This is a genomic window from Treponema sp. Marseille-Q4523 (assembly GCF_016901105.1).
Taxonomy (GTDB): domain Bacteria; phylum Spirochaetota; class Spirochaetia; order Treponematales; family Treponemataceae; genus Treponema_D.
The window spans coordinates 1-51,195 of sequence record NZ_JAFEVM010000023.1 but is presented as its reverse complement, the minus strand read 5'-3'; the positions used below and the strand labels follow the sequence as shown (position 1 = coordinate 51,195).

The 51,195-nt window shown below is 49.1% G+C and carries 50 protein-coding genes, 4 tRNA genes and 2 pseudogenes; 20 read left to right on the top strand and 36 right to left on the bottom strand.

Translation table 11 applies throughout. The features are described 5' to 3' along the window. The 7 genes from JSQ97_RS08540 to JSQ97_RS08510 all read right to left on the bottom strand — a co-directional run. Positions 1-226: Imm26 family immunity protein (locus JSQ97_RS08540; protein WP_205075660.1), on the bottom strand; the 226-nt coding region annotated here is incomplete at its 3' end. A gap of 2 nt (positions 227-228) precedes the next feature. Then, positions 229-747, bottom strand: a complete 519-nt coding sequence (locus JSQ97_RS08535; RefSeq protein ID WP_205075659.1) for a hypothetical protein — start codon at positions 745-747, stop codon at positions 229-231. Between the two features lie 149 nt (positions 748-896). Beyond that, on the bottom strand, positions 897-1,820 hold the full coding sequence (locus tag JSQ97_RS08530) for an SPOR domain-containing protein (protein WP_205075658.1): 924 nt from the start codon (positions 1,818-1,820) through the stop codon (positions 897-899). A gap of 452 nt (positions 1,821-2,272) precedes the next feature. Beyond that, positions 2,273-2,896: a dephospho-CoA kinase gene (coaE, locus tag JSQ97_RS08525; protein ID WP_205075657.1), complete on the bottom strand. Its 624-nt coding sequence runs from the start codon at positions 2,894-2,896 to the stop codon at positions 2,273-2,275. Then, positions 2,893-5,781 carry a DNA polymerase I gene (gene polA, locus JSQ97_RS08520; RefSeq protein ID WP_205075656.1) on the bottom strand — a complete coding sequence of 963 codons (2,889 nt, stop codon included), beginning with the start codon at positions 5,779-5,781 and terminating at the stop codon, positions 2,893-2,895. The genes coaE and polA overlap by 4 nt, the downstream gene beginning before the upstream one ends. A 37-nt stretch (positions 5,782-5,818) precedes the next feature. Next, complete coding sequence (gene rhaD, locus JSQ97_RS08515; RefSeq protein WP_205075655.1) at positions 5,819-6,646, bottom strand: rhamnulose-1-phosphate aldolase; 828 nt, start codon at positions 6,644-6,646, stop codon at positions 5,819-5,821. A 5-nt stretch (positions 6,647-6,651) separates the two neighbouring features. Further along, positions 6,652-8,184, bottom strand: coding sequence for an FGGY family carbohydrate kinase (locus tag JSQ97_RS08510; protein WP_205075654.1), 1,533 nt, complete (start codon positions 8,182-8,184; stop codon positions 6,652-6,654). A 98-nt stretch (positions 8,185-8,282) separates the two neighbouring features. Here JSQ97_RS08510 and JSQ97_RS08505 point away from each other — a divergent pair, with 98 nt between their 5' ends. Further along, positions 8,283-9,143 carry a helix-turn-helix domain-containing protein gene (locus JSQ97_RS08505; RefSeq protein WP_205075653.1) on the top strand — a complete coding sequence of 287 codons (861 nt, stop codon included), beginning with the start codon at positions 8,283-8,285 and terminating at the stop codon, positions 9,141-9,143. A gap of 17 nt (positions 9,144-9,160) precedes the next feature. On the opposite strand, the gene JSQ97_RS08500 is transcribed toward JSQ97_RS08505, so the two are convergent. The 8 genes from JSQ97_RS08500 to JSQ97_RS08465 all read right to left on the bottom strand — a co-directional run bounded on the left by JSQ97_RS08500 (position 9,161) and on the right by JSQ97_RS08465 (position 18,381). Next, positions 9,161-10,003 (bottom strand): L-ribulose-5-phosphate 3-epimerase, encoded by an 843-nt coding sequence (locus tag JSQ97_RS08500; RefSeq protein WP_205075652.1) that lies wholly within the window; start codon positions 10,001-10,003, stop codon positions 9,161-9,163. 27 nt (positions 10,004-10,030) lie between these two features. Continuing rightward, positions 10,031-11,527 (bottom strand): FGGY-family carbohydrate kinase, encoded by a 1,497-nt coding sequence (locus JSQ97_RS08495; protein ID WP_205075651.1) that lies wholly within the window; start codon positions 11,525-11,527, stop codon positions 10,031-10,033. A gap of 81 nt (positions 11,528-11,608) precedes the next feature. Continuing rightward, positions 11,609-12,619, bottom strand: coding sequence for an autoinducer 2 ABC transporter substrate-binding protein (locus JSQ97_RS08490; RefSeq protein WP_205075650.1), 1,011 nt, complete (start codon positions 12,617-12,619; stop codon positions 11,609-11,611). Positions 12,620-12,928: 309 nt separating this feature from the next. Further along, complete coding sequence (locus tag JSQ97_RS08485) at positions 12,929-13,924, bottom strand: ABC transporter permease (protein WP_205075649.1); 996 nt, start codon at positions 13,922-13,924, stop codon at positions 12,929-12,931. A 4-nt stretch (positions 13,925-13,928) separates the two neighbouring features. Further along, on the bottom strand, positions 13,929-14,933 hold the full coding sequence (locus tag JSQ97_RS08480) for an ABC transporter permease (protein ID WP_205075648.1): 1,005 nt from the start codon (positions 14,931-14,933) through the stop codon (positions 13,929-13,931). 13 nt (positions 14,934-14,946) lie between these two features. Continuing rightward, positions 14,947-16,434: a sugar ABC transporter ATP-binding protein gene (locus JSQ97_RS08475; RefSeq protein ID WP_205075647.1), complete on the bottom strand. Its 1,488-nt coding sequence runs from the start codon at positions 16,432-16,434 to the stop codon at positions 14,947-14,949. A 42-nt stretch (positions 16,435-16,476) separates the two neighbouring features. After that, positions 16,477-17,736, bottom strand: coding sequence for an L-rhamnose isomerase (locus JSQ97_RS08470; protein WP_205075646.1), 1,260 nt, complete (start codon positions 17,734-17,736; stop codon positions 16,477-16,479). A gap of 78 nt (positions 17,737-17,814) precedes the next feature. Further along, complete coding sequence (locus JSQ97_RS08465) at positions 17,815-18,381, bottom strand: 2'-5' RNA ligase family protein (protein WP_239447056.1); 567 nt, start codon at positions 18,379-18,381, stop codon at positions 17,815-17,817. Positions 18,382-18,524: 143 nt separating this feature from the next. On the opposite strand from JSQ97_RS08465, the gene JSQ97_RS08460 reads away from it, so the two are divergent. Both JSQ97_RS08460 and JSQ97_RS08455 read left to right on the top strand, forming a co-directional pair. Continuing rightward, positions 18,525-18,839: a BrnT family toxin gene (locus JSQ97_RS08460; RefSeq protein ID WP_205075644.1), complete on the top strand. Its 315-nt coding sequence runs from the start codon at positions 18,525-18,527 to the stop codon at positions 18,837-18,839. Beyond that, entirely contained in the window at positions 18,805-19,068 is a 264-nt protein-coding gene (locus tag JSQ97_RS08455; RefSeq protein ID WP_021330727.1) for a BrnA antitoxin family protein, read from the top strand. Before JSQ97_RS08460 ends, JSQ97_RS08455 begins: the two co-directional genes overlap by 35 nt. A gap of 123 nt (positions 19,069-19,191) precedes the next feature. On the opposite strand, the gene JSQ97_RS12940 is transcribed toward JSQ97_RS08455, so the two are convergent. Together JSQ97_RS12940 and JSQ97_RS08445 are read right to left on the bottom strand one after the other, a co-directional pair. Continuing rightward, positions 19,192-19,428, bottom strand: a complete 237-nt coding sequence (locus JSQ97_RS12940; protein WP_239447050.1) for a hypothetical protein — start codon at positions 19,426-19,428, stop codon at positions 19,192-19,194. 57 nt (positions 19,429-19,485) lie between these two features. Further along, positions 19,486-19,845, bottom strand: a complete 360-nt coding sequence (locus JSQ97_RS08445; protein ID WP_239447049.1) for a winged helix-turn-helix transcriptional regulator — start codon at positions 19,843-19,845, stop codon at positions 19,486-19,488. Positions 19,846-19,988: 143 nt separating this feature from the next. Here JSQ97_RS08445 and pgk point away from each other — a divergent pair. After that, positions 19,989-20,339 (top strand): annotated as a pseudogene (gene pgk / locus JSQ97_RS08440) (phosphoglycerate kinase); the annotation flags it as partial. A gap of 38 nt (positions 20,340-20,377) precedes the next feature. Here the strand turns inward: pgk and JSQ97_RS08435 are convergent. From JSQ97_RS08435 to rpsT, 4 genes are all read right to left on the bottom strand, one after another. After that, positions 20,378-20,803, bottom strand: a complete 426-nt coding sequence (locus tag JSQ97_RS08435) for a bactofilin family protein (protein ID WP_205075643.1) — start codon at positions 20,801-20,803, stop codon at positions 20,378-20,380. After that, the gene (gene lnt / locus JSQ97_RS08430) at positions 20,803-22,425 is read right to left on the bottom strand and encodes an apolipoprotein N-acyltransferase (protein ID WP_205075642.1); all 1,623 of its coding nucleotides are present in this window, start codon (positions 22,423-22,425) and stop codon (positions 20,803-20,805) included. Before lnt ends, JSQ97_RS08435 begins: the two co-directional genes overlap by 1 nt. Continuing rightward, positions 22,422-22,739: an HU family DNA-binding protein gene (locus JSQ97_RS08425; RefSeq protein WP_205075641.1), complete on the bottom strand. Its 318-nt coding sequence runs from the start codon at positions 22,737-22,739 to the stop codon at positions 22,422-22,424. The genes lnt and JSQ97_RS08425 overlap by 4 nt, the downstream gene beginning before the upstream one ends. Positions 22,740-22,824: 85 nt before the next feature. Then, the gene (gene rpsT, locus JSQ97_RS08420; protein WP_205075640.1) at positions 22,825-23,118 is read right to left on the bottom strand and encodes a 30S ribosomal protein S20; all 294 of its coding nucleotides are present in this window, start codon (positions 23,116-23,118) and stop codon (positions 22,825-22,827) included. A 262-nt stretch (positions 23,119-23,380) separates the two neighbouring features. On the opposite strand from rpsT, the gene rpmB reads away from it, so the two are divergent. Further along, positions 23,381-23,635: a 50S ribosomal protein L28 gene (gene rpmB, locus JSQ97_RS08415; protein WP_205075639.1), complete on the top strand. Its 255-nt coding sequence runs from the start codon at positions 23,381-23,383 to the stop codon at positions 23,633-23,635. A 207-nt stretch (positions 23,636-23,842) separates the two neighbouring features. Here the strand turns inward: rpmB and JSQ97_RS08410 are convergent, their stop codons facing one another. Then, the gene (locus JSQ97_RS08410; protein WP_205075638.1) at positions 23,843-24,766 is read right to left on the bottom strand and encodes an MBL fold metallo-hydrolase; all 924 of its coding nucleotides are present in this window, start codon (positions 24,764-24,766) and stop codon (positions 23,843-23,845) included. Positions 24,767-24,904: 138 nt separating this feature from the next. On the opposite strand from JSQ97_RS08410, the gene prs reads away from it, so the two are divergent. The 7 genes from prs (at position 24,905) to JSQ97_RS08375 (ending at position 31,148) form a co-directional block, all read left to right on the top strand. Further along, positions 24,905-26,164, top strand: a complete 1,260-nt coding sequence (gene prs, locus JSQ97_RS08405; protein WP_205075637.1) for a ribose-phosphate diphosphokinase — start codon at positions 24,905-24,907, stop codon at positions 26,162-26,164. Further along, a complete protein-coding gene (locus JSQ97_RS08400) occupies positions 26,161-27,384 on the top strand; it encodes an FGGY family carbohydrate kinase (RefSeq protein WP_205075636.1) in 1,224 nt (407 codons plus the stop codon). Before prs ends, JSQ97_RS08400 begins: the two co-directional genes overlap by 4 nt. Beyond that, positions 27,381-28,034 (top strand): HAD family hydrolase, encoded by a 654-nt coding sequence (locus JSQ97_RS08395; RefSeq protein ID WP_205075635.1) that lies wholly within the window; start codon positions 27,381-27,383, stop codon positions 28,032-28,034. The genes JSQ97_RS08400 and JSQ97_RS08395 overlap by 4 nt, the downstream gene beginning before the upstream one ends. A 56-nt stretch (positions 28,035-28,090) precedes the next feature. Next, positions 28,091-28,945 (top strand): MBL fold metallo-hydrolase, encoded by an 855-nt coding sequence (locus JSQ97_RS08390; protein ID WP_239447046.1) that lies wholly within the window; start codon positions 28,091-28,093, stop codon positions 28,943-28,945. Between the two features lie 41 nt (positions 28,946-28,986). Beyond that, positions 28,987-29,060, top strand: a tRNA-Arg gene (locus tag JSQ97_RS08385). Between the two features lie 352 nt (positions 29,061-29,412). Then, positions 29,413-29,484: transfer RNA gene (locus tag JSQ97_RS08380), tRNA-Val, on the top strand. Between the two features lie 2 nt (positions 29,485-29,486). Then, the gene (locus JSQ97_RS08375; RefSeq protein ID WP_370590048.1) at positions 29,487-31,148 is read left to right on the top strand and encodes a nucleoside kinase; all 1,662 of its coding nucleotides are present in this window, start codon (positions 29,487-29,489) and stop codon (positions 31,146-31,148) included. Here JSQ97_RS08375 and fliJ read toward each other — a convergent pair whose 3' ends face one another. The 9 genes from fliJ to JSQ97_RS08330 form a co-directional block, all read right to left on the bottom strand. Next, positions 31,149-31,583 carry a flagellar export protein FliJ gene (gene fliJ, locus JSQ97_RS08370; RefSeq protein WP_205075634.1) on the bottom strand — a complete coding sequence of 145 codons (435 nt, stop codon included), beginning with the start codon at positions 31,581-31,583 and terminating at the stop codon, positions 31,149-31,151. Beyond that, the gene (locus tag JSQ97_RS08365; protein WP_205075633.1) at positions 31,580-32,989 is read right to left on the bottom strand and encodes a FliI/YscN family ATPase; all 1,410 of its coding nucleotides are present in this window, start codon (positions 32,987-32,989) and stop codon (positions 31,580-31,582) included. Before JSQ97_RS08365 ends, fliJ begins: the two co-directional genes overlap by 4 nt. A gap of 27 nt (positions 32,990-33,016) precedes the next feature. After that, on the bottom strand, positions 33,017-33,949 hold the full coding sequence (fliH, locus tag JSQ97_RS08360; RefSeq protein WP_205075632.1) for a flagellar assembly protein FliH: 933 nt from the start codon (positions 33,947-33,949) through the stop codon (positions 33,017-33,019). Positions 33,950-33,969: 20 nt separating this feature from the next. Next, positions 33,970-35,085, bottom strand: a complete 1,116-nt coding sequence (gene fliG / locus JSQ97_RS08355) for a flagellar motor switch protein FliG (RefSeq protein ID WP_239447044.1) — start codon at positions 35,083-35,085, stop codon at positions 33,970-33,972. Positions 35,086-35,089: 4 nt separating this feature from the next. Continuing rightward, complete coding sequence (fliF, locus tag JSQ97_RS08350; protein ID WP_205075631.1) at positions 35,090-36,802, bottom strand: flagellar basal-body MS-ring/collar protein FliF; 1,713 nt, start codon at positions 36,800-36,802, stop codon at positions 35,090-35,092. 30 nt (positions 36,803-36,832) lie between these two features. Beyond that, complete coding sequence (locus tag JSQ97_RS08345; protein WP_187385644.1) at positions 36,833-37,012, bottom strand: hypothetical protein; 180 nt, start codon at positions 37,010-37,012, stop codon at positions 36,833-36,835. Between the two features lie 352 nt (positions 37,013-37,364). Beyond that, positions 37,365-37,437 (bottom strand) — tRNA-Lys (locus JSQ97_RS08340). Between the two features lie 111 nt (positions 37,438-37,548). After that, positions 37,549-38,415 carry a TatD family hydrolase gene (locus tag JSQ97_RS08335; protein WP_205075630.1) on the bottom strand — a complete coding sequence of 289 codons (867 nt, stop codon included), beginning with the start codon at positions 38,413-38,415 and terminating at the stop codon, positions 37,549-37,551. A gap of 9 nt (positions 38,416-38,424) precedes the next feature. Further along, positions 38,425-38,510: transfer RNA gene (locus JSQ97_RS08330), tRNA-Leu, on the bottom strand. Between the two features lie 198 nt (positions 38,511-38,708). Between JSQ97_RS08330 and JSQ97_RS08325 the strand changes: the two genes are divergently transcribed. The 7 genes from JSQ97_RS08325 to JSQ97_RS08295 all read left to right on the top strand — a co-directional run bounded on the left by JSQ97_RS08325 (position 38,709) and on the right by JSQ97_RS08295 (position 45,606). After that, positions 38,709-39,716 carry an autoinducer 2 ABC transporter substrate-binding protein gene (locus JSQ97_RS08325; RefSeq protein WP_205075629.1) on the top strand — a complete coding sequence of 336 codons (1,008 nt, stop codon included), beginning with the start codon at positions 38,709-38,711 and terminating at the stop codon, positions 39,714-39,716. Between the two features lie 214 nt (positions 39,717-39,930). Next, positions 39,931-41,451, top strand: a complete 1,521-nt coding sequence (locus tag JSQ97_RS08320) for a sugar ABC transporter ATP-binding protein (RefSeq protein ID WP_205075628.1) — start codon at positions 39,931-39,933, stop codon at positions 41,449-41,451. Beyond that, positions 41,432-42,445, top strand: a complete 1,014-nt coding sequence (locus tag JSQ97_RS08315; RefSeq protein ID WP_239447042.1) for an ABC transporter permease — start codon at positions 41,432-41,434, stop codon at positions 42,443-42,445. The genes JSQ97_RS08320 and JSQ97_RS08315 overlap by 20 nt, the downstream gene beginning before the upstream one ends. A gap of 18 nt (positions 42,446-42,463) precedes the next feature. After that, a complete protein-coding gene (locus JSQ97_RS08310; RefSeq protein WP_370590047.1) occupies positions 42,464-43,438 on the top strand; it encodes an ABC transporter permease in 975 nt (324 codons plus the stop codon). Between the two features lie 5 nt (positions 43,439-43,443). Next, complete coding sequence (locus JSQ97_RS08305; RefSeq protein WP_205075626.1) at positions 43,444-43,926, top strand: DUF4867 family protein; 483 nt, start codon at positions 43,444-43,446, stop codon at positions 43,924-43,926. A 45-nt stretch (positions 43,927-43,971) separates the two neighbouring features. After that, a complete protein-coding gene (locus tag JSQ97_RS08300; protein WP_205075625.1) occupies positions 43,972-44,979 on the top strand; it encodes a dihydroxyacetone kinase subunit DhaK in 1,008 nt (335 codons plus the stop codon). A 12-nt stretch (positions 44,980-44,991) separates the two neighbouring features. Continuing rightward, the gene (locus tag JSQ97_RS08295; protein WP_187385021.1) at positions 44,992-45,606 is read left to right on the top strand and encodes a dihydroxyacetone kinase family protein; all 615 of its coding nucleotides are present in this window, start codon (positions 44,992-44,994) and stop codon (positions 45,604-45,606) included. Between the two features lie 126 nt (positions 45,607-45,732). On the opposite strand, the gene JSQ97_RS08290 is transcribed toward JSQ97_RS08295, so the two are convergent. The 5 genes from JSQ97_RS08290 to aroF form a co-directional block, all read right to left on the bottom strand. After that, positions 45,733-46,659, bottom strand: coding sequence for an RluA family pseudouridine synthase (locus JSQ97_RS08290; protein ID WP_205075624.1), 927 nt, complete (start codon positions 46,657-46,659; stop codon positions 45,733-45,735). A gap of 122 nt (positions 46,660-46,781) precedes the next feature. Continuing rightward, positions 46,782-47,813, bottom strand: coding sequence for an aspartate--ammonia ligase (gene asnA / locus JSQ97_RS08285; protein ID WP_205075623.1), 1,032 nt, complete (start codon positions 47,811-47,813; stop codon positions 46,782-46,784). A gap of 76 nt (positions 47,814-47,889) precedes the next feature. After that, a complete protein-coding gene (locus JSQ97_RS08280) occupies positions 47,890-48,423 on the bottom strand; it encodes an adenine phosphoribosyltransferase (protein ID WP_205075622.1) in 534 nt (177 codons plus the stop codon). 33 nt (positions 48,424-48,456) lie between these two features. After that, entirely contained in the window at positions 48,457-49,374 is a 918-nt protein-coding gene (locus JSQ97_RS08275) for a prephenate dehydrogenase (RefSeq protein WP_205075621.1), read from the bottom strand. 39 nt (positions 49,375-49,413) lie between these two features. Then, positions 49,414-50,436 (bottom strand): 3-deoxy-7-phosphoheptulonate synthase, encoded by a 1,023-nt coding sequence (gene aroF / locus JSQ97_RS08270; protein ID WP_205075620.1) that lies wholly within the window; start codon positions 50,434-50,436, stop codon positions 49,414-49,416. Positions 50,437-50,777: 341 nt separating this feature from the next. Here aroF and JSQ97_RS08265 point away from each other — a divergent pair. Next, a pseudogene (locus JSQ97_RS08265) lies at positions 50,778-51,195 on the top strand (hypothetical protein); the annotation flags it as partial.

The window sequence follows — 51,195 nt, the reverse complement described above, 5'->3', positions numbered from 1 at the left end:
CTTTATGACAAATAAATTGCCATTTATCACTTTTCAAGCAATCACGGTCAAGCCAAATCCTAAATAATTCGTCCTTTTCGATTACTTCATCTATATTATCATTTTCAGAATCAGAATAAAAATTGAAAAAAACTACATCACTTGCTTCTAATATCTGACAATAACAATGGAATTTTTTATCAAAATCAAATCTGTATACATCACCGATTTTTTTTCTTTTTGCCATTTTTACTCCTGAACTGCTCCAAATCCTGTATAAGGGGCAATATTGCCAAATGCTTTATTTGCAGCCTCATGATATATTGGAACTCGCGGATTAAATTTGCTTACACCTCTAATTGCATTACCAGATGTCCCTTTATGACCATTAATTGTATCTGATTGAGCTCTTCCATTTTTATCAATAAGTTGTTGCTCACGACCTCTTATTGCAAGTTTACCTTGTTCGCCATACGCAATTTTATCAATTTGTATATTCCCAAACCCCTGCTTTGCCGTATGATGATTATTCTGTCGGTTTTCCAAAACTTCAGAGGGAGTACCATATCCACTAGTACGCCCTGAATATACAAGCCCATCAGCATCAGTCATTGTATATGTCATATAAAGTTTTGTTTCCTGTTTTTCTTTTACAGCAGTCTTTACTGCTGTTATCGCATTTGAAACAGCGTGATTGGCCGACTGTGCTCCATAAGATATTGCATCAGCTAAGGCTTGAATGCCTTGCCGCCCTGCAGGTGTTGCCAAATAAGCTCCTGTAGCTGCAACCATAAAGCACCTATCCAATAAGCGGCTACAGGAAGTGCTACCGCTGGAGTTTCTCCATCCGAGTCTATATAGTGTACCGGGTTATTTACACCGTAGGCATACAAATTGCAATTTTTCAGCTGTACTTTTTAATCCGTCGCTGAAGAAGTTTGCGTGATATAGCTTTCTCCCGATTTGAAATCGTTTATCTGCGCGACCCGCGTCCGCCAGTATTCGGCTTCGCTCTTCGTCACATAAGGACCGATCCGCACGCGGTAAAACACTTTTCCTTTGCCGTCTTTGTACGTAAAGACATCGGCGGGAATTTTGTTTTCGTCGAGGACGCTCCGCGCCGCATCGGCGCCGTTTTTACTTGCAAACGAAGCCGCCTGTATCCAATACTGCGTTTTTCCCGCAGGCGCTTTCGGTTTTGCCGCAGTATTTTTCTGTGCCGTTTTTGTCGCAACGCTTTTCGATGGAGCCGTTTTCGGTTCGGATGACGGTTTTTTCGCCGGAGTTTTTACCGCGGCGCTTCGGGATTCCGCTGCTGAATATTGCTCTTGTCCCGCCTGCGATGCGCGGGCTGTTTGGCGTGCCGTCTCCATCGATTTGGCACTCGTTTCATTTTTCGGCGTAACGGTATCGGTCGGAGAAGTGTCGCCCGATCGGAGCGCATTCAAATCGATCAGCGTGGAACCGTCCGGAGCACTCTGCGTATTTCGCGGAGCTTCGAAACCGTACACGGTCGCATTTTGCGCGAATACGGTCATATCTCCCACCTGCATCGCGTTTCGTTCCGTACTTTGCGTTTCCCCGGCTTCCGGTTTTGCCGAATTTTCGGAATCGATTTTATCTGCAGGTACATCGCCTTTAGCTGTTCCGTTTTCGGAAGCGCTGCCGGCAGGAGAAGATGTTCCTGTCGCGACCCAACCGCCCGACGAAGGTTTGGCGATCGGTGCCGTCATCTGTACTTTGTGCGTATCGGGTTTAAAGAGGATGATTGCCGGCAGGAGGACGGCGAGTAAAAATATGCCGACTGCGGCGATGATCCATAAAGTACCTTTTTGTTCCATGATTTTCCCCTGTGAGTATCGGGAACCTCTAAAAACTGCAGTTTGTAGAGGTATACTACTCTACTGTAAATATCGGCACGAGAAAAATATAATTAAGCGATTTATTTATAGGCAGAATGACGAGCTTTGGAAGCATCAGCCGAATGCGATTATGCTTGCGGCGAAAACTTTGTTCATGTATTAAAACCGTTCCTTAAAATTCAACAGTCGAACAAAATATCAATTTTGGAGACTGTTGAATTAGTGCGCGCTTGCGCACATATATATCCGCGAGTTTTCGAATGAAAACTCGATATTAAACGAGACGCGCTATTTCAGCGTTTCGTTTAAACTTTCCTTAAAATGCGGCATTGCAGAAAATGTCAATTTTCGAAAATGCCGCAGCCGTGTGCGGAAGCGCACACGTATATCCGCGAGTTTTCGAATGAAAACTCGATATTAAACGAGACGCGCTATTTCAGCGTCTCGTTTAAACCTTCGATATGCCGAAGCGCTTTTTCCGTATTTCGTTCGAGGGCGGAAAGAGATGAAGCATTGCGCAGCTTGACGATGGGTATGCCGGTTTGTTCGTAACTTCGATACAAGCCGCGCTGGGCACGAAATCGTTTGCAGATCGCGCGTACGGCATCTCCGTCGCGTTTTTTTGCACGTAAAAGACGCACCAAAAGGGGCGCTTCAACGTAGAGGATCGCGCGGCACAAGCGCATGAGAGTCGGCGTTTTATAAAGCACGGCCGCGTTGAGCGCGATGTTTTTCGCCTCATGCGAATCGATTTTTTGCATCGCGCATTTTTCGATTGCGGGATAGACGATCGCTTCCTGTTTTGCAAGCAGCGACGCATCGGAAAAGACGAGCTTTCCGAGCGAGCGCCTGTCGATGCTTCCGTCCTGCCTCACGATATCGATACCGCGTTTTTGTGCGTCCTGCGAAAAGGTACGGATGATTTTATCGGATTCGCTCTCTATCGCCTCGTGGACGAGAGTGTCCGCGTCGATGCAGAGCCAGCCGCGCGTTTCAAGCAGCTTCGCCGCCGCATTTTTTCCCGCCGCCATGGGGCCCGTAATGCAGATGATCAATGAAAGGTTCCCCAGTTTTTGCCCGCTTCGATCGAAACGCGGAGCGGAACCGAAAGTTTTACCGCGCCTTCCATTTTATTGCGTATCATGTCGATCGTCGCATCGAGGACGGATTTTTCCGACGGGCATTCGAAGATGAGTTCGTCGTGCACTTGGAGCAAAAGGCGGGCGCCGTTTTTTTCTTTTCGGAGCGACCAGTCCACGTCGAGCATCGCCTGTTTTACGATGTCCGCCGCGCTTCCCTGTACGGGCGTATTTACCGCGATGCGTTCGGCTGCAGCCTTTTCCGTTTTGTTTTTCGAATTAATATTGATAATTTTCCGCTTCCGTCCGAAAATCGTTTCGACGTATCCGTGCGCTTCGGCAAACGAAATCGTCGAATCGATAAAACGTCTGATCGACGAATACTGCGTAAAATAATTTTCGATAAACGAAGCCGCCTGCGTTCGTGAAATACCCAAATCGCGCGCGAGGCGGAACGCGCTCATGCCGTAGATGATGCCGAAATTGATCGTCTTTGCGACTCTCCTTTCGTCCGCCGTAACTTTTTCCGGAGGCGTCGAAAATAAAAGGGATGCCGTTGCGCGGTGGATGTCCACGCCCTCGCTGAACGCTTTGCACATGTTTTTGTCGCCCGACAGGTGTGCGAGGATGACGAGTTCGATCTGTGAATAATCGGCAGAAATGAGATGCGTATTCGGCAAAGCTGTAAAGGCTGATCGGATTCTCCTGCCGTCTTCGTTCCGCACCGGAATGTTCTGCAAGTTCGGATCGCGCGATGAAAGCCGTCCGGTCGCCGTTCCCGTCTGCATATAGTTCGTGTGCAAGCGTTTGTTTTTATCGCAGAGTTTCGGCAGCGCTTCGACGTAAGTCGACTGCAGCTTTGTCTTTTCGCGGTATGTGAGAATTTTTTGCGGCACCGGATGATAAGCCGAAAGTTCTTCGAGCACCGTCGTGTCCGTCGAATAACCGGTTTTCGTCTTTTTGCCGTGCGGCAATTTCAATTCTTCGAATAAAATTTCCTGCAGCTGTTTCGGAGAAGCGATATTGAATTCGTGTCCGACGATTTCGTATATTTCTTTTTGCACCGTTTCGATTTCACCGGTGAGTTCGGCGTCGTATTTGTCGAGCGCTTTTGTGTTTACGTGGATGCCGCGCAGTTCCATTTCCGCGAGGATAGGAAGCAGCTTCATTTCGACGTCGGTAAATAAATTTAATAATTTATTTTTTTCAAGCCGTTCGCGAAAAAGATGCCAAAGCTGCAGCGTAAAATCGGCATCTTCGGCACCGTAGTCGGCGGCTTTATCGAGCGGCACATCGGCAAAGCTTCCTCCTTTGGGTACGATATCGTCGTATTCGATTCCCGAAAGCGAGAGTTTTCTCTCCGCAAGATATTCGAGCGCATATGAAGCCCCTCCCGTTTTATCCGGATCGAGCAGCCACGCGGCGATCATCGTGTCGGCGATTTTGCACGAAGGTGAGGGGTAGTCTCCGCCTTTCAGCGCGATGCCGTTCGTGCGAAGCACTTCGTAATCGAATTTGCCGTTGTGCATGACGACGGTGATGTCTTTGTCGGTAAAAAGCCGTGCGATTTGCGCAAGCGCATCCTGCTTTGAAATGAGCGGACCTGAAAAAAGCGCGTCGGTGAGTACAAGCGGAACGTAGACCGCTTTGCAGGGTATCGTGCACAGGGAAAAGCCGACGAGAGAAGCGCTCATCGTGTCGAGACTGTCGGTTTCGCAGTCGAAGGCGGCGCATTTTTCTTTCGATGCGATAATGCCGTCGACGATTTTTTTGAGTTCTTCGATGTCGGTTACGGCGCGGTATTCGCCTTTGTTTTTCGTAAGCGGCTTGAGCATCGGAACGTCTTCCGTATCGGATACCTGTTCGGAAGATTCGTATTTTGTCCTTCCGTTTTCTTTATCTTCCGCGCTTGCCTTGTTTTTCTGCGCCGAATTTATCTCCGTGCCGTACGTTTCGATGCCTGTGCTTCCGTTTTCCGCTGCGAGAGCGGCATAGGATTTTGCGACGGTAGGCGCTTCGTAAAATGAAAGCTTTTCCGCGGCGGCATTGAAATCAAATGAAACGGGAGGAATCGCATCTTCGAGGTTTTTTACGCACGGCACGTCGTAACATAATTTTATTAATTTTTGTGAAAAATATGCGTCGTCTTTTCCCGCCCGCAGCTTTTCACCCGCGGCTCCCTTTATTTCGTCCGCATGTGCGAAAATGTTGTCGAGATTTCCGTACGCGTCGATGTATTTGCACGCGGTTTTCGGTCCGACGCCTTTTACGCCCGGCACGTTGTCCGATGCGTCTCCGATGAGCGAAAGCAGGTCGAGCATCCGTTCGGGAAGGATGCCCCATTCGGCTTTAACGCCGCTCGAATCGATCGCTTTCCAAATGAGGGCGGTGTCGGGTTTTAAAATCTGCGTCGTATCGTTTACGAGCTGCATCAAATCTTTGTCGCCCGAAAGGATGCGGCATGTACGCCCGCTTGCCGCCGCCTTTGCCGCAACAGTTGCGATGATGTCATCGGCTTCGTAGCCATCGCACTGCAGGATCGGAACACCGAGAGATGCGAGAATGTCTTCGATCCACGGGATCTGCGCGTGCAGATCGTCGGGCGTTTTTGCGCGGGTGGCTTTGTATCCATCGTACATTTCGTGGCGGAACGTCGGCGTGCGCGAATCGAAAGCCGCGGCGATGTAACGCGGTTTATAGTGCGTAAACACCGCGTGCAGATTTCTGAAAAAACCGAAAAGTGCGGAAATGTTTTCCCCGCGGCTGTTTGTCAGCGGCCGCGAAATAAACGCAAAATAACAACGGTAGATGAGTCCGTACGAATCGAGGATATAGATGGTGTCGTCGTTGAATTCCTGCATAGCCCCATTTTAGCACGGCGGAAAACGGTTTTCAACATTATTTTTTATATAAAAATTTTTCCGGCAATGTTACGCCGAATTCTTTTGCAAGCTGACGAAAACCTTCGGGTTCGATTGTCTGCGATTTATGCTGCGATATGGAATATACTTTTACCGAAATTTCTGCGGCTTTTTCTATCGTATGCATAAGACCGAACGTCGTGTCGAACGTTTCTCCTGCGCAAAAAATACCGTGGTGCGCCCAAATAGCGGCGTCGTAAGTTTCCATGAGCTTGCTCGTTTCGACGGCTATATCACGACCGCCGGGTACCATCCACGGCACTACGCCGATTCCCGACGGGAATACGACGGGACATTCCGTAGCGCTCTCCCACAGTTCACGGGTGAAAATTTCATCTTTCAGCGGCAGCACGAACGTAAGTGCAATAACGTTTGTACAGTGTGCGTGATAGATGACGCGGTATGCTCCTCCGCTTAACTTTTTTTTCACTTCGTGATTCATCAAATGGGTCGGCAGTTCGCTCGTCGGCTTTCCTCCGTTACGGAGTCCCCATACGATGCGGAAATTCTTTCCGGTATCGTCTATTTCGATGATACAGATATTCGCTTCCGGATCAAGCGGTATATTACGCATAAATTTTCCGCTTCCGGTTACGAGAAAATATTCACCTGCGAGTGTGCCGACTTCGCATCCGATCGGGAACCATGCACCGCCGGTATTGAAAAGCGCTTTTACTTCATCGATTTCCTCGCTCTTTATGCGATAAGAAAGATTGCCTCCGTTCCGTTCGTGCCATCCCAATTCCCAGCCGTCACTGCAGACGCGGATAAACGATTTAATAAATTCAGCTTCCATTATACTCATACGTGTTACCTCTTGATTTGCGCCGCCGTAAGCCATGCGGCTTTGTATGCTTCATAGTCGTTTATTTCGGTTTTTTTAATAGGCACGTGCTCTATTTTAATAAAATCGCCGAGTTCCGTACAGCTCTTGCCGGTAAGCGCCATAAGAGCGCTCATAGCGCAGCCTGTTGCGGTAGCTTCTTTCATAGTCGTCAACGCGACGCTGTTCGACGGAAAGATGGAAGAAAGCAACTCATTGTAGAGTCTGTTTTTTCGAAAGCCGCCTTCCGTATATAAAGAGGTTGTATCGGAAAAACCGACGCAGCCGACACTCGTTTCCGTCTGGATCGCTATGGAAATATCGAGCAGCGCAAAAAAGAGTTTTTCGTTGAAAAAAACTTTCGGAACGGATTTTCCCGACAGCATCTCGTTGAGCGGGTAGAATATACCGTCTTCGTAAATGCCGGCGGCGGAAAGAGGAAAGACGCCCGATTCCGGAAGCACTCCCGGTACAAGGAATACGCGTTTTTCGGAAAGTATTTTCTGTACCGTTTGCATATCGGAAACGGGGAATGCATCCGTTTTATTTATTTTTTGATAAAGCCGTACATACGTGTCGACTTCCATCCCTCCGACAAATATTGCGGTTTTTACAGGCGTATCGAGCGCGCTTCGATTAAAGAATACCGTTTTACCGATGTCATCGGGATTGTAAAAAGATTTTGCGTTTTCCGAAACGTCGGGATGCATGCAGACGCACCACGTTCCCGTCGAGTTGAGAATAAAGTCTTTATCGCTGCCGCGCGCGATATACGGCAAAAGCGATGCATTTGAATCGTGAATACCGGCCGTTACGATTACCGATTCGTCGAGTCCGAGCTCTTTTGCCGTTTGTGCGGAAATACATCCGAGAGAGTTGCATGTCGGTATATATGTTTCGGGCATACGGTTTCGTATTCCCAAGTTGTCTACAACAGTCGACCATGTATGTTCGTTTTGATTCCATAAATACGAATGGCATGCGAGATATGTCGGTTCATACGCTTTTTTACCGGTAAGCCAAAACGACCAATATTGCGGAAAGCCGAGAATTACCGTCGTCCGTGCAAATCGATCGGCAAAATATTTTTGTAAAAATAAAATGCCTTTTGCATAATTCAGTAAAGCCGGAAATTGCGGCGTATATGTTGTTGCCTGCAGCGATTCGGGACTGCCGCATTTTTCATAAAATTCACGATGAAAATCTTCTCCCGGTTCGTAGGTGTAAAAGATACACGGTGCGCATACGGATCCGCGTTCATCGACACAGACAAATGTTGCCCCGTGTGCCGTCACCGATATCGCCCGTACGGGATATTCTTTTGCAAAACGACGAATGTTTTCAATAAACCATTTTTTCATACCGTCGATATCGTGCGTCGGTATATCGCCGGAGGGACCTTTTATCATAATCGGAGAGAATTCTTTATATACGGATTCCCGCTGTACGAGGTGTTCATCGTAAACCGCGATTTTTTTATTTGTCATACCGATATCGATAACGATAATCGCCTGCTTCATATTATTCAGTGTAGCGTACCGCAATTTTTTTTACCTTGACAGAACATTCAGCAACCAGGATAATAACTGCAATTCGGTTTATAAGTCTATTTATAGATATGGAAAGATTAGTTTCAAAAAAATATTGGACGAGAGAAACGCCGTATCATTTTGAATTCCGTAATCCGCAACCCGCTTTTCCGCTGCATTCTCATGATTTTACTGAAGTCGTAATCATCTATAACGGTACCGGACTGCACAGAACCCCGCAGCAATCTTTTAAACTGGAAGCGGGCGATGTCGTGTTTATAAAACCGGGTCAAATACACGGATACGATGCCGTCGATAATCTTGTTTTGATGAATATTTTAATAAAGCCGTCGTTTCTTGCCGATAACGTTTTCGGCTTATCAACAGCGCCGGGGTATTCCGATTTATTTTTATCGACGGATTCTATAAAGAGTGAGCCGCAGTCCGTTATTCATTTCAGGCTCAACCGTCTGCAATTGTTTGAAGTGCAGGCGATTTTGGAATCGATGCAGGAAGAAATCGACAGCCGGCATCTTTTATGGAATATCGAAAATACGATATACCTTTTTGAGCTGTTTATATTATTGCTCCGTATCTACAACAATCCTGCATATCCGGCGACGACTGAAAAAGATGCGTCTGCCGTTGTAAAATATGTTGAAAAAAATTTTAGAGAAAATTTTACGATAAAGCAGCTTATGGAATGTTTTAATATGTCCGAAAGCACCGTGCTGCGTACGTTCAAGCGCGTTACGGGGTATTCCGCATCCGAATATCAAATGCGCCGGCGCATGCTTGTGGCGATGGATGAACTTGCTGCAACGGATAAGAGCGTTACGCAAATCGCGTACGATATGGGGTTCAACGACAGCAATTATTTCAGCCGCAGTTTTCGGCGTTTTACCGGTATCACGCCGACCGCATACCGCAAACGATTTTCAAAAAAATAACCATGCCGCCGTTTTTCTTACATGCCGGCAAAGCCGTCGAGAATTTTTCGTGCAAACGAACTTGCGCCGTTTACCGCCTGCTTCCAATCGTCGTTTCCCGTATACCATAATTCCGTTACATAGCGCCTCACGCCGAGCTGCCATAATTTTTTCAGTATACGTTCAAAATCGACGACGCCGGTACCGAAAGGAACTTCACGATATTTTCCGGGCATCGTTTCTTTGATGTGTGCTGCGACGATATGTCCTTTTCCTTTTTCCATGTCGGCGAGGATATCGCTCTTATACAAGAGAGCCGCATTGTTGAGATTTCCGATATCGGGATAGACACCGAGGTAGGGAGATGCGATCGGCAAAATACGGCGCATCGCTTTTTCCATCGTATCCATAAAAGGCGTTTCCATCGTTTCGAATGCGAGTATGATGCCTTCTTTTGCGGCGACAGCCGTACCGAGTGCGAGGTTTTTGCGGAAACGCTTTTCCGTTTCTTCCGTCGATTGCGCATAATACGTGTCGTACCCTGCCATCTGTATAACAGGGATCCCGGCGATTCGCGCAAAGCGTATCGCTTTTTCGAGTATCTCGAGGCTTTTCGTTTCGTCTTTATCGCCGAGCGCATACCGCCGTTGCCCGCTTAAACAGATCGAACCGAAACTCATCGATTCGCCGTATGCGACGGATACGACATCCCGTATCTGTGCATCGCTCCAATCGAGCCGCGCAAGTTTTTCATCCGTTTCGTCGATACTTATCTCGATGTAATCGTAACCGGCGCTTTTCGCTACCTGAATTTTTTCTTTCCAACCGATGTCTTTCGGCATCGCTTTTTCGTACAATCCGATTTTATACATTCTATCCATAGCGTTTTCCTTATCGCGAGGCACTGTTCAATCGGCGTTCCAATACCGTTCAAGTCCTTGATAAAATTTTTTATAGGCAGAAAATTTTTTCCGATAAATTGCAGTTTTGTCGCTGCGCGGCAGAACGGTGGTATCTATATGCGTCATAGTTCGAGATGCGCTTGCTATCGTGTCGTTATCTCCGCAGACGACGGATGCCGCCATTGCAGCGCCGAGCGCACCGAGTTCCCGCGCTTTGACCGCTTCGATGGGATACCCCGTTACATCGGCAAACATCTGCGTCCATACGGCGGAATTGGCTGCGCCCCCTGCAAGGCGGATCGAAGCGAAATCGCGCTTGTTATGCAAAAGCTTTTCTATATGCACCATGTGGCTGAATACGATGCCTTCGAATACCGCGCGTATAAAATGCGCTTGCGTGTGATGACTGTCGACACCGATAAAACAGGCTTTTGAATCGGGGTTATAATTCGATCCGTATATAAACGGTAAAAATATGATATCCTGATCTTCCGGTTCAATCGATGCGACAAGATCGTCGCAGTATGCGTATATGCTTTTGCCTTGTGCACTCAGCGCATTTTTTTCGTTTTGCAAAAACCGTGCGATATACCATTCGAGATTTCCCGCCGACGTTGCACTGCTTTCTTCCAATAAATAATAATCGTCGATACAGTAGTTCGAATTCATCATAATACTGCGGTTTACGATCGGTTGTTTTGCAATATATTCGTTTATGCTCCATGTTCCCGCTATACAGCAAATATTGTTCGGATCGACGACATTCATTGCGATCGAACATGCGTCTATATCGAACATACCTCCTGCAACGGGAATTCCTTCGGGGAGCAACGTCAGTTTTGAAACATCCGATGTTATATAACCGCACACATCCGTCGATTTTTTCAGAGGCGGGAGTGCAGCTTCCGTTTCACCTATACCGAACCAATCGAGAATTTCTTTATTAAATTTTCCGGCGCTTACGTCAAGCAGGTTTGAACCGGAATAGTCGGTTATTTCGGCGAAAGCTTTCCCCGTAAGACGGTAGCGAATAAAATCTTTTACCGCAAAAATCCATCCTGCCGCGTCATAAGATTTTCGTTCGTATTGTTTGAGCCATGCGAGCAATGCAACCGGTTGGCAGGCGAGTATATTTTGATAATTTCGTTTGAAAACTTTTTCCGCCGTTCCGTCGCGCTGCCATTGACGTACGATAGCTCCCGCTCGCCCGTCTGTAGAAACGATACCGTTTCTCACCGGCGATCCGTCTTTTCTGCAAAGGTACAATCCTTTGCCGTGCCCGCATCCCGCGACGGCCTTTATAGCGGACGGATCTATGTTCGATTTTTCAATCGCTTCTCTGATACACTCGACGTTTGCATGCCACAGCGCATCCATATCCCGTTCCGTTTGCTGAGCACAAGGTGTAATCATTGTAAGCAGACGATGGGCACAAGCGATCTCGTTTCCTTGCGAGTCAAAAAGTACGGCTTTGCAGGATGTGCCGCCGTTATCGATTCCCATGTAGTATGAATTCATTTTTCTCAAATAGACACTGCGTAAAAAGATACGGGGCGAATCGAAACGATCCGCCCCGCGAAAAAACTAGAATGCGAAGTTTTTATAGTTTTCTTTCAAAAAATCACTCGGCGGTCCCATGATGATCGTTCTGCCGTCCGAAAGAACGGTGATCTTTCCGACATTCGGCACATCCATACCGTCGGTCGGTTTTTGCCCCTTGAGCGCATTGTATGCGACGCATACCGTAAGGTAACCGAGTTTGGCCGGATCCCACAGCGTTGCAGTTTTAAGCGAGCCGTCTTCAAGGTACGGGCCGCTGTCGGTCGGAAGTGCGCTTCCGACAACGGCGACTTTATTTTGCATCCCTTTTTCCTGTACCGCCTGCGCAGCGCCGATCGGAGCCGGAGTTGAAACGCAGACCAGACCTTTGAGATTGGGGTAGGCTTTGATAAGGTCAAGCGTTTTTTGATAGGCGAGCTGCTGTTTTTCATCGGTCGGAACACGATCCGTTACCAGGTGGAGATTCGGATACTTTGTCTTTGCGTATGCAAGTCCGTAATCGAGCCACGAATTCAAATTGGCTGCGGAAAGTCCGCCGGTGAGAATCGCATAGTCGCCGCTCGTTCCCATGTATTTGACAAGCAGATCCCAGTTGTGTTCGCCGAACTGTTTGTCATCGATCTGATGAACGGAATAGTCGACTACCGACGGATCCGCGGGGGTATCCCAGTCGAGCACTAAAATCCCTGCTCGTTTCGCTTTCATCAAAACGGGCGTTAATGCCTGAGCGTTGTTCGGTGCAACACAGATCGCATCGACACCTTTCGTGATCAGATCTTCGAGCATCCTCACCTGATCCGCAGCATCAGCCGTCGTAGGTCCGGTGTAGTTGACGGTGATACCCAAATCTTTTCCGGCCTGTACGGCACCTTTTTCCGAAGCATTGAAGTACGGAATACCGACGAGCTTCGGCATAACGACGATCGTTATGTCTTTTTTTCCGCTGCCGGATGAAGAAGACTGCTCGTTTGCACCCATGGCAAAGAGAGCAGAACCGATCATGAGAACTCCAAGCACTGTAAGAATTCTTTTCATATATCCTCCCATAAAAGCTTTTGCAGGAAGTTTCAACTTCCGAAAAAGTTTTTAGTCGTGCGCGGGAGCGCACACGTTCAATAATCGAGTTTGCAAAATAGAGTGTATCATACGCATACGATTTTTATCAAAACGGTACGTAAACACACCTTCTGCAAACATCCGAGCAAACTTGAGATAAGAACGCTGCGATTTCGAGCAATGCACAGAAATCGCGAGTATCTCCCATAAAAGAAAAACGTTTCGGCGTTTTTCGTCTCCGGACTTTAGCGACGACGATATTTCAGACGGCGCTTTTTATCGTACCTCCTATTGCACGTTCCGTTTTTTTATCGATATGATAAAGTGTATCGTCAAAACGGCTATAAGCACAAGACCTGTGATAACGGTCGTTAGATATCGGTTCAATCCGAAGATATTCAGACCGCTCGAAATGACCTGCAAAATCAAAACCGCTATGATAGTCCCCGCAACTTTCCCCGAACCGCCGTTTATATCGGTACCCCCTAAAACACAGGCGGCAACGGATTGCAGTAAGTACGACGACCCGTACGATTCTTTTGCGGAGTTGTAACGGCTCGCCATTATCATCGCAGCGATGCCGGCAAGGATACCGCCGATAAGATATGTTTTTATCAATACCCGCTTTACCCGTATGCCCGAATATCTTGCGGCGATCGGATTACAGCCGATTATCTCTATCGATTTGCCGAGCTTGCTCCGTTCAAGCAGCAGCCAGCAAAATACGACAACGATAAAGAATATCCACATCGGGATAGGAATTTTTAAAAACGTTGAATTGCCTATCGCGATGAATATCATCGGAAATCCCGATATGGCTCCTCCGTGGGTGATATTGAGACAGATGCCTTCAAACAGTGTCGACGAACCGAGCGTCGCGATCATCGGCGTGACGCCGAAAAGCGCGATGATCCAGCCGTTGAATAACCCGCAGAGAGCGGCGATACCAAACATAGTTGCAATGCCGACGGTAACGGCGAGCAGTGCGCCGTGGTTTGCCGTGTATAGATTCGACATAACGAGTCCGCCGATAATCATTCCCAATGCCGCCGAAAAAGTCAGCGAAAGATTCATACCGCCTGTCATGATGACGAGCATCATCGACAATGCGAGGATACCGAATTCGGGAATCTGATACGCCATCGATTCCATATTGATGGGACTTAAGAATTTCCCCGGCGATAATACCGACATAAGCGCAAAGACAAACAGAAAAATAATAAACAGCGTTCCTTCGGATGTTTTAAAGAATTTACGTATCGATGTTTTTATGTTGTTTTTCATGCCGTCACTCCACATCAACTTTTACTTTCGTTTTTTCAGCTTTGTTTTTTTGATACATATCGATGCAGACGGATGCGATAATGATTAAGCCGATAATAATTTTTTGCCAAAACGTCGGTATATGCATAAGGATCATGCCGTTGTTTATGACACAAAAAAGCGCGACTCCGATCACGGTCCCCAATACCGAACCGTAACCGCCCATCGTACTTGCGCCTCCGAGTACAACGGCGGCGATCACTTGCATTTCAAAACCTGCAAACGCATTCGGATCCACTTGCCGCATGATCGACGTATGCACGACGGCGGCAAGGCCGATAAACAGACCTTCGATGCCGTAAACGAAAAGCAATATTTTTGTCGGATTAAAGCCGACACGAGACGCGCCTTCGAGATTTCCGCCGATTGCATAGATACCTCTGCCCACCAAAGTTTTACGCAGGATAAACCATGTCAAAAAGACGACCGCAGCCAAAAACAAGGCCTGCATCGGAAGACCGATTATCCGTCCGTCGCTCGTCGTAATCGGAAAAAACTTTATATCGCCGAAGTTAATAAAATTTTGCGGTATGCCGGTGATCCAGTTCCCGTTCGTTATGTAGAGATTTATACCCAGTATGATGCTCATCGTTCCGAGCGTAGCGACTATCGGCGGAATTTTTATCTTTGCGACGAGCAGTCCGTTGATAAGACCGAGCGCGAGCCCGAAGGCGCATGAAAGCACAGCGGTTACGAAAATATTTGAAGTAAAGTGGATAAGCGAATTCCCTGCAAAAATCGTAACCGATGCGACGATTGAAGAACAGGCGACATCGATACCGCCGGTAAGCATGACCATGAGCATCCCCATGGCCATTATCGCAAGTACGAGATTGCTTTTCAGCAAATCGAGAAAATTTTCCACGCTGAAAAACGTCGGATTTATGATACCGATTATTACGGAGAGAACGACCAGTACCGTAAGGATCGGAAATTCCTGCATTTTAATAATTTTTTTTATCACTGTCATTGTAGTGTACCGCCTAAAATGCCAAGTTCATAATATACTCTTGTGTTAGACCCTCACACGGCAATATCTTTTGAATTTTTCCGTGCCGAACGACGGCAACTCTGTCGCAAATCGAAAGGATTTCCGGCAGTTCCGAAGATATGACGATGATGCCCAAGCCCGATTTTGCAAGATTGTACAACAGTTCGTGTATTTCCGCTTTTGCGCCGATGTCGATACCGTTTGTCGGCTCGTCAACGATAAGCACTTTCGGTTCGGTTGCAAGCCATTTTGCGATAACGATACGCTGTTTGTTACCTCCCGAATATTTTCCCGCTTCCATATCGAGGTAATTCGGTTTTATTTCGAGCGTTTTCATCCAGTGTTCGGCGAGGTCGTGCTTTTTTTTCATATCGAGCAGACCGAAGCGATGTGAAAGTTTATCCAACACGGTAACGGTGATATTGTCTTCCGATGTTTTTCGCAATACGAGACCTTCGCGAAGTCTGTTTTCGGGGACAAATGCGATGCCCTGTTTGACAGCTTCATTCGGATGCCGTATGTTTATCTCTTTTCCGTCAAGAAGAACACACCCGCTGTCCGGTTCGTTGAGCCCGAATAATGAGGAAACGATTTCCGTACGTCCCGCTCCGACAAGCCCCGTCAGACCGAATATTTCACCTTTATTGAGCGTAAACGAAATATCTTTAAAATTTCCTTTCTTTGAAAGCGATCTGACTTCGAGCAGCGGTTCGTTGCATTTCCGTTTATCGTAAATCTTATATTCGATTTTTCGTCCGACCATCAACGCGATGAGCTTATCGTTCGTGAGTTCGTCTTTATTGTACGTACCGATACATTGTCCGTCGCGCAAGACGGTAAAGCGATCGGCAACGGCAAAAAGTTCATCCAGCTTATGGCTGATAAACAACATCGAAATACCTTTCGCTTTCAACGACTGCATGATGCGAAACAGATTTTTGACGTCGTCGGAAGAAAGAGCGCTTGTCGGTTCATCGAGAATGAGCAGTTTTGCGTCATTGACGATAGCACACGCGATCGCGACGAGCTGCTGTTTGGCAACGGACAGCTCTGAAATTTTTACGCGGATATCGATATTTTTTACGCCGAGTTGTACGAGAGCCTGCTCGGCGATCTTTGCCATCTCTTTCCAGTTGATGATCTTTTCGTTCTTTTTAACACATAATCCGAGCGCAATGTTTTCCATAACGCTTAGATTCGGAAAGAGAGAAAAATCCTGATAGATAACGACGATACCTTCTTTCAATGATTGTATCGGCGTCAGATTATCGAGGCGGTGACCGTTCATAGCGATCGTTCCGCCGCTTTCGGGTTTATTGATACCCGAAAGCACTTTTATCAATGTCGATTTTCCGGCTCCGTTTTCGCCGATCAGCGCATGGATTTCGGCTTTATCTACGGAAAAACTGATATCCTGCAATGCTTTTACACCGGGGAAAAATTTTGAAATATGTTGAATTTCAAGTAATGGCTTACTCATTTTATTCCTTAAATTGTTAATGATGCACGTATCAAGCCGACGTCAACTTCGTTTGGAAGTTACTTCCCGTTCGTATTCGTCGACGGCTTTACATATTTCCGTGTCGGAAGGAACACCGCATACTTCGCAATACCGATCCCAAACGGCGCCGTACGGCATCGTTTTCAGTTGTTCGTTGAGTGCAAGGCGTGCAAAATAATTTCCTTCATCTTCATATTTAATAAGCTGTGTTACGGGTTCGAGCAGTGCGTACAAAAACGCTTTTTCCGTCGCACGCGAACCGAGTACCCATGCTCCGATTCTGTTGATGGAGCCGTCAAAATAATCGGTACCGATGTGGATCTTATCGAGTTTTCCCGTCCGGATTATTTCCTCCGCCATCATTCGCATATCGTCGTTAAAAACGATGACGTGATCGGAGTCCCATCTGACGCCCCGTGATAAGTGCAGCAGTATTTCGGGAACAAAGAGCAACACGGACGAGAGCTTGTCCGAAACGTTTTCCGTAGGGTGATAGTGTCCCATATCGATCGTAAGCAGGCAGTTTCTGCTCATCGCATAGCCCATGTAAAATTCATGAGAGCCGACGACGTAACTTTCGGTTCCGATGCCGAATACTTTCGATTCTACGGAATCTTTTAAATATTCCGTCGGTATCTTTTGCGAGAGTATATCGTCGAGCGATTGTAAAAGAATTTTTCGATACCCTTGCCGATCGGCAGGTATGTCTTTCATGCCGTCGGCGATCCAGATATTGTGAATACAGGGGCTGCCTTGTTCTTTGCCGAAATATGCGCCTATCGTACGGCAGCGTTTTGTGTGCTCTATCCAAAAGTCGCGAATACCCTTATCTTTTGAAGCAAGCGTCATGCCGTTCGCTTTCGGATGTGAAAAAATTGTCGCATTAAAATCGAGCGGTATTTTTTTTGCCTTTGCCCATGTAAGCCAGCTTTTAAAGTGTGCGGGTTCCAGCGCGTCCCGATCAACCGGCTTCGTATCGGAAAAATCGGCATAGCTTGCATGTAAATTTAAACGATAACTGCCCGGCGTAAGCGTAAACACTTTTTCGATATCTTGGCGCAATTCCGCAATGGAACGGGCTTTGCCGGGATAATTGCCGGTTACTTGAATACCGCCGCCGTTCAGTACCGCGCCTGCTTTTTCAAATCCGCCTACATCATCGCCTTGCCAGCAATGAAGCGAGAGCGGTATGCTGCGGAGCCGTTCGATAACGCGGTCGGTATCGACGCCAAGCGACGCATATTGTTCACGTGCATCGTCATATCGTTCTTTTGTATTCATTAATTACGACCTGAAAATTGGAATAGGGAAAGTATATACTGCGGGTTAATGATAATACCACTACAAAAAAATCAATAGTTAGTACAATTCCGTCATCGCAAATGTTTCGCGTTCCGTCCATGTTCCGCCTCTCATGGCAAAGAGCGTTATCGATCGTACGTCGAAACTTTCGTGCAGATCGAGCGAATCGAAATACGAAAGCGCATCTTCGATCGCGCCGGGCGGTATGTCGCGGTTCGCAAGGGTGATATGCGGTACAAAAGTTCGCGCATCTCGCTTTGCCGTTCCCGGGCATTTTGCTAAAAGGGAATCGTAGACGAGAGTGCGGAGAGCCGTCCATTCGCTTGACTGCTCGACGTGTGCAAAGATCGTCCGCGAAGAAAAGGCTCCGAAACCGTTTACCGCGCAGCAAAGCGTTTTGTTTTTTGCGCCCCATGCGGATGCCGCTTCGGCGAGCGCTTCGAACAGATTGCGTTCGGAAAAGTTTTCGTCGAGGTAAAACGGCGGCACAAGCGTTATATGCAGGGGTGTGCCCTGTCCGCTTTTGCAGCCGCAGCGCGCTCTCATCCAAGCGCGGCACGCTTCAAGCGGAACGAGGAGGTTTTCGGGAATGAGCACGCCGATAAAATGCGTTTGTCGAATCATCACATATACGGTATAACGTATTTTTATAAATGCGGATAGTACCGGAGATTCGTGTACAGGACAATGGTACTTAAAAATATGGCAAACGTTTAAAGTATTGACAGAAATGTAATACAATTATATATTATATAGCAGAGGAGAGCATGACGGTAACCAAGGGTCGATTTGAATGGGATAGTGAAAAAGATCGAATAAATAAAGAAAAACACGGATTGACTTTTGAAGAAGCGTCTGAAATTTTTAAGGATCCGAATTCGATTGAATTTTATGACAATAAGAATTCGATGATAGACGAGGACAGATATATCGTTTTGGGTGATATCGGGAGCGCTATTATTTGTGTTGTCGTTTATGTCGATAGGCGAGAAAAAATACGGATTGTGTCTGCACGGCCGGCCGTATCGAAAGAGGAGATAAAATATTATGGCAATATCCAAAAAACGCTCGGAAGAAATTAAAAAATTTAAGAATAAAGATTTTTCAGATTGCCCCAAACTGACGAATGCGCAGCTCAAGCAAATGAAGCCCTGCCATCTTTTAGACCGTGATTTATGGAAGCCGCAAAAAAAAGTTATGAGCATCAGGATTGACGTCGATGTGCTGGAAAATTTGAAAAAGAACGGTAAAGGCTGGCAAACGAAATTAAACTCGTTTTTGCGTACAGCCGTTTCGAAAGGGCTTATTTAAAAAGCGCCGAAACCGTTTACCGCGCAGCAAAGCTTGAAGCCGCCGGATTTTCCGTAGACTTTACGTATCCGTGGGATAAAGTGCATTCGGGCGATTACGATCTCGCAGAGCTCTTTGCGTGGATCACGGCTGTTTGCCGCTGATGCAGGGGAAAGAAGCGAGGAGCTTTTCCGTTTCGGAAAGAGACGTCAATGCGGGGATCGCGCCGTATCGCGATACGCAGAGCGTTGCGGCGGCTGCGACATTTACCGTAGCTCCTCCGGGATTTTCTTCAAACAACGTTCTGCCGTTTTGCGACTTGCCTGCAGGCGTAAAGTCGATCAATATTTCCCCGAGCGCCGTAATATCGAATTTTTTCATAATTTCTCCCATCGCGTCAAACAGAGGTGCGTATTCGGCTTTTTTCCCGCCGGGCATTCAGCTTTGCATTTTATGTAATTCGGCGATATAACTCAAACCGAAAATCTCAATCTCGTCTAACACTTTTTGAAATTTAGTTCCCAATTTACTTAAAGAGTATTCAACATGAGGCGGGACTTCGGCAAAGACTTTTCGGTCGATCAGTTTATCTTTTTCAAGCTGACGCAGCTGTCTTGTTAAAACTGTTCGAGTTGTTGCAGGCATTACTCTTTGAAGTTCATTAAACCTTTTTGTACCCGTACTCAGATGATATAAAATTATAATCGCCCATTTTCCTTGCAATACTCTTTGCGTAGTAGCGATAAGCTCAATGATCCGGGTATTGATCTGTTCAAAATAGAAAACGGTAAGATACAAGAAGTATGGACTTTTGCCGAACAACAATCGGCAGAAGATACATTTTGGGGCTAAGTATGGAATTTTTCTGTGTTTATAGATAATTCATCATAGTCAAAAAATCGAATCGCAAAAAAATTCCAACCATTACAGCAGGAGACATTATGATTAAAACCGTAAAAGATGTCGATTTGAAAGATAAGCGCATCGTCATGAGAGTCGATTTCAACGTTCCGATGAAAGACGGCGTCGTTCAAGACGATACGCGCGTTATGGCGGCGCTGCCGACGATCAAATACATCCTTGAACAAAAGCCGCGGAGTCTCGTTTTGATGAGCCGCCTCGGCGATCCTGCAAAAGGCATAAAAAAAGCCGCCCAAAAAGCTGGAAAGCCGTTTACCGAAGAGGACAAAGAAAAATTCATCGCGGGTAAAAACCGCATGGCGCCCGTCGCCGCGTATTTGGAAAAAAAGCTCGGTACGTCCGTCGCGTTTGCGCCCAATGCGTCCGGTCAAAAACCCGCTCACCGCCGCGGAATATTCTTGTCGGCAAATCAGTAAATCGCGTCGGATTTCAGCGCGAGCGCGTCTTTGTATTCGGAAGATGCGACGGAAAACAGATCGATGTCCGGCTCTTTATCGAGCATCGTAACCTGCCCTTCAAAATTGACGTCGCTTGCAATGCGAAGACGAGCTGTCGTTATATCGCCGGTAACGCTGCTGCCGCTGCATATTTCAACGCGCTCGGATGCTTCGAGGTTTCCGGTAACGCTTCCCGACACGATGATCGAGCGCGCCGTAATCGTCTCGCCGGTGCATACCGCGTCCTTTGCGATTTCCAAGTCTCCGCTCGCTTTTATCTTTCCGTTGAATTTTCCGGTGATGATAAGCTTATCCGAAAATTCGAGTTCACCGTCGAACTCCGTCTCGGGGCCGAATACCGTCACATTGATTTTTTCGTCGTCGTGTTTTTCCGCCATTATATCCTACTTCGTTTTCCGTTTAAAATAATGCATACGATGCACATGAGCAAAGCCGCCGCGACAAAAAAAATCGCAAGGGCATCACCGGTTTTATTATACAGCGTTTTTCCCGCAGTGTCATCCGCGGCGGGCATCATGCCGGTTAAATACGTTTCGGTAAACGGCTCCGCTTCGAGCAAAATCTTTCCGGTGCGGTCGACGATGCACGTCTGCCCAGAGGCGGTACTCCGAACAGCGGGCACGCGATTTTCGGCACATCGGAAAACCGCCATCGCAAGGTGCTGATTTTGGCAGCTCAGGCTTTTCGACCACGCGTCGTTCGACATATTGACGAAAGCGCGCGCGCCGTTTGCGACAAAGCGGCGGCAGTCGTCGCCGAACGTATCTTCAAAGCAGATCGGCACGGAAAACGAAATTCCCGCAGCGTGAAAAACGGTGCGCACGCTTCCTTTCGCCCATAAATGCGTGTCCGCTTTTTCAAGCGCATCGTAAAGCCATGGAAGCCGTTTTGCAAAGGGTACCGTTTCCGTAAAGGGCACCAAGTGAATTTTCCGATAGATTTCCGGCTCCGGCGGTATGACGTTTTTTCCGGGCGTAAAGACGAAAGCGCTGTTGTAATCGTCGGTGCGGGTGCCGCCCGTATCCACGGAGTGAAAATTTCCGATCACGAATACGGCTTTTTTCCCGTCGATAAAGTGCAGCACCGAATTGATAAGGTCGAACCTTCTCCTGTCGAGCCGCTTGGTATAGTGCGTCAAAATCGACGGAACGACGGCCGTCTCCGGCCACACGACAAGCGCTATGTCGGGATCTTCCGAAAGCGCGCGCTCCGTCAGCGTCATAAGCGTTTTAACGTCACGTTCGTAAGAAATTATATCGCCCTGCCACGGATCGGTATTGTGCTGCACCGCACAAATTTTAATAAATTTTCCGTTTTCGTTTTTTTGCGAAAGGAGCGCGCCTCCGTATGCGGCGAATACGGCGAGCGCAAACGCCCAAAGCGCAATACCGAGCGCGCGCCGTCTTGCCGAGGCTCTGAAGCCTGCGATGTCTTTTGTTTCCGCTCCGATATACACGGCGTACAGCCACGCGGATGTAAAATCGATGAGAAAGCTAAGCGCCCACACGCCGAAAAGAGATGCGCTTTGGACGAGGAGGAGATTTTGCCACTGCGTATAGCCTGCAACCCCGTACGAAAATCCCGCAAAGCCCGTCGTTTTCAGGTATTCGTGCGAACAGAGGATGAGCCATTGGACGATCCACGCGTGACGTCCGCAAAACCTGTCGGCGATCTTTAAGCATAAAAAGAGCAGCGCGTACGAAATAAAATATTCGACGCTTATCGCTGCGGCGGCAACAACGTGAAAGGTCACGAGCCACGAAACGTACAAGCAATACGAAAGCGCTCCGTATACCCCGCCCCACAGCCACACCGTTTTAAAAGAGGAACGGCGGACGAGCATAAAGGCAGGAAAATACATCACCCATGCGACGAGTGGAATGCCTTTTGGAAAAATAAAACCGGGATTCGCAAGAGCGAACAAAACCGCACCCGCGAGCGTAAAAAGCGCATTGAAAAAAAAACGGTGCGAAAGAGAACGATTTTTCCCAAGCGTCATCGCTCGACCTGCTCTACTTTGAGATCCCACAGCGATTTTTTGAGTTCCTGTCCGGAGCGGAACGCGGCGACGTAGTGAGGATCGACGGAAAGCGTTTCACCTGTTTTCGGGTTCCGCGCAACGAATCTGCCCTTGCGCAAACGCGGCTCAAAAGTTCCGAATCCGCGCAGTTCGATCGTTGCTCCTCCGATAAGCGACTTTTTTATCTCCCCCAGAAAATTTTCCATGACCTCTTGAACGATGCGCCGTTCGCAATTCGTATTGCGATACACCGATTCGATAAGATCATATTTTGTTATTTTTTTCTGAGGCATAGGATTCCCGATACGGTGAAAAAAAGAACTCCGGCAGAAACCGCACTGACGGCTTCTTCCGGAATTTTTCGGAGACAGGCAATACTTATTTTGCAGTTGCTTCTGCAGGCGCAGCAAAGGTCACATTGAAAAGCTTTTTCATGCGGGACTTTTTGCGCGCGACGGTATTGTGTTTGAGAACACCCTTGCTGCGCGCGGAATCGAGTTCTTTTTGAACAAGATTATATAAATCTTCCGCCGTTTTTTGCTCTTTGCGCTGCACCGCTGCAACGAAATGTTTTACGGCCGTTTTGCACCGCGATTTGATCGCTTTATTATGAAGGCGGCGCGCTTCGCTCTGCTTAAATCTTTTTTCTGCAGACGTCTGTTTTTTTGCCAAAGGAGACCCCCAATTAATAACCTATCGTTAATATTTGTATAGTATCGAAGCGCCTCTCTTTAGTCAAGCGCGCGTTGACAGAAGCGTGTACAAGCTGCACAGTGACAGTACATTGACAATGCGATCAGTGAATCGAAACTTACCGTTATCGGCAAAGATCTCGCCAAAAGCTCGCCCAAGCTGCTGTTTACCTGTTGACAGAATTGCCTTTTTTCGATAGAGTGATAAAATATCGTACAATTCGGTAAAGGTAGGTACAAATATGTCCAGAACTTGTGATGTTTGCGGAAAATCGCTCATGTACGGTCACAAAGTAAGCAATTCATATAATCATACGAAACGCACGTGGCGGCCGAATCTCCACAAAGTAAAAGCGATCGTCGACGGAACGACGCGCACCATCAATATGTGTGCAAACTGCATCCGCTCGGACTATGTCGACAAAAAAGTGCGTCTTCCCAAAGACGTGCGCATGGCTCTCGCCGAACAGGATAAAAAAACCGCCGAAGCGCAATAGGGCATTTCAAAGTTACCTCTAAAAGCTGCAGTTTTTAGAGGTTCCCAATAGCGTTTGCCGTAGCCTTTTTATTGCAGTCTTACAAACCGCCTTTCGGGCGGTTTTTTATTTAAAAAACAGCAGCGACCGACGGAAACGTATTTACCAAAAGGGACACACGGAAGTTTTCCGATACCCGCCTCACGGACGTTTGTTTCCCGAACACCGCTACACATCGAGGACGAGACCGTCGTATGCGGGAAGCACCGAACCGCCCGCTTTTGCTATTTCCGACAAAACCGGAACCTCTTTCGTCCGCCGCATGCAGTATCGCGTTATATCGGCGTGGCTCATATCGTGACTCATGTGCGTAAGCCATGTATGGCGCGGCCTGATCTTTGCGGCGGTTTCCATCGCTTGAAAATACGAAAAATGCGTCGCGTGGGGCTTTTCGCGAAGGCCGTCTATGACCGCGTGTTCTATGGTTCCGCCGTATACGACGAGCGTTTCGACCGAGCTTTCGGGTATGCGGCTGCAGTCGGTGAGATAGGCGATCGAACGGAATAAAGCTCCGTCTCGGACGCTCAAAAGCCAGCCCGTCGTCTCAAGCTCACCGTGGAACATCGGGATCGGAATCGCGTGCACATCCCCTATGCGAAGCGGATGCTCTCCCGAAAAACGGGACGCGTTTATCAAATGCAGCTTCGGCTTTCCCCCGCCGATCTGCGTCGGTGTAAAGATATAATCGAATCGCTTTTGTATGCCCGAAATCGTATTTTCATCCGCATATACGGGAAGCCCCGCTCCCGGCGATTCATCCGTCTCCGCTCGATGCGTGCCGCGGAGCGCACCTTCGGATTTCGTATGGCTGTAGATGCGCAGGTCGTCGAGTCCCGCAATGTGGTCGGCATGGGCGTGCGTCAAAAGCACGGCGTCGAGAAAATCGATATGATGCGCGAGCGCCTGCATGCGAAACTCAGGCCCCGTATCGATGACGATGTGCGTTTCGCGCCCGTCGGCGTTTCGATGCGATATGTACGCGCTGCACCGAAAGCGCTTGTCTTTCGGGTCGCGCGAAGTACACACGCTGCAACGGCACGAAATCGCAGGTACGCCGTGACTCGTACCGGTGCCGGTTAAAATCATCCGCATACGGTCAGTATAGCGCCGATGCGCACGGGAAGCAATCGTCCTATGTGAACATCAAGGACAATCGTGCGATTGTCACATCGCAAAAAAAATGATAGTATGAAAACTACGCGCGAAATCGCGAAAGAGGGGTCTTGAATCATGCCGTATTCCGAACCGATGAACCTGGCCGTCGTTGCATGTCCGGGCGGAGAACGTTTCGCCGACGAAGTGATCACGCATCTGAAGCACATGTACAAGCATCGTTTTACGCTTAAAAACGATGTCATTTCAAAACGCTACGAACTGAATAAAGACGATCTTGTCAAAAAAATCAATTTCGAAAACGATATCGACGCGCCCGAACTCTACATCAAAGGCGATGTGACGAAATACCGCGCACCGTCTTTTAAAATTCCCGCGCGCTTTACGTTTTTTGCAAACGGCGAATTCAAAACCGAACTGCTCGAATCCATACGCGGAAAAGACGTCTATATCTTCCAAGACATAGAAAATCACGAAGAGCTTTCGCTGAACGACGGCACGAACAAAGCCGTTCTTTCCGTCAACGACCACGTCATGTCCATGCTCGTGACGATCGATGCGGTGCGGCAGGCGGGAGCGGCAGCCATTACGCTCGTCGTGCCCGCCTACCCCTACAGCCGCCAGCACAAAAAAAAGGGGCGCGAAGGGCTTACGGCGAGTATGCTCGGCCACATCTACGAATGGCTCGGCGTAACGCGGATCATTACGCTCGACATCCATTCACGCGAAATCGTCAATGCGTTCAGTTCCGTCAATCTCGAAAACCTGCACGCAAGTTATCAAATCATCCGCGAGCTGAGCAAGATCGTCGACTTGACCGGTGAAACGGAGGATTTAGTCGTCGTCTCCCCTGACACCGGCGCGATCGACAGAAACAAATTCTACGCGGTCGGATTAAAGCTGCCGCTTGCGATGATCTACAAAGAGCGCGATTATTCGGTCGTCACGCAAAACGCGAAAAACACGAACATCAAATCGATCAAACTGCTCGGCGACGTGCACGGCAAAGCCGCCTTTCTCGCCGACGATATGCTCGGTACCGGCGGTACGCTTTTAAAAGCGATGGGCTTTTTGAAAGAACAGGGTGCGACGAAAGTCATCGCCGCAATCAGTCTGCCCTTTTTTACCGGCAACGCGATCGACCTCTTCGACGAAGCGTACCGGCAGGGGCTTTTTTACCGCATTATCGGAACGAACGCCGTCTATCATGAAGCGCTGTGCAAACGGGAATGGTATATCAACACGAGCGTGAGCGGCCTCTTTGCAAACGTCATCATGCGCGTTCACTACAACCAGTCGCTGAGCAGTCTACTCGAAAACCGCAAGCTCATCGAAAAGATGGAAAAGCAGACGCAGCCGCTGCAGCCGAAAACATGACGAAAAAGACCGTACTCTCGGCCGACATCGGAACGACATCGCTGAAAGCCGCGCTGATCGACGCTGCGGGCAATGTCAAAGCGTTCGCAAAAGAAACGTTTGAAAGGCCGGATGAACGGTATATCGCACAAAAATGGTTTCCCGCCCTGTGCAGCGCTGCAAAAAAACTCATCAACGAAGTCGGAGAAGACGATATAGCGGCGATCGGTATTTCGGGAAATGGGCCGACGATCGTTTCCGAAGACGGGACGACGCTCTTGTGGAACGCCGACATAAAACCCGCGCCGATCGCGGGAACGAGCGCCGCACATTCGCTTTTTATCCCGCGCATCGCGGCGTTTCGCGAGCTCTTTCCCGCCGAATGGAACACTTCCCCGTATATCTATTCCGGGCCGGAATACCTCATCCGAAAACTCACCGGATCGAATTTGACGATTTTACCGGAAGCGCGCTACGAGAGCGCATATTGGACGCGCGAACAGCTCGAAGCGGCATCCCTGCCTGAAAGCAAACTCCCGCCCTATGTTCCGCTCTCAAGCGATGCGGGAGCGACGCACGATGAGGCGACGGCTGCTCTCGGCTTAAAAAAACCGGTACGTGTTTTTTGCGGGGGGCCGGATTTTATCGCCGCGATGATCGGAACGAACACCCTTGCCGTCGGAAAAATATACGACCGTGCGGGTTCCAGCGAAGGCATCAATATCTGCACACCCTTTCCGCTGCACGAAGAGAGGGTCCGCTCCCTGCCTTCCGTCATACCGGGTCTTTGGAACGCATCCATGCTGCAAACCGAAAGCGGACGCATGTTCGTCAACTATAAGACGATCGTCGAAGCGATCATGGAAAGAGAGTTTTCATACGAAGAGCTCATCGCCCACTGCCTCGAACACCCCGAAAGCGACGGCTTCGAAATCCTCGCGCTCATCGCAGAAAATCTGCACCGATCGTTTTCCGCCCTGCTTGCGGCAGCCGAAAAAAACAATATCCGCGTCATCCTTCCCGTCGTCGTAACCGGCGGTCAGACGAAAAACGAACAATGGATGCAGATGAAATGCGATTATGCGGGCATTCCGCTCGCGCTCACTGCCTGTCCCGACGCGGAGCTTATCGGAGACGCGGCGGCGGCCTTTACGGGATTGGGCGTGTACGGATCGCTCGAAGAAGCCGCTTCTTCTCTCGTAAAAATTATTAAAACCTATAAACCGCGGAGCGTTCTATGAAAATCTGCCGCTTGCCCGAAAAGATCAAAACGATCGTCTTCGACATCGATTCGACGCTGTACACGAACGAAACGTACGTATCTCATCAAAGCGAAGTTCAGCTCCGCCGTTTTGCAAAAGTACGCGGCATATCCGAAAGAGAAGCCCTGACGATCTTCGACGATTACCGAAGCGAATGGTCGAAAACGCACGGCGGGCAAAAAATCAGCGAAAGCAATACCTTTGCCGCTCTCGGCATCCCGATCGAAACGACCGTCGCGTGGAGGAACGAGCTCATCGAACCGGCAGATTTTTTATCGCGCGACGAAAAGCTTTTCGCGGTTTTGCAGACGCTTAAAAAGTCCTGCGCACTCGTCTGCGTCACGAACAATCCGATAGGTGTCGGATGCAAAACGCTTTGTGCGCTCGGCGTCGAAGGCTGCATCGAAACTGTCATCGGACTCGATACGTTCGGGAAATCGAAACCGGCGAAAGAACCGTTCGAAGAAGCCGCGCGCAGGACAGGCGCGAAAATCGAAGAATGCCTCAGCGTCGGCGACCGATACGATATCGATATCGCACTGCCGCTTGAAATGGGCATGGGAGGTATCCTCGTCGACGGTGTTTCCGACATGTACGAACTCGAGAAAGTGCTGTATCCGCACAAATAATTTTTTTCGGCGGACAAATTGTTTTTATTTCATTTACCGTGTATAATATAAAGAATATGAGGTCTATCGTGAAAATCAAAAAGCTTGAGCAGACAATCGAATTTACGAGCGACGGCAGCCTCCGTTTCTTTTTTATCGGAACGGGGAGCGCCTTTGCAAAAAAGTATTTTCAAAACAACGTGCTTATCATAAAGGGTAAAGATCACGTGCTCGTCGACTGCGGAGCCGTCTGCCCCTACGCGATGTACACCTATCATTCGTCCATCGCGTCCGTCAGAAATTTGCTCATCACGCATTCACACGCGGATCACATCGGCGGACTTGAAGAAGTGGCGCTCGTCGGACGCTACACGACAAAGATCCGGCCGAAGATGGTCATCACCGACCACTATAAAAAAATTTTATGGAACCAATCGCTCAAAGGAGGCTGCGCATACGGTGAATACACCGACGGCGCTTTTATGACCTTTGAAGATTATTTCGATCAGATAAAACCGCGGCAGATCGCGCGACGCCCGCGTCCTCTTTACGAGGCGAATGTCGGATCCATCAACATCAAACTCTACCGCACTCATCACGTGCCCGACAAAACCGGTTCGTGGCGCACATCGTTTTATTCGGTCGGCGTGCTCATCGACGATCGGATCCTCTTTCCGGGCGACACACAGTTCGACAGAGAGCTTCTCGACTGGATGTGCGGCAACTACGATATCGAATACATCTTTCACGATTGCCAATTTTTCCGCGGAGGTGTACACGCGTATTACGAAGACTTAAAAACGCTTCCGGCGGATATGAAAAAGAAAATGTCGTTGTGCCACTACGGCGATAACGTCGATCAATACGACGCGAAAAAAGACGGCTTTGCGGGATTCACGCAGCGTGGCGTCTATTACGATTTCGGAACATAATGCGTCCGGCTGCCGCGCCCGCGCATAAAAAAGTGTTGTTTGGTCCATTAGCTCACCTGGATAGAGCGATTGCCTCCTAAGCAATAGGTAACGCGTTCGAATCGCGTATGGGCCGTAATTAATAATTATTAACTTTTCAAATTTCGAAACGGGGCGTTTCGGGCTTCGCCCGCCGGCACCTCTGCAATTCCGCTTTCGCTCCAGCCGCCTCGCTCGTATACTTCGCTTCGGCGGCCGCTTCGCGTTGCTCCGGCGCCTAACGCGTTCGCCTATGTTCGCGCGCTCTTGCAGAAAGCGTGCGGGATTTGCGGCAAGAGCGATCGCCCCCGCACATTGTTATATGAAACTGTCACGTGTCTTTGATAAATCGCAAACCGCATTCACAATGCGTTTTCCGTCAATCGCTTTCTTGACAGCATGCGGCGAACCTGTTAAAATCTTCTACTATATTCGATACTTGATCGTTCGGGCGGTTAACTCAGGGGTAGAGTGCTACCTTCACACGGTAGAAGTCATTGGTTCAAATCCAATACCGCCTAATATGCCGGGACAAATGCTTTCCGTCACTTTTCCGTCGGGCAAAACGTTGTGCGTGCCTTCCGGCACACCGCTCAATACGCTGCTCTCGCACTTTTCCGAAAACGTGGAGCACATTCTTGCCGTAAAAGTGAACAACGGGATCGAGCCGTTCGACAAACCGCTCGAAATCAATTCCTATCTCGAACCCGTCCTCGACTCGAGCAAAGACGGCGCGCAAGTGTACCGCCGCTCGCTCTGTCTTCTATTGGCAGCCGCGGCGCACAAGCTCTTTCCGCTATCACGCCTTTTGTGCGGGCACAGCCTCGGAAGCGGCTATTATTATACGCTCGAAACGGGAAAGCCGATAAGCAAAGAGCAGATCGCCGCTCTCGAAAAAGAGATGCGCCTCCTCGTGGCAACAAATCTTCCGATAACCGTACAGTTCGTTTCCTATACGGATGCAGTTTCGCTTTTTGAAGCGCTCGGGAGAGTCGAAACGCGACTGCAGCTGAACTACTTTTGTCCGCCGCGAGTCAAAATCAATTCTCTCGACAATTTTTCCGATCTCTATTTCGGCCCCCTCGTTCCGTCGACGGGCTTTTTGAAAACCTTCGGTCTCCTCCCCTACGGTAAAGGTTTTTTGCTGCGCTTTCCGCAGCCGTCGGCTCCCGACGAGCTCCCCGAATTCGTCGACCAGCCGCAGCTTTTCGAAATCTACAGCCGCTACAAAGAATGGGGAAAACGCATCGGTGTGACATCGGCGGCGACTTTAAACAAGCTCGTCAACGAACGCAGGATAAACGATTTTATCGATATCGCCGAAACCTTTCAGCAACGACAGTTTGCAGACGTCGCCGATCAGATCGCAAAGCAGGAGCGGGTACGCGCCGTATTGATCGCAGGGCCGTCGAGTTCCGGCAAAACGACGTCCGCAAAAAAGCTTGCGCTCGAACTCCAAGCGATCGGCTACCTGCCGCACGTGCTCAGTCTCGACAGCTATTACGTCGGACGCGATAAAAATCCGAAAGACGAAAACGGCAATTACGATTACGAATGCCTCGAAGCGCTCGACATCGATTTGCTCAACGACAACCTGCTCGACCTCTTTGACGGAAAAGAAGTGCGCATCCCCTCGTACAACTTTCAGCGCGGCGAACGCTATTATGAAGATAAAAACACGATGAAGCTCGCGGAAAACGAAATTTTAATAATCGAAGGCATCCACGGCTTAAACGATAAACTGACCTCTCGCATTCCGCACGAACTCAAATTTAAAATCTACCTGTCGGCGCTCACGCAGCTGAACCTCGACGACCATAACCGCATTTCGACAAGCGACAATCGCCTTATCCGGAGGATCGTACGCGACTCGCAGTTCCGCGGCAAAAGCGCCGCCGAAACGATTTCGATGTGGCCGAGCGTACAGGCAGGAGAGCAAAAACACATTTTTCCGTTTCAAATCAACGCCGATGCGATGCTCAACACCGCCCTCGATTACGAGCTGGCAGTCCTCAAAGTCTACGCCGACCCGCTTTTGCGCTGCGTCAACCCGACGCAAAAAGAATACGGAGAAGCGTGCCGTCTCTTGAGCTTTTTATACAACTTTTCGCCGATCCCGCCGACGGCTGTTCCCGCGCGCTCGATCATGCGCGAATTTATCGGCGGCAGCGCATTCCATTATTAATTAAACTCTTCTCCTCGCTGCCCGCGCGTTTGTCATATCGTCGGCGATATCGTTCGCTTCGTTCATCTCCGCGTCTTTGTATTCATCGAACTGCCGATCGCGCAGTTTGCGGAGGCTTTCGGTTTTTTGCATCGCTTCCTGCATGTCTTTGCGTCTTTGCTCGGAAACGAGCTTCGCTTCCGCCATCTTTTCCAAAAGGTAAGCTTTTTGCTGGTCGAGGAACGCATAAAAATCGTTTGCCCGTGCTATGTCGTTGAAATCGGTCGAACCGCGCATCTTTGCGGCCAATGCGGCATATTGAGAAGCGACTTCGTCGATGCGCATTTGAATATCGTGTTCGACCGCCATCGCTTTACCGAGCGCGAGTTCCGCTTCGTTTTGCAGATACTCGCGGTATTTCATCACGTCTTCGAGAGGAAACGTAAATTTTTTCATTCGGATTCTTCGGCGATTTCCGCAGCTCCGAGGGAAGGAACTACGGGAGATTCTCCATACTCTTCGATCGGGATCGCAACCCCTGAAAGCTCGGAAAGCGTTTTGAGCGTTTCGTCGAGCGGGCACTTTTCGTATTCTTCTTGCATTAAAAAAGCTTCGATGGCGGCGTGTTTTTCGAGAGCAGCATCGATTTCAGCAGAATTGCCTTTTTGATAAATGCCCGTCGTGATCATCATCTCGTTGTTCGCATAAGAGGCCATAAGAGTGCGCAATATGCCGACGGCTTTTTGCGTCTGGCGGCCGGTAACGCGCTTGGAGAGGCGGCTTATCGACTGCAGCACGTCGATCGCGGGATAATGGTAGGCCTGTGCGAGACGGCGGTTCAATATGATGTGCCCGTCGAGCGTTCCGCGCACTTTGTCGGTGATCGGTTCGTTGAGATCGTCTCCGTCGACGAGCACGGTATAAAACGCGGTAATGGAACCTTTGTCGTTTGTACCGGCGCGTTCGAGCAGCTTCGGGATCATATCGAATACGCTCGGCGGATAGCCCCGCTGTGCCGGCGGTTCGCCGTTTGCAAGTCCTATTTCCCGCTGCGCCTGTGCAAATCGCGTAACGGAATCGAACATGAGCATGACGTCTTTGCCTTTGTCGCGGAAATATTCGGCGACGGCGGTCGTCACGTAGGCTGCGCGCAGGCGGCAGATCGACGGCTGATCGCTTGTCGCCATAACGACGACCGAACGAGCCAAGCCTTCTTTTCCCAAATCGCGGTTGATAAAATCGAGCACTTCGCGGCCGCGCTCTCCGATCAAACCGATAACGTTGATGTCGGCGTCGGTGTTGCGCGCTATCATGCTGATGAGCGTCGATTTCCCGACCCCGCTTCCGGCAAAGATACCGAGCCGCTGCCCCTTGCCGACGGTGAGCATCGCGTCGATCGCGCGCACTCCCGTCGCTACCCTGCGCACAACGGGAAGACGCTTCATCGGATCGGGAGGAGATGCAACAGCAGGATAATAAGTTTCCGGCACGATTTCGCCGAGTCCGTCGCAGGGTTTTCCCGTCGCATCGATGACGCGCCCCAAAAGGGATGAGCCGACGGGAACGCGCAGCACGGAACCCGAAGCGACGACTTCGCATCCTACTTCAAGCCCCTTCGTGTCTCCGTATGCGGTGAGCTTTACCGTCGTGCCGTCAAGGGCGACGACTTCGGCTGCAAGCGTTTCGGCGGAATCGGGCATGCGGATCGCACACATTTCGCCGATGACCGAACGCGGACCGCGGCTTTCGATTTCGAGGCCGTTGACTGCCGTCACGTGTCCGATGTATAAAATCGGATCGATCGTTTCAGCCGTTTTGAGGTATTTTGAAAAATCGAATTCTCCCGTATACGATGAACGCATGTCCCCACCCGCGCCGATTTTATTAATCTAAGAAGACGGTTCGATCACGTCGGATTTTGCAAGCGTCTTTACCGGCGAGATTTCCATAACGCGGTTTTCGAGTTCGCTGAGCTGGCTCGAAATGCGCGCGTCGATCGCGCCGAAGTCGGTTTCGACGATGCAACCGCCCTTTTCGACCGTCGAATCTTCGACGACCGTAATGCCGCGGATGTTTTCGACCCGCTTGATAAAATCGTCTATGTGCTCCGTCGTGAGTTTGACGTCTTCGAGATTGACGCGAAGCGTCACTTCGCATCTGCCTTTTACCTTTTTCAGAGCAGCGAGTACGTTGCTCATGATGACGCTCTTTTGATTTTCGGAAATGATTTTGACGACTTTGCGCGTCATTAAAATGACGAGTTCTACGATCTGCGTTTCGGTATCGCGCAAAATCTCTTCGCGGCGGTGCATGACGGCTTCGAGCATCGAGTGCATACGTTCGATGAGACGGTTCGCTTCGGCTTCTCCGTCACGGTAGCCGCTTTCGTGACCTTCGTCGAAGCCTTTTTTATGCGCGTCCGATTCGACCTTTTGCTGCTGCGCCTCGGCATCGCGGATCAAGCCCTGCGCCGCCTCCTGCGCTTTTTTTACGATCTCTTCCGCGTTTTTTTGAGCATCGGCTTTAATAATATTCGCTTCATCGGTTTGACGCTTTACTTCGGCAAAGGCCGCCTGTTCCGCCTTCCGAACGATCTCATCCGCAGATGCCTGCGCTTCGTCGAGCATCCGCTGTTTTTCCGCTTCCCAATTTTTTTTGTACTCTTCCGCTTCGCGCCTCAAATCATCGACCGTCGGTCCGTCGTATTCCGGCGCCGCTTCGACTTTTTTTTCTTCCGGCGGTTTAAATTCGTGGACGAGCTTCAACATCACTTCGCCCTTTTGCGATTTGATTTCATTCGGGCGGAAAACGGTTTTTGCCATCTGCTTCCTCTATAGTGCCGTCAACTTACGAGTTCGTCTTCACCCGAACGGGCGATAACGATTTCACCGGAATCTTCAAGACGGCGGATCGTTGAAACGATTTTTTGCTGCGATTCTTCGACGTCTTTGAGGCGCACCGGTCCCATGAATTCCATATCTTCTTTTAACATGCTCGCCGCGCGCTTGGACATATTGCGGAAAATTTTATCCTGCACTTCCGTATCGACGGATTTGAGCGCTTTTGCGAGTTCCTGCGTATCGACTTCACGCAATACTTTTTGGATAGCGCGGTCGTCGAGCATAACGATATCTTCGAAGACGAACATTTTCTTTTTGATCTCTTCGGCCAAATCGGGATCTTCTTCTTCAAGCGATTCGATGATCGCCTTTTCCGAAGAGCGGTCGACAAGGTTCAAAATTTCTACGATGCTGTCGACGCCGCCTGCTGCGGTGTAATCTTCGCTCGAAAGCGTAGAAAGTTTTTTTTCGAGCACGCGTTCGACTTCGCGCAAAACATCGGGGGAAGTTCTGTCCATCGTCGCCAGGCGCTTCGAAACTTCCGGCTGCATCTCTTCCGGCAGATTTTGGAGAATGACGGCGGCTTTGCCCGGTTCCAAATACGCAAGGATGAGCGCTATCGTCTGCGGGTATTCCTGTTGAATGAAGTTCAGCAAGTGCGCGGGATCGGTTCTCCGTATAAAGTCGAAAGGACGTACTTGGAGCGAACTCGTGAGACGGTTGATGATATCGATCGCTTTTTGGCTTCCGAGCGATTTTTCGAGGAGTTCGCGCGCATAGTCTATACCGCCGGTCGTGATGAAATTCTGCGCGTTCATCAGCTCTTGGAATTCTTCGAGAACGGCGTCTTTAAATTCCGCGTCGATCGTTTCCAAGCGCGCTATTTCAAACGTCAGCGTTTCGACTTCGTCTTCGCGAAGATGCTTCATGATTTCGGCGGAAACGTCGCTGCCGAGCGATACGAGGAATATGGCGGCTTTTTGCCTGCCTGTCAAACTCTTGTAATCTTTTATGCCTTTTTTGCCGCCCGCCGCCGTCGGCGTTTTTAAGCTGCCGGGCTTCGGAATCGGCTTCGGATTGTTCGATTTTGCGGCTGTGCTTTTCGCTTCTTCTGCCATACTGTCACTCCTCCATCAGCCACGTGCGTATGAGCATCGCAACGTCCTCCGGATGCTCTTTTGCCATCGCGATCGCATTTTCCTGAAGCTCCGCCCTCCGCGACTCTTCGACGGACATCGTAACGCCCACGCTCTCTTCTTTTGCATCCCACAGCGCCTGTTCGCGGGCCGCCTGCTGCTGGCGCAAAAGCTCTTCTTCGCGAAGCCTGCGCCTCCGTTCGAGCTCCCGCATGACGAGGCGGATGACGATGAACAGGACGAGCACGAGCGCAATCGCGCCGAGTGAAATCATAATCGCAAGACGCCGCCTGATGCCCGCAAAATACGCTTCGTCTTCTGCGGCAAACTGCGCAGTCCTGTCGTACGGAATATTCGTCACGGTTACGATATAATTTTTGCTCACGTCGTAGCCTACAGCTCCTTGAATATAGTTCGCAGTCTGCACGAGCGTATCGGTCGGAACGGGCGTATACACGCGCCGGATCCTGCCCGTTTCCGGATCTATGACCGGCTGATGGGTTTTCGGATCGAGCTGCGTCGTCCACGTACCGTCGACGTTCGCCGCAACCGAAACACGGTCTATCTGCGGACTCGTCTCTTTGTGCTCCTGAGTAGTGTTGACGACGTTGTTTTGCGTAACGCCCGTTTCGGTAGAACGCCCGATGACGTTCGACATATCCGAATACACGGGCGGCGTCTGCCCTTCGGTGCCCGCGGGTCCTTCGGGATTAAAGCCCGTACCCTGCCACTCTTTCGTAACGGTCTGCTGCGAAATCGTCAGCGAATCGCGGAGTTCAGAATCGTCCCAGGGAGTGCGCGGATTGTCGGCGCGGATTTGAATCGGCGTGTAGATCGTAGAATCGCTCGTGCGCTTCGACATATCCATATCGATTTTGATATTCAAATCGCGCAGGCGGTCTTCGGTATACGTGCTTTGAAGCGATTTTAAAATCTGCGCGCGGTAGTAGGCTTCGAGCTTTTGAATTTCTCGCTGCTGGCGCGCGACGAGATTGACGGTATCGATCGCATCCATCGCGGCGAAATCGTTCAAGACATTGCCGTCGGCATCGGTGATCGTGATGTTTTCGGGACGCAATCCTTCGACCGCCGTCTGCACGAGGCTTTGAATGCCGCGTATGCGCCTGGGATCCTGCAGCAGAGAACTCATAGGCTTTACGCGCAGGATGATGCTTGCGGTCACCGGATTTTGTTCGGAGATAAACAGCGAATTGTCGGGCAGGACGATATTGACGTCGGCCTTCGTTATGTCGTCGATCGCTTCGAGGTGCTGTTTGACCGTCTGCGTGATCGCGTTTTTCAGACGCACGTTTTGTTCGGCATCCGTCGTCGACCAGCTTCGATTGTAAAACGATGCGAACGGATCGATGTTCGACGGAACAAGTCCCTCGCCGATAAGTACGTCCCTCATGCGCCGCGCAGTGCGTTCGTCTCCGACGGAAATATAACCGTCGTCGGTCACGTACGCTTCGACGTTTTGTTCGCTCAATTTGTCGAGGATCCTCGTCCGCGCCGTCTCGTCGGTAACCGGCGAATTGAAAAGCCTGACCGTCGTCGGACGCGACGAAAGAGACGCCGCGAGCACGATCGCGACGATGACGAGCGCAACAAGGCCGAAGAACACGATCTTCTGCACGACCGTTCCTTTCGCCCACAAATTTCGTATAGATTCAGTAAGCCTTTTGAGCCATTCGTTCATCTACCCCTCCCGTGAACGAATACGTAAAACTTATTTTCCCTTTCCGCGTATCGTTACCATAGGCAGCGTCTGCTTTGTCGATCCCTGCATATCCGCAAATCCCATGCAGTTGCAGTTATTCTTTTCCGCCATCGCTTCCGCTTCCTTTTTGTCTTTGTAGACCCACACTTGCGATACCGGCGCTACGACGTAAAACATTTCGCCTTTCATAACCTGCTCACACCCCCTTATGCCACTAATAATGAAGCATGCATTGTTATTGAACGACAGACTGCGGCTATCCGCAGTTAAAATCTTTACCTTAAGACGCGCGCATTCCAAGTACGGCGCAAACGCCGAAAGACCGAACTCGCGGTATTCTGCGACGCTGAAACAGCGCAGGCAGATCGCCCCCTATGATCGAGCATTCGGCACAAAATATATAAAATTATACCATAGTCTTTTATTTTTGAAAAGAGAAAATTTTAATTCTAAGAATTTCAGTATACGGAATAAAATGAAAACAATCGATATGACGGTGATGCTTGGAAGGGTACGCGCCTCAAAAAGAAGCGCGCGGAAATGAGCTATTGCAGATTCGAACTGCAGACCCACGCCTTAAAAGGGCGTTGCTCTACCTACTGAGCTAATAGCCCAAGCTCTACGGCAAATATGCAAACTACTATATTGTTTTTCATAATAAGTGTCAATAACCTGACAACGCCTATCGGGGACACGTGATATTTTCGTATATGAGCGGACACGCCCTATCCGTCGATCTCAAAGAGACAGCGGCAGTTTTCATCGACGGTTTCGCTGAGCATCTCGGCGCTTACTTTTCGTGCCTGCGCGACATAGCGACAGACGTGTTCGACGAAAAGCGGCGTATTCGTTTTTCCGCGGTACGGAACGGGAGCGAGGTACGGGGAATCGGTTTCGCAGAGGATCCTGTCCGAAGGAACGTAGGACAAAAGCTTTTGCATTTCGTCCGCTTTGCCGCGCTTTGCGTATGTAACCGAACCGCTGAAGCTGATGTACCAGCCACAGTCGAGGAAAGCTCGCGCTTCTTCGATACCGTACGAAAAACAGTGGATGATCCCTCTGTCGTAATCCGCTTTTTTTATACACCGATACGTGTCTTCAAAACCGTCGCGGCTGTGCACGACAAGGGGAAGCTTTAATTTTTTTGCAAGCGCGATCTGCATTTCAAAGAGTTCACACTCCCCGTCGCGCATCGCCCGATCGAAATCGTTTTCGCTTCTTCCGTCGGCGCCCGCTGCATTCCAATGGCGGTCGATGCCGCACTCACCGATTGCCGCAATCTTTTCGGGAAACGAAGCAATATCTTTTTCCAGCGTCTCCGTCATCGCTTTTCGATGCGTAATCGCATCGGGAGAAGGCCACAAACCTGCAGTGTAATGCAACATATGCCGCGCGCCGTCATGCAATTCTCCGCTTACACGCGAAAACGCTTTTTCCATGATTTCTTTGCGTGTCGTCAAATCGCCGCTTTCCGTGCCTATGTCGAGCGCAAAAAAACAATCGCGTTTCGCCATCGCTGAAAGGATTTCCGCGCCGTCGATTCCCGCACGTTCACACATCTTGGAAAAATGAAAATGAGTATCCGAAAACATAAAGGCTTTTGCCAGGAACCGGGATCGAACCGGCACGGCATTTAACTGCCGAGGGATTTTAAGTCCCTTGTGTCTACCAATTCCACCATCCTGGCGACACATGCGTTTCACTATAACTTGTATACCGATTTTTGTAAATAACCCGATACACGGTTGTTGCGGCTGCGCGATAATCACGGCGGCGTTTGCACGTCGCACGCCTTATAAAAAACTTGACAGCTCAAAAATTCGGCTTTATACTTTTATCTGCAAAACAAATACATATTATTTGATACATTTTTAGGAGGACTCCAATGAAAAAAATGGGATTGCTGTTGGCAGTTGCAATTTTAACCGTAAACATGGCAGTATTTGCTACCGGCGCGCAGGATGCAGGCGGTTCGGGGAAAAAATATAGGATCGCCGTCGTTCCGAAGTTGACAAGCATTTCATGGTTTCAACGAATGGAAGTCGGCGTAAAAGACTATGCGAAAGAAACGGGTATCGATGCGTTTTATACGGGTCCGTCGGAAGGCGACGGCGCGCTCCAAGCACGTTTTATCGAAGACCTCATCAGTCAGGGTGTCGATGCTATCTGCGTCGTACCGTTTTCGACCCAGGCGCTTGAACCCGTCTTGAAAAAAGCACGCGATCAAGGTATCGTCGTTATTTCCCACGAAGCATCGGGCATGACGAATATCGATTACGATATCGAAGCGTTCGACAACGACGCATACGGCCGTCATTTTATGGAAAAACTCGGTGAACTGACCGGCGGAAAAGGCGATTATATTTTTGAAGTCGGCTCTCTCACAAGCGAATCGCACAATCAATGGGTCGACGCCGCAAAAGCGTTGCAGTTGAAAAAATTCCCCGGCATGAAACAATACGGCGATAAAATCGAAACGGCCGATAATCTCCAAACGTCGTACAACAAGGTAAAAGAAGTCCTCACGGCAAATCCCAACCTTAAAGGCATTCAAGGATCGGCTATGCCCGATGTGGCAGGTGCGGCGCTTGCGGTCGAAGAACTCGGTCTCGCAGGTAAGGTCCACATCGTCGGAACATCGCTCGTTTCCGTCTCCGGAAAATATATCAAAGACGGCACCATCGCGATGGCATCATTTTGGGATCCTGCACTCGCAGGTAAAGCGATGATCCAGCTCGCCCTCAAAGTACTCGAAAAAGAAAAGATTTCAGACGGTATGAACCTCAACGTCCCCGGATATACGAATCTTTCGTTAAAGGGCAAAGTATTGAGCGGACAGGCATGGATCGACATTACGAAAAGCAACGTAGACGATCCGTCCATCAATTTCTAAATCAAAACGGCAAACAAGGAAGATGTGTGTACGTCTTCCTTGTCTCTTAACAAAATATGCTGAAAACCGCATACATATATTTTTTCGGCATCACTGCATTTCTTATTACTATTGCAATTGCGCCGCATCCGAAGTCCTGCGGTGTGGATTGGATCGGCTGCCGGTCGTCCACAGCGGGATTTCGAACGGCGATGATTTTTTATGGAAGACAACAATGGCAAAAGATTTTTTGCGATTATCTCATATAACGAAAGAATTTACAGGCGTACAAGCGTTGAAAGGCGTCGACCTGACCGTCTATCCCGGAGAGATACACTGTCTTGCAGGTGAAAACGGCTGCGGAAAGTCGACATTGATCAAAATAGTATCCGGTGTAAAAAAGCCGACATCAGGAAAAATCTTTTTTGAAGGAACGGAAGTAAAAAATTTAACTCCCATCGATGCGATTCATAAAGGCGTACAGGTAATCTATCAGGATTTCGCCGTCTTTCCGAACCTTACGGTTGCGGAAAATATCGTTATGAATCGAAACCTCATGGAAAACAGAAAATTCATCAACTGGAAAGATTCGCGCGAACTTGCATTGAAAGCGATGGGTATGATCGGTGCCGATATGGATACCGATATCCCCGTCGAACGTTTGAGCATTTCAAATAAACAAATGGTTGCGATATGCCGAGCCATCATCAATGATGCGAAGCTGCTCATCCTCGATGAACCGACGACCGCACTCAATGAATGCGAAGTCAAAATGCTTTACGACGTATTGCGCTATCTTAAAAACGACGGCATGGCGATTGTCATCGTCAATCATAAGCTCGAAGAAATTTACGAAATTGCGGATACGCTTACCATTTTACGCAACGGTGAAAATGTCGCCTCAGGTTCGATAAACGATTTCGATCGTTCCCGTTTCATCGAATGTATGACGGGGCGGAAACTCGTGGACGAAAAATACGATCCTCCGAAAACGGATGACGACGTCATCTGCGACGTACAAAACCTTTGCCGCAAAGGGAGCTTTGAAAACGTTTCGTTTACATTGCAAAAAGGCGATGTTCTCGGGATCACCGGTCTGCTCGGTTCCGGTCGCGGAGAAATCGGAGATACGCTTTTCGGCATCATTCCGCCGACAAGCGGTACGATCAAATTGCGCGGTAAAGAATTGAAAATACGTTCCATATCCGACGCGGTTGCAAATAAAATCGCGTACGTTCCCGAAGACCGGCTCACACAAGGATTGTTTTTGTCGCGCTCGATACGCGACAATACCGTAGCGGCATCGATTTCCGACTACATGGTACACGGACGGCTCGATTTGCAAAAAATGGATCAGGTAACGGCCGATTGGATAAAAAAAATCGGCTGTGTCGCCTCTGCGGTAGAAACGCCTATAAAAACGCTTTCCGGCGGTAACGCTCAAAAAATGGTTATCGCAAAATGGCTGAACACGCATCCGGATCTCATCATCTTAAACGGCCCGACAGTCGGTGTCGATGTCGGTGCGAAAGCGGACATCCATGCCATCCTTCACGACCTCGCCGCACAGGGGATGGGCGTTATAATCATCACCGACGATTTGAGCGAGTTGTATTACAACTGCAATAAATTAATAATTATGAAAAACGGAAAAAGTTCGGGAGTCTTCAACGTGACCGATATACGGGAATCAGACATCAGCGCAATGATGAGCTCCGTAACCGAAGAGGAAAAAAATGAATATGCTCAGAGATAAAAGAATCAAAAACGATTGGTATACGTCGAACGAAGCGATCGTCTTATACACGATAATCGTACTCGCGTCCGTAATCGGTATTGTAAATCCCGCATTTTGCAGTTTTTCGACGATCATCACTCTTTTGCGTGCAATGCTCGTTTCTTTGATATTTGCCGCGATAGAAATGACCGTCATCATCATGGGCGGCATCGACGTATCGTTTCCGGCTACCGCCTGCTTTACGTCATACGCGACGATACGGCTCATATTGACATACAACATCGATAATGTAGCTTTCTTTTACGGTCTCGCCTGCCTGCTCGGTTTCGCAATAGGCTTACTGAACGCATTCCTCATCGTATACCGAAATATTCCGCCGCTTATTGCGACGCTCGGAGTAAGCAGTATATTGAACGGAGGTACGCTCGCATTTTTAGGTACCAAAGAGTATTCGAATATCCCTCCGCATATCGATTCTCTTTCAAAGCAATTTCTATTCAGCTATATAAACAAAAACGGGATACGCTTCGAAATGACAAGTTTTATTCTCATTCCGATCATAGTGCTCGTCCTGCTCTATATCGTTTTAAAATACACAATGTTCGGCAGAGGCATATATGCGATCGGCGGGGATAAAAATGCGGCTCGCATCGCAGGCGTCCGAGTAAATTTCATACAATCGGTCGTATATACCGCAGGCGGAATTCTTGCGGCAGTAGGCGGCGTCACCCACACGATCCTTATGCGGCAGGCTACCGCGAAAAATTTAATGGGCAGTGAAATGATGGTCATCGCAGCCATCGTCGTAGGAGGTACCCGCATTACCGGAGGACACGGCACCGTCATCGGTACCGTACTCGGTATTTTGCTGATCGCGCTGATTCAAAACAATCTCGTCATGGTCGGAGTTCCCACTCGTTTTCAAACTTTCGTCATCGGATTGATTATCGTACTCGGCACGAGTATCACATCGATCAGAGCGAAGCGTATACAAAACAGCGAAAAGATATAAGGACGGGATACTATGACTGTGATAAAAAAAATAAAACCGATAAGAAAACCGTACGGCGAAAATCTCATGTTGCTCGGTATGATCATAGCAATCATCGTTATCATGAGTATTCTCGAACCTCGTCGTTTTCTCCGAGCGGCGAATATGCGCGGTATGTTTATCCAGCTGCCCGAATACGGCATCATGTGTTACGGAATGATGATTGCGATGATCTCAGGCGGTATCGATCTGTCCCTCGTCGGCATAGCGAATCTGTCAAGCATCATCGGAGCATGCTTTATGCTCGCAAACGGCGGCTCTCCCGTTTCAATTATCATAGCTGTCTGTCTCTCGCTCATCGTCGGACTTTGTTGCGGATTAATAAACGGATTTTTGATCGGCTACTTAAAAATACCCGCAATGCTCGTGACGCTGTGCGGTCTCCAGTTGTACGAAGGACTCGGCCTCGCGATCACGAAAGGGCCTGCGCTTACCGGTCTTCCCGAATCTTTTTCGATGATTTCAAACGGCAGGTTCCTCGGAATTCCGATACCGTTTTACGTGTTTATGCTCATCACCTGCGTTATGGCATTCATCATGCGTTCAACCGTCTACGGACAGGAGCTTAAATTCCTCGGTACCAACGAAACCGCTTCAAAATACAGCGGCATAAATACGGTGAAAGTTACCGTGATGACGTATGCCATCGGCGGAATTCTCAGTGCGCTCAGCGGTATTTTAATCTCGTCGCACTACAATTCGGCAAAAAGCAATTACGGCTCTTCCTACACTATGTTGACGCTGCTCATCGTAGTCCTCGGCGGAACGAACCCGAACGGAGGAGAAGGCAATGTATTCGGGGTCATGCTCGCGGTTTTTGTTTTGCAACTTATTTCAAGTGCATTCAATTTACGGCGTGTCAATTCTTTTGTTGCAACATTCGTATTCGGTATTATTTTAGTTATCACAGTACTGATTTCAAAATATATCGAAGAAAGAAAAGAAAAGGAGTAATCATTATGAGAAAAATTAAAGCGCAAAAATTGTCAGTCGATGCATTTAATCGGTTCGGAAGTTTTACCGACCTTTTACATCCGGAAGGTCACGACTTGGGAGGCTTTTATCCCGATAGAGTTCTTTTCCCCGTAAAATTCAATGCGCCTGTCGGCTTTTCACCGCTTGTCGTACATAAGCGCGATGCAATGATCGTGGATTCGGTCGAATATCACGACCATACCGGCGAAATCATTTTACCTTTGGACACCGACATCGTTATCCATGTCGCGCCTGCAAGCAACAAACTCATCCCTGAAAAAACGGAAGCGTTTATCGTGCCGAAGGGAACGCTCGTACGCCTCAACGCAGGCGTTTATCATTTGTGTCCGTTTTCAATAGAAAAAGAAACGGGACACGTCCTCATTGCGCTTCCCGAGCGAACATATAAAACGGATTGCGTCGTTTCGGCGTACCAAGAGAATGAACAGCTGGAAATTACATTGTAATCTTTAATAATTTTTATAAATCGATCATAACAGGAGAAACGGGTAATGAAAAAAATCATCAACAAACCGGAAGATTATGTAAAAGAGATGCTCGAGGGTCTGTACATTGCGCATCCGGATCTCATCACCTATACAAACGGGGATGTCCATTGTCTTGTAACCGCAAATAAAAAACAGGGCAAAGTCGGCATCGCGACGGGCGGCGGTTCCGGACACTTACCGCTTTTTCTCGGATATGTCGGCAAAGGAATGCTCGATGCATGCTCGGTCGGCGATGTATTTCAAAGCCCGAGTGCGGATCAAATGCTCGCCTGTACGAAATACATAGACAGCGGAGCGGGCGTACTTTACATTTACGGCAACTATAACGGCGATATTTTCAATTTCGATATGGCGGCGGAACAGGCCGATTTCGAAGAGAACATAAAAGTGGAAACCGTTCTCGGTGCGGACGATGTCGCTTCCGCCGCCCCGGCACAAGGAGAAAAAAGCAAACGACGAGGTGTCGCAGGTATCGTATTCGTATATAAATGTGCGGGCGCTGCCGCGGATGCGATGCTCCCGCTTGAAGAAGTGAAGCGAATTGCGGAAAAGGCCGCGGCAAATGTACGTACGATGGGCGTTGCATTGACGCCCTGCGTTGTACCCCGCGTCGGAAAACCGGGCTTTACGATCGACGAAGACGAAATGGAAATCGGCATGGGGATTCACGGAGAAACGGGAATAAGGCGCGGAAAACTCGAAAGCGCCGATAATATCGCTCAAGAGATGCTCGATACAATATTAAACGATCTGCCGTTTAACACGGGCGATGAAACGGCCGTGCTCATCAACGGACTCGGAGCGACACCTCTCGATGAACAGTACATTATCGTAAAAAAGGTCAATGAAATCATGAAAGCGCGCGGTATCGGCGTACACCGCTATTATGTCGGCGAATACGTTACATCGCTTGAGATGGCGGGCATATCGATCAGCGTTTTGAAATTGGACGACGAATTAAAAAAATATCTTGACGCTCCCGCTCATACGCCGTTTTTTACACAACTATGAGGAAATGAAAATATGGATGCTTTATTAATAAAAAATTTTTTAAAATCCGCCTCTGACATTATGACCGAACGGAAAGACGAACTTATAAAAAAAGACAGCGTCGTCGGAGACGGAGACCTCGGATTGACAATGAGCGACGGATTTACCGCTGCGTACAATGCGATTAAAGACTCTCCCGAAAGCGACTGCGGAAAAATGTTGTACGCCGCAGGAAAAGCGATGGGATCCGCCGTCCCCTCGACGATGGGCACGCTCATGGCGGCAGGTCTTATGCATGCGGGGAAAGCGTTGAAAGGCGTTACGGAACTGTCGCGTGAAAATATCAACGCGTTGTTCGGTGCATATCTCGAAGGCGTAATGAATCTCGGCAAAGCAAAACAGGGCGATAAAACATTTGTCGACGGTCTTTATCCTGCAGTAAAAGCGCTCACGGACTCCGTCGAACTGCCGCTCAAAGAGAGCGCCGCACACGCAGCCGAAGAAGCGATGCGCGGTTATGAAAACACAAAGGGAATGCTTGCCGTGCACGGTCGGGCGGCAACGCGCGGAGAAGCATCCCGGGAATTGCTCGATCCGGGAGCATACGTCGCGGCGCTGCTCGTAAAAGCATTCTACGACTCGCTGTAAAAACATACGCATCGTATATGGCTGCCGAAAGCTGTTGCCTTTTCGGCAGCTTTTTTTATTCGTGCGGAGGGTTTAATACCCCGACGCGGGGCGTCAAGTATAAAACCGTATGCAATTTTTCCGTCGCTAAAATCCGTCCGGCAGCTTTGCACGCACGGTGAGCATATCGCCGCTTACCGGATGCGCAAACGAAATCGAATAGGCGTGCAGAAAAAGCCGCTCCGCCTTTTCGCCGCCGTAGCGTTCGTCACCGAAAATCGGCATACCGCTTGAGGCGAGATGGATGCGGATTTGATGCGTGCGACCCGTGATCGGCCGTGCTTCGATTTTTAATAATTTTTTTCCGTTCCAAACGCATTCGCCGAGCACCGTAAAATCCGTTCGCGCAAAGCGCCCTCGCCCGTCCCCTACTTCGCCCCACATACCGCTCCCGCCGAGTTTCCCGATCCGGCTTTCGACGCTGAATTGCACATCGGGCGGCACGAGCGGTTTTGCGGCGAGAGCGCGATATGTTTTTTCTACGGCGCCGCTTTCGAACAGTTCGTGCATGCGCGCGTTTACCGAGCGCTGTTTTGTAAAAAGCAATACTCCGCTCGTCGTTCTGTCGAGGCGATGCATGATACCCGCATACGGTTTATTCCGAAGCGAAGGATTTTCCTTCCACAGCCAAGCGATGACGGCGTCGTGCATATTGCCGCGATTGCCTGCAACCGTCGGTTCGGTCAGAAAACGATCGGGTTTGTCGACGATTATTAAAAAATCGTCTTCGTATAAAATCGATTGTTTCGAAAGTTCGAAGGATATGTCGTCGTTTTGCTTTTCGTAAAAAAATTTTCCCCGGTCGATTTTTACTTCGATGCGGCTTCCCTTTTTCACCGTATATGCGGGAATGCGGCACTGCACGCCGTCCGAAAATACCGCACCCGCGACGATGAGGCGTCGTATTTTTGAATTGCTTACGGGTACGTCACCGCCGAAATACGGCGGCAGCTTTTTTCGCAAAAGATCGTCGAGGCGGGAAGTTTCGTCGGCAACAAAAAAAATCGTTTCCACTGGAGAGGGCTGTCCAAAAACTGCAAGCCTATCGGTCGGTTCCGTAAGGAAACTGTTTTAAGAAGTTCGCCGAAGTGAACTGCAAAGCAGTTTTGAACAGTTTCCTTAATTTGCTTTCCGCGCTACAAGAGCGTGACGCCTGCATCGGCGCAGTCTTTAATAATTTTTTTCGGCCAAATGCTCACCTGCGTTTCGCCGATGTGCGCTTTCCTGAGCAGAAACATACACAAGCGCGACTGTCCGATACCGCCGCCGAGCGTCTGCAGCAATTCGCCTTTTAACAATTTTCTATGAAACTCGAATTTTTCGCGGTCGGTACAGCCCCGCTCTTTGAGCTGCGCTTTCAGCGATTCGGGAGAAACGCGGATGCCCATGGACGAAAGTTCGAGCGGCGCTTTCAACACGCTGTTCCACACGATGATGTCGCCATTCAAGCCGCGATGTCCGTCGCCCGTTTCGGTGATCCAATCGTCGTAATCGGGCGCGCGTCCGTCGTGAACGGATCCGCTCGGCATTTTTCCGCCGATGCCGGTGATAAACACCGCACCGTATTTTTTTGCGGCCTTCGCTTCCCGTTCGTGCGGAGTAAGCGCGGGGTATTCCTTTTCCAAATCGTCGGCGTACAAAAGCGTAATATTTTCCGGGAGAGACGGCGCGATCGCAGAATAGTCATCGTAAATATAAAACTCGGCGCGCTTCAGGCAGCGGTAGATTTTTTTTACGATTTCGTGCAAATAAAATACGGTACGGTTTTCAGGCGTAATCACCATTTCCCAATCCCATTGATCGACGTACAGGGAATGAATAGCGTCGAGCGTTTCGTCGGGACGGATCGCATTCATATCGGTATAAATGCCGAAGCCCGCTTTCATGCCGAGTTCCGTCACTTTGAGCCGCTTCCATTTGGCGAGCGACTGCACGATTTCCATGCGCTTGTTTCCCATATCTTTTACCGGAAACGATACCGGCTGTTCGACGCCGTTCAAATCGTCATTTACGCCGATCCCGCTCTGCACGAAAAGAGGCGCCGTGACGCGCGTCAAATTCAATTCGGTCGAAAGCGCCGTTTGGAAAAAATTTTTTATCAGGACGATCGCGTGTTCCGTCTCTTTTGAATTCAGTATCTGCTTGTAATGCAACGGCAATTCATTCATAAAGACATCCGTATTTAATAATTAATAATTTCCAGAAATTATAAATTTCAGAGCTATCCCTTAAGCATAGCTGCGATCACGCACCGTGATAATCGATGAGCGTCGTAACGCGTATCGGCTCAAGCGCTTCTTTGTAGTGCAGGTCGGCGAGTCCTATGACACCGAAAAAATCCGAAACGACCCCTCCGCCCTGTTCGATAAGATTGCGGGAAGCTTGGAGCGTTCCTCCCGTCGCGATGAGATCGTCGACGATGAGATAGCGCTTTCCTTTTTCGATATCCGATTTATGCGCTTCGATTTCAGCCTGTCCGTATTCAAGCGAATACGCGCACGTATATTTATCGCCCGGCAGCTTTCCTTTTTTGCGCACGAGCACAAGGGGGATCCCCATGCGAAGGGCAAAGGGAGCTGCAAACAAAAAGCCGCGCGATTCGACACCGGCAACCGCATCTATATTTTTATCGCGATATATGTTTACCATACTGTCGATGCAAAACGAAAACGCCTCGGGGTTGACGAAGATACCGGTGATATCGTAAAAAAGAATGCCCGGCTTCGGAAAGTCGGGAACACGACGGATCGCTCCGTCGAGCACTTCAAGATCGGTCATAATTATCAATTCTAATGAACGGTCTTCTCCTCGTCAATACGAAGGTTTACTCGTTTTGACGACGAAGGTTCCCATATTCATTCGGCGCGTGCGCACGTCGGCGAGGTACGCTTCAAGCGAAGCGGCGTCGTTTTCCGCGACGGCTTTTTTCATAAACGCAAGCTGCTTTTCAAAGGCTGCGATATGCGAAAGGAGTTCGTCTTTATTTGCGAGAAAAAGTTCCGTCCACAGCGGTGCATTGATCATCGCGATGCGCGTCAAATCTTCAAAACTGCCGCCGCCGAATTCGGTGATCGTTTCGTTTTCGGCGCTTTTCACAAGAGCCGACGCAATGACGTGACAGAGCTGGCTCGTAAATGCGATTTTGCGATCGTGAGTTTTGCAGTCCGTTTCGACGATGCGCGTAAAGCCCATCGCTGCGATGAGGCTTTTTATGAGCTCGACGTTTTCGACTTTATTCGAAGGCCGCAGCATCAGAATGTAATTCCGCCCTTTAAAATACGCGCCGTTCGAATTGACATAGCCTTCTTTTTCTCCGCCCGCCATCGGATGCCCGAAGATACAATCGACGTCGTTCCTCGAAAAATCCGCAAGGCCGTCGGCTAAAAACGTTTTGACGCCGCTTATGTCGGTAACGATCGAAGCGCTTTTAAAATCGTTCCGGTGCGTTTTAATAAATTCGAGCGTCGCATGAGGATAGAGGCAGATATAGACGATATCGCATTCGGAAAGCATGGCGCCTGCATCGCTCGGAGCAAAACCTTTGTCGATAACACCGTCGCGAACGGCGGCGTCTAGCGTCGCGGGCAGCGAATCGCACGCAAAAATTTTTCCTCGAGCTTCCGGCATATCGAGCACGTTGGCGCGGATCGCTTTTGCGATCGATCCGCCCATGATACCGAGTCCTACGATGCCGTAAACGGCATCTTGCAGATTATTCATTGCATTCATAATTTCCCCCGTAAGCTGTGTGCATTATGTACGATACCGTCATACGCGCCGGCCTTCGATTTCCGCTCCCCGGGCGAGAGCTTTCATCAAAGCGGCGAATTCGTCGGGGCGGAGGCTCTGCTCTCCGTCGCACAGCGCGCGGCCGGGATCGTTATGCACTTCGATAATGAGGCCGTCCGCGCCTGCCGCAACAGCGGCCTTTGCAAGCGTGGGCACCATCCAGCTCATACCGCACGCGTGGCTCGGATCGATGATGACGGGAAGATGGCTCACTTTGTGCAAGTACGGAACGGCGCTCACGTCGAGGCAGTTGCGCGTATAGGAATCGAAGGTACGCACGCCGCGCTCGCAGAGTATGACGTTTTCGTTGCCGCTCGCCATGATATACTCGGCTGACATAAGCAGTTCTTTAATCGTTGCCGCCATGCCGCGTTTTAATAAAATCGGTTTTCCCTCCCTGCCCATCTCTTTTAACAAATCGAAGTTCTGCATATTGCGCGCCCCGATTTGAATGACATCGACATCGGCGAAATACTGCAGCTGGCGCACGTCCATCAATTCGGTAACGATCGGAAGCCCCGTTTCCTTTTTTGCCGATTTTAAAAATTCAAGGCCGAGCGCACCGAGCCCTTGAAAAGCGTACGGAGACGTGCGCGGTTTGAACGCACCGCCCCTCAGCAATTTTGCGCCCGCCTTTTTGACTTCTTTTGCAATCGCGACGACCTGCTCTTCGCTTTCAACGGAACACGGACCTGCGATCACCGGAACCGTGTCGCCGCCGAATCGTACTGCATTTTTTCCTTCCCCGACGGCGATCACCGTGTTATCCGGATGGAAAGCGCGGTTTGCCATTTTGTACGGAGCCGTAACGCGCTTTACGTCTTCGACGATCGGGTCGGCGATAACGCTTTCCGTATCGAGCTTTGTCGTATCACCGAGCAAACCGAGGATCGTCGCTTCTTCACCGCGTGAAACGTGAACGCCGTAGCCTTTTTCTTTCCACTGTCGGATAAAATTCTGCATTGCGGCATCCGTCGCATTCTTTTTCAAGACAATAATCATGGCATACTCCCGTAATAATTTAAAATAACAGAGGGAACTCCGGAGAGTTCCCTCTGTTTACCTGCTTTCAGTAAAACACATACGCAGCCTTAGGCCGGCGGGACTCTTCCGCATGCGGAGAAAAAGCGATAGCGATAATAAGAGTATGCCGCCGACAAAAAGCCGCCCGCAACGAATGAGCGCATATCGTTTTTTACGGAAAAGCCGTGTTTCATGCGTTTACTCTAGCGAAAAGCAATCGCATTTGTCAAGGGCATTGACATTCGCGCTTTCGTCGCTTATAAATAAAAATTGTTCCAATATCAAGCAATCGAATTGATATTTGAAAAACAGGAGATTGCATGAAACGTTTTTTTATATTATTACCCTTTGCTTTTTTCTCTTTTTTCGCCTTTGCGCAAACAAAATTGGAATTATATAAAGATATGGTCACGACCGATAATTTGCGGCTTAGAACACCCTATGCCGAAAATAAAATCATAACTGTTTTAAATAAAGGAACCAGAGTAAAAATTATCGATATTGAAGATAAAAAGGAAACGATTGACGGGATTACAAGTAATTGGGTAACTGTCGAAGTTCAAAAAAATGCGAAAGACAAAGATGGGAATCCTGTTAAATATGCAGTTGTCGGCAGATGTTTTGCCGGTTATCTGAAAGAGACTCCGCCGATTTCTTATGTTCCTAACTACGAAAACGGAAACGGGACGATAATTGAGCAAACGGAAGATAATGATTTTTATATTCTAAAAAGAAAGC

Coding starts and splice junctions, on each gene's coding strand:
- JSQ97_RS08320 (WP_205075628.1), top strand. CDS start 39,931: ATGGCAAAAGATTTTTTGCGATTATCTCATATAACGAAAGAATTTACA.
- JSQ97_RS12940 (WP_239447050.1), bottom strand. CDS start 19,428: ATGAAAAAATTCGATATTACGGCGCTCGGGGAAATATTGATCGACTTT.
- asnA (WP_205075623.1), bottom strand. CDS start 47,813: ATGAATGAATTGCCGTTGCATTACAAGCAGATACTGAATTCAAAAGAG.
- JSQ97_RS08375 (WP_370590048.1), top strand. CDS start 29,487: ATGCCGGGACAAATGCTTTCCGTCACTTTTCCGTCGGGCAAAACGTTG.
- JSQ97_RS08410 (WP_205075638.1), bottom strand. CDS start 24,766: ATGCGGATGATTTTAACCGGCACCGGTACGAGTCACGGCGTACCTGCG.
- JSQ97_RS08295 (WP_187385021.1), top strand. CDS start 44,992: ATGGATGCTTTATTAATAAAAAATTTTTTAAAATCCGCCTCTGACATT.
- JSQ97_RS08390 (WP_239447046.1), top strand. CDS start 28,091: ATGAGGTCTATCGTGAAAATCAAAAAGCTTGAGCAGACAATCGAATTT.
- JSQ97_RS08435 (WP_205075643.1), bottom strand. CDS start 20,803: ATGGCGGAAAAACACGACGACGAAAAAATCAATGTGACGGTATTCGGC.
- polA (WP_205075656.1), bottom strand. CDS start 5,781: ATGCAGGAATTCAACGACGACACCATCTATATCCTCGATTCGTACGGA.
- JSQ97_RS08495 (WP_205075651.1), bottom strand. CDS start 11,527: ATGGGAATCGATAACGGCGGCACATCCTGCAAAGCCGTACTTTTTGAC.
- JSQ97_RS08530 (WP_205075658.1), bottom strand. CDS start 1,820: ATGGAACAAAAAGGTACTTTATGGATCATCGCCGCAGTCGGCATATTT.
- JSQ97_RS08365 (WP_205075633.1), bottom strand. CDS start 32,989: ATGCGTTCATCGTATACGGGAGAATTCGATTTTTCAAAATACCTCAAA.
- prs (WP_205075637.1), top strand. CDS start 24,905: ATGCCGTATTCCGAACCGATGAACCTGGCCGTCGTTGCATGTCCGGGC.
- JSQ97_RS08275 (WP_205075621.1), bottom strand. CDS start 49,374: ATGAATGCAATGAATAATCTGCAAGATGCCGTTTACGGCATCGTAGGA.
- fliF (WP_205075631.1), bottom strand. CDS start 36,802: ATGAACGAATGGCTCAAAAGGCTTACTGAATCTATACGAAATTTGTGG.
- JSQ97_RS08400 (WP_205075636.1), top strand. CDS start 26,161: ATGACGAAAAAGACCGTACTCTCGGCCGACATCGGAACGACATCGCTG.
- JSQ97_RS08455 (WP_021330727.1), top strand. CDS start 18,805: ATGGCAATATCCAAAAAACGCTCGGAAGAAATTAAAAAATTTAAGAAT.
- JSQ97_RS08305 (WP_205075626.1), top strand. CDS start 43,444: ATGAGAAAAATTAAAGCGCAAAAATTGTCAGTCGATGCATTTAATCGG.
- JSQ97_RS08345 (WP_187385644.1), bottom strand. CDS start 37,012: ATGAAAGGCGAAATGTTTTACGTCGTAGCGCCGGTATCGCAAGTGTGG.
- JSQ97_RS08325 (WP_205075629.1), top strand. CDS start 38,709: ATGAAAAAAATGGGATTGCTGTTGGCAGTTGCAATTTTAACCGTAAAC.
- rhaD (WP_205075655.1), bottom strand. CDS start 6,646: ATGAGTATAATGGAAGCTGAATTTATTAAATCGTTTATCCGCGTCTGC.
- JSQ97_RS08460 (WP_205075644.1), top strand. CDS start 18,525: ATGACGGTAACCAAGGGTCGATTTGAATGGGATAGTGAAAAAGATCGA.
- JSQ97_RS08315 (WP_239447042.1), top strand. CDS start 41,432: ATGAATATGCTCAGAGATAAAAGAATCAAAAACGATTGGTATACGTCG.
- JSQ97_RS08480 (WP_205075648.1), bottom strand. CDS start 14,933: ATGACAGTGATAAAAAAAATTATTAAAATGCAGGAATTTCCGATCCTT.
- JSQ97_RS08470 (WP_205075646.1), bottom strand. CDS start 17,736: ATGAATACAAAAGAACGATATGACGATGCACGTGAACAATATGCGTCG.
- JSQ97_RS08475 (WP_205075647.1), bottom strand. CDS start 16,434: ATGAGTAAGCCATTACTTGAAATTCAACATATTTCAAAATTTTTCCCC.
- rpmB (WP_205075639.1), top strand. CDS start 23,381: ATGTCCAGAACTTGTGATGTTTGCGGAAAATCGCTCATGTACGGTCAC.
- JSQ97_RS08505 (WP_205075653.1), top strand. CDS start 8,283: ATGGAAAGATTAGTTTCAAAAAAATATTGGACGAGAGAAACGCCGTAT.
- JSQ97_RS08300 (WP_205075625.1), top strand. CDS start 43,972: ATGAAAAAAATCATCAACAAACCGGAAGATTATGTAAAAGAGATGCTC.
- aroF (WP_205075620.1), bottom strand. CDS start 50,436: ATGATTATTGTCTTGAAAAAGAATGCGACGGATGCCGCAATGCAGAAT.
- JSQ97_RS08395 (WP_205075635.1), top strand. CDS start 27,381: ATGAAAATCTGCCGCTTGCCCGAAAAGATCAAAACGATCGTCTTCGAC.
- JSQ97_RS08280 (WP_205075622.1), bottom strand. CDS start 48,423: ATGACCGATCTTGAAGTGCTCGACGGAGCGATCCGTCGTGTTCCCGAC.
- JSQ97_RS08485 (WP_205075649.1), bottom strand. CDS start 13,924: ATGAAAAACAACATAAAAACATCGATACGTAAATTCTTTAAAACATCC.
- fliJ (WP_205075634.1), bottom strand. CDS start 31,583: ATGAAAAAATTTACGTTTCCTCTCGAAGACGTGATGAAATACCGCGAG.
- lnt (WP_205075642.1), bottom strand. CDS start 22,425: ATGACGCTTGGGAAAAATCGTTCTCTTTCGCACCGTTTTTTTTTCAAT.
- JSQ97_RS08500 (WP_205075652.1), bottom strand. CDS start 10,003: ATGGATAGAATGTATAAAATCGGATTGTACGAAAAAGCGATGCCGAAA.
- fliH (WP_205075632.1), bottom strand. CDS start 33,949: ATGGCAAAAACCGTTTTCCGCCCGAATGAAATCAAATCGCAAAAGGGC.
- fliG (WP_239447044.1), bottom strand. CDS start 35,085: ATGGCAGAAGAAGCGAAAAGCACAGCCGCAAAATCGAACAATCCGAAG.
- JSQ97_RS08335 (WP_205075630.1), bottom strand. CDS start 38,415: ATGTTTTCGGATACTCATTTTCATTTTTCCAAGATGTGTGAACGTGCG.
- JSQ97_RS08490 (WP_205075650.1), bottom strand. CDS start 12,619: ATGAAAAGAATTCTTACAGTGCTTGGAGTTCTCATGATCGGTTCTGCT.
- JSQ97_RS08425 (WP_205075641.1), bottom strand. CDS start 22,739: ATGCCTCAGAAAAAAATAACAAAATATGATCTTATCGAATCGGTGTAT.
- JSQ97_RS08510 (WP_205075654.1), bottom strand. CDS start 8,184: ATGAAGCAGGCGATTATCGTTATCGATATCGGTATGACAAATAAAAAA.
- JSQ97_RS08465 (WP_239447056.1), bottom strand. CDS start 18,381: ATGATTCGACAAACGCATTTTATCGGCGTGCTCATTCCCGAAAACCTC.